Here is a 55,162-nt window from a genome sequence, read left to right as displayed (position 1 = left end):
CGCCACCGGGCCGGGGCGGGCCCGGCCTCATGGCCGTCGGTAGACGGAGACGTGGTACGCGCTGTCGCGGGTGAAGGCTTCACGGCCCCAGCCGCCCCAGCGTTCGGCGAGCCGCAGCCCGGCCTGGCGGGCCATCAGGTCCAGTTCCCCCGGCCCGGCGTACCGGAACTCGACACGAAGGTGCCGGGTGACCCCCTCGGCGTGGATGACGTAGTGCGAGCGGTACCGCTGCACAGACGGGTCGATGCTGCGGTGGCACAGCACGAGATGGTCGTCGCCCTCGGAGACGACTTCCGGGGCGCCCGTGGCGCGGGCGAGGGCCTCGGGCAGGTGGGAGTCGAAGACGAAGGCGCCGCCCGCTCCGAGCCGGTCGGCGACGCGGGCGAAGCACCTTTCCTGTGCCCGCTGTTCGCGGAGTTCGAAGAAGGTTCCGGCGGCGAGATAGACAAGGCTGAAGACACCGGTGACGGGCACCTCGGAGAAGTCGCCGAGCGTCACAGGGACGGCATCGCCACCGGGCTTGGCCCGCAGCCGGTCCACCATGGCGGCCGACCCGTCGATGCCGTGCACCTCGATGCCACGGGCGCGCAGAGGCAGCGCGATCCGGCCGGTGCCGACGCCGAGTTCGAGCACCGGGCCCGTCCCGGCGAGGCCCGCGAGGGTGTCGACAGTCGTGCCGCTCACTCTCGGTTTCCCGAACCAGCGGTCGTACTCGTCGGCGAACACGGTGGCGTAGTGCGTCTCCGCGGCGGGGGCGGGCGCGGCCTGGTCACGTGGTGCGGTCTGGGTCACGCGGGACTCCTAGCCGAAGGGATGGGGCGGCCCGGCCGCCGCCCCGGTGGGCAGGGGCTCGGCGCCCGGGGCGAGTACCCGGACGACATGGACCCCCGCGACCCGCGCGGACGAGGAGGTGGTCTCCACGACGATGGGCTCCTGTCCGGTGTGCCGGGCGAGAATCCGCAGCGGGTCGGGGCCCGGGACAGGGCCCGGAACAGGGCCGGGTGCGGGGCCGGGGACGCAGCCCGAGGACGGCGGCGGACGACGGTGGTGCGCGGGACGGGCCGGTTCGGGCCGTGGCGCGGCGGCCTTCACCTTCCAGTGCCCCAGGCTGTCCTGGACGTGATGGGCCCACAGGGCGTGCTCGACCGCGGTCGTGGGCTCCGTCCCGCCGCGCCAGCGCGCCCAGGTCCGCCGTGCGACCGGCGTCCCCATGCTCCACGTCACCATCAGGGCCTCGTAGGCGGCCCGCTCCACCAGGTGCGGTACGTCGGCGTCCGGGCCGCAGCGCGCGCCGAACGCCTGCTCCGTTCCGTCCGGTTGGTGCAGGCACACCACGGCACAGGCGGCACCCGGCGGCGCCGGCACCCCGAACGCGGTGGCCCGCAGCCCCCGGTCGTCCAGCAGGGCGCGCAGAGCCGGGGGCAGCGTCACCGGCAGGGCGTGCGGGACCGTGTCCGTCAGCCCGTACCAACTCCGGCGCACCAAGTCGCGCTCCAGCACCTCCCAGGCGGCGTGTCCGACGGCGGCCTCGCGGCGCGGATGCGCGGCCACCCCCGTGGAACCGCCCCCGCGCGAAGCCTCGCACCCCGGGGGCGGGCGGTGCTGGAGGTATACGGCCGAGGCCGGCACGTAGACCCGCTCGCCGGTGGCCGTCGCACCGCACGCCCACAGGCGGCGGCCCGGTACCTCCTCCCACGGATCACGGACGGCCAGGCCGCGATCGCGAAGCTGCCCAGCGGTGCCGACCGTCTCGGCGGCGGCCTCCGCCGCACGGCCCGCCATGATGTTGCCCATACGCTCCAGGAGTTCGCCTCTGGCTCCGGCGGCGACCTGGTTCCGGTCATGCCCGGCGGCGCTGCCGACCAGGACGGGCCGCCCGTCGGCGGCGCTGGTGCCCTCGAAGGCGGCGGACCGGGCGGCCACCCTGGCCAGAAGCACCTCCGGGTGGTCCGGGAAGGGCACGAAGACCTGCGGGGTCCAGGCGCTCACCGTCCGCCCTCCGCGACAACCGCGCACGAGGCCAAGACGCTCCCGCCGCGCGGAGTGAGGCTGTGCTCGTGTTCCGCGAGGGTGTGCACGGCCTGGCGCGCCGAGGCGGTCACGCGCTCGCGCCGTCGCGCGACTGCCTCCCCTGACTGGTCCAGCCGCTCGTACAGACACACGATGCGGGCCAGCACCACGGTCTGCTGGAAGAGGCCGGAGAGCGGGCGGGGGTCGGCCCGCAGGGGGGTGGCGACCAGCAACGGCCCCCTGGTCCCGGTCCCGCCCTCGCCCGAAGCGCGTTCGGGAAGCAGGAAGGGCTGGGCGACGGCCGCCGCGTTGCAGCGCGTGTGGGTGGCCTCGTGAAGGACGGCCTCGGCGCACCGCACCGCCGCGGGCAGCCCGTCATCACCGGGGGTCAGCCGGACGCGGTTGAGGAAGATCGCGCCGTGCACCGCGAAATCGGTGTAGCCGTCGATCGCGTTCCCCTCCAGCAGGGCGACCTCGGCGACCGTCTCGCGGATCTCCGCGGCGCTCCGCGGCCAGGCAGCGGCGAGCAGGGCGAGAGCGTCAGCGAGCACCTCGCGCTCCCTTCCCGTCCACTCGGCGGTCGCCGCCGTACGGGGAGGGCCGTCCGAGCGCGGGGCCGGCAGGGAGCGCAGGGCGCGGGCGAGGCTGCGGCGCAGATGGCCGGCGGGCTCGGCGGGGCCACCGCTGGGAGCGGTGAGGGCGCCGAGCCGTGCGGACAGTGTCGCGCGGCGCTCCTGGCCGAGCGCTCCGGACCGCAGGGCGTGCTGGGCGGTGTGGACGGCCTCGGCCGCCGCGGGGTGGCGCAGCGCCTCCTCCGGCGGGGGTGCCAACTCGGCCCGGAGCAGGACGGCGCGCATCCGCTCGACCAGCCCGGTCCGCTCGCGGGTGGCCTCTCGGGCGTCGGGCTCCACGTGCATCGTCGTACGTCCCTCCGTCGGGTGGCCGTCCCGGGCAGGCGGAGTGGTGACGGGCACGACGGCTCGCCGCACGGGAGACCGTGAGCTGCGCGGGGCCAGGGCGTGTGGCCCACGTCCCGCCTGGTCCACGGTCCAAGTCCCACCTGGTCCACGGCCCACGGCCCACGGCCCACGGCCCACGGCCCACGGTGCCCGGCACGCGCGTTCGCCGCGTTGTCGCCGTCGTCCACGTACGGCCGGGCCATCCTCGACGTCGACCCTCCGCCTTGCGATCGGACGCACCGGACGCCCCGGCCTGATCCGCGAAGACCGACCGGACAGGATGCGTCCTAGTCGGGGAGGTCGACCATGAGCGCCAGCTCCGGCAGTTCCGCCTCGTCCATCTCCTCGACCTGCTCGATTTCCTCGTTCATCGGAGACTCCCTTCAGCTCACCGGCCCGCCGTCGTCGGAGGGAAGCACCGGCCGGGAACCATAGTTGGCGGACGCGCCGCTGGACCGCCAGAGAGACCGGGCAGGGCCGTGCTCTAACCGGCCGATGCCACGAGGGCCGAAATCAGGCTTGCCCGGCACACCGACCGAAAGCGGGGATACGGGACGAGCCCACTCGGCCACTGGTCACCGGCCCGGACCACCGCGCACGGCCGTCGCGCCCCGGTCCGCAACAGCGCCGTTCCCGCCGCGAGGTGCTCCGGGAAAAGGGCCGGAACCGAGGACGCGGCCGACGGGACGGCGGCATTTCCTCAGGTCTGCCCGGCGGCGATCAGCGGCACCCCGCGCACCTGCCCGGCCTTGACCGCCCGGTCCTCCGCCGCGTAGGCGAAGGCACCACGCCCCCATCGCCGGGCGAGGGCGGGAAACGCCACGGGCCAGTCGGCCGACCGTACCCGGTCGCGGAGCCAGAGCACCGTCTCGGGGAGCGAGGCGGCGTAGTCGCACACCGGCCGGTACCCCAACTCCCGCTCCGCGCGGGCCATGTCCATCACCAAGGGGTGGTTCAGGGACCAGGGGGTCCGCCCCAGCCCCGGCGCCCCGCCGCCGTCCAACAGGTAGGCCTCGCTGGTGCGGCCGAGGGCCGCGTCGACGGCCGCCGCCATCTCCCGCACCGTCGGGGGACCTGGATCGCCGGCGTTGAACACGCGCGGGCCGTGGGGCCGCGCGGCGGCCGCCCGCACCAGCTCCGCCAGGTTGGGGGTGGCCGATGGATGACACCCCGCGGCTCCGCCGTACGCCAGCAGCCGTACCGGCCTGCGGTCGAGCGCTCGCTTCACGAAGTACCACTCCCTGGGGGTGGCGGAGTGTGGTCCGTGGACCATGCCGGGCCGCAGCACGGTCACCGGGAAGGGTGCGCGTTCCAGGAGCACCTGCTCCACCGCCGCCTTGCCGCCCGCGTAGGTGTGGTCGTCGGGGGAGAGGCAGGGCTGGTCCTCGCGGACCGGTACCGGCAGCGCGGGGTAGGCGCCGACGTCGCCTCCGAAGTTCCCGCCTTCCGGGCCCCGGTAGACCATGCAGGTCGAGATGACGACGGCTGCCCCCACTCCGTCGCCGAGGGAGACCAGTTGGACGGCGTCACGAGAGGTGTACGCGAGGCAGTCCACCAGGAGGTCGCAGCCGGTGCCCACCAGCCGGCGCAGGGCCGCGTCGTCCGCCCGGTCGAGATGATGGGTACGGACCTCCCACTCGGCGGGCCAGCGGACTCGCGGCCGGCTGCCTCTGCTGACCGCGTCCACCCGCCACCCGTCGGCGGCGAGCCGTCCGACGGTGGCACGGCCGATCTGTCCGGTCGCTCCGAGGACCAAGGCGCGGCGGGGCATGGGTACCTCCACGGGGGTGTTCGTGTGTGCCCCGGTTCCCTGCCCGCGCGTGGGCGCGGTCGAGCACGACGCGCGAGACGTCGACCGGACTCTCGCCGAGCACGCCGCCGGCCTGGACGCTCCACCGGCCCGCCATGATCGAAGCCCGGCGGTGACGGGGCGGTCCAGGTCCGGGCGGCGTGTCACCGGGTGTGCCACGCCGTGCATGGCACACCCGTGGGTCCGACGGCGGGCCGGCAGCGACGGCTGGGGTGGGGGCCGTGGGGATATCTATTCGGGCTGTGTCACCGTCAGGGCCCACCGGATGCTTTCCTGGGAGGCATCGATCCCCACGGTGAAGGATCCCCGCTGTACGACACCCGCATCCATGGTCACCGAGCCCACGCCCGCACTGCCGGCAGGGCAGTCCACCGTGAACTCGGCGACTCGCAGCTGCTGTGAGTCCATCGTCACCACCACACTGCCTCCGCCCTCACAGGCAACGGTGAGCACGGTCGGCAATCCTTCCCACGCGCCCCCCGACGCGACTCCACCGTCTCCCGTCATCTCCTCCACCCACACCAGACCCTCCGGCCCGGGGTGAGGAAGAAGACCTCCGGCCGCCGCGGCGGGCACGACTCCCGCTCCCGTCAGGCCGAACGCGGCCACCATCGCCGCGATCACCATGTTCCTCGCACGCATCACGCCTGCCCCTCCCCAAGGTTTGTCATGTAACAGACAGTATGAGACAAGGGGGGTCCGCATGCATGAGTACAGGCACTCATGACACCCACGCACACCCATGACGTGCGCGCGTTGCGGCCCGTGAGGGTGAGGGGGCGGCGAGGGCCCGGCCCGGGGCGGGCGGCGCCGGGCTTCGCCCGACCTGCTGCCCCGACTCTCCGGCCCAGGCCACCCAACGTCGGCACGTAGAGCACACGCACGCCTGGCAGAACGCGTTCCACCGCCGGGTACGCCGCTATGCACACCGCACCAGCGTCATCAACGCCTTCTTCGACTTCGCCGATGCCATCATCGCCCTACGCAGTCGCATCCGCCGCGCCGTGACCACTCACCACCGGCACGACCGCCCCACCAGACGACCATGTCCCACGCCCGTCCCCGCGAGTTCTCAGGTCAGCCGCGCGTGCGCACGCGATAATCCCGGCGACGCGGACGGTCGTCCCCGGGATACTGGTCGCCCATGGATGAGGTCACAGTCGTTGTCGCCCATTCCGAGCGCGCGACCCTGCGCGTCGGCGATGTGTTCCTGAAGGTGGACGCCGATCAGGCGCGCATCGACGTCGAGGTCGAGGCGATGGCCCTGGCGCCGGTCCCGACCCCGGAGGTCCTGTGGCGCAAGCCGCCCGTGCTCGCGATCGCCGCGGTCCCGGGGGTGACGCTTGGGCGCCTCGGCGGGCCGTCGACCGGGTCGTCGGCGGCGTGGGCCGCGGCGGGCGCCGCCATCCGGAAGCTGCACGACGCGCCGCTGCCGCCCCGCTCCGGCGGGGCCGGCCGGAGCATCGTCGCACTGGCGGCGGAACTCGACGACGAGTGCGAGTTGCTCGTGACGAACGGCCTGCTGCCCGCCGACCTGGTCACCCGCAACCGCCAGGTCGCCGAGGCCGCGCTCCGGCCGTGGACTCCGGCGTTCACGCACGGCGACCTGCAGATCGCGCACGTCTTCGTCGACGGCGACGAGGTCACGGGCATCATCGACTGGTCCGAGGCGGGCCAGGGTGATGCCCTGTACGACCTCGCCACCTTCACGCTCGGACACGAGGAGCATCTCGACGACGTCGTCGCCGGCTATGGCACCGACGTCGACCTCGACGTGATCCACGCGTGGTGGTCATTGCGAAGCCTGCTGGCGGTTCGCTGGCTGACCGGGCACGGCTTCGACCCGTTCGCGCCGGGTTGTGAGGTCGACGTGCTGAGATCCCGGATGTGAGGCCGAGCGGGGTCCGTGAGGAGTGGTCAGCCCGGTTGCCTGATGCTCTCGATGATTCGGGCGAAGCCTTCCTCTCCATGGCCCGCATCGATCTGGCGTTGGACGAGCCGCTGGACCATGGCGACCACCTCGGTGCTGATGCCCTGGTCGGAACTGGCGGCCAGGAGGTCACCGAGGTTGGAGAAGTGGAGGCTCTGTTGCCCTTCGACGGTGTAGTCGCCGCCGTCGATGACCGCGGCGAATTCCTGGAAGGAGCCGGTCATGGCGGTCAGCCACGGTATGGCCTTGGCAGCGAACTCGCCCGCCGTCACGCCGGCCGGCGCGACCATGGCGGCGCCGTGCATGAATCCGGCGAACATGACGTACATGCCCGCGAGCAGGGCGAGATCGTACAGGGACGCCAGCCCGGCATCCTCACCGAAATAGGTACTGGTTCCCCACAGGTCGAGCAGCGGCTTGTACTGATGGAAGGCATCGGCCGAACCGCTGTAGAGGATCGACGCCCCAGGCTGGCCGATCATGTGCGGTACGGCCATGATGCCGCCGTCCAGATACACGATCCCGGCGCGGGCGGCCCAGCGGGCCAACTCCCGTGACTGATCGGGGGAGGTCGTGGTCACGTTGACCAGGATTCGTCCGGCCAGCTCATCGGAGAGCGGATCGAGCACCTCATGGACCGACGCGTGGTCCAGCAGACATACGATCACCAATCGGCCGGCCCGGACCGCGTCACCGGCCGTGTCGGCGGTCTTGGCGCCCTGCGCGACGAGATCGTCCGCCTTCCCCGGTGAGCGGTTCCAGCATGTGGTCGCGTATCCGGCCTTCACCAGGGCGCCCGCGAGAGCGCTGCCCATGGCCCCCAGCCCGAGAACACTCACCTGGACGCTGTTGTCAGTTGTCATTTCTTGGCGCTCTCCCTCGTGTCTGTCCTTCGGCTCGATCCTCTCCGCAGCCAGTAGAGTTGACCAGTACGGACTAATTAGTCGGGTACTCACCCGTGAGTAAGTACCTCTTGGGGGGCGGATGGCAAAGTCAGCGCGACGTGGTCCCTATTTCTGTGGCATCGACGCGGCGATGGACGTCGTCGCCGGCAAGTGGAAGTCGCTCATCCTCTGGGAGCTGCACCACTACGGGACCCGCCGGTTCGCCGAGCTTCGACGCGGTCTGCCGGGTGTCAGCGAGAAGATGCTGATTCAACATCTGCGGGAGATGGAAGAGGACGGGCTCGTGCATCGTGAGGTGTACCGCGAGGTGCCACCGAAGGTCGAGTACTCCTTGACGGAGCACGGTGTCTCGCTCAACGCCGCCCTTGCCTCCTTGGGAGAATGGGGCACCGAACGCATACGGCGGATCGGGGCCGAAAAGGTCTTCGGCGATGTTGCCGCGACAGCTCGGCCATAGAAGCGGATGGCTCGTGGTCCGGAAAGCACGGTGACCCGCGGCCCCGGCCTCGCCGGGTGCTTCCGTACGAGGTCAGCCGTCGGCGCGCATCGTGGCGTAGAGGGTCGGGTCGTGGGCGCAGATGATGGCCAGGCCGGGGTCCGCGCGCTGATGCAGCTCCGCGAGGCGGGCGTGGTTGTCCCGGACCTTTCTCAGGTCGAACGCGACCAGGTTTTCCATGGCGCGCAGGGCCGCGGGTACGGGGGAGCGGCCGTCGATGGTGCCGGGGTGGTAGAAGGCGTCGCCCGCGTGGAGGAGCCAGCGGGTGCCGGTGTCGACCGCGAAGCAGGCGTGTCCGCGGGTGTGGCCGGGGAGGGAGATCAGGACGATACCGGGGGCGATGTCCACGAGTTCCTCGGCCGCGGGGAAGCCTTGCCAGGGTTCGCCGCGCGGGCTGTGCTCGACGATCTTCGGGTGGTGCGCCCATTGGGCCGAGCGGTAGCGGATCCTCTCGCGCCGCGAGGGCGAGATCATCGACCCGAGTCTTTCGGCCGCCGTGACATGGACGGTGGCGTGCGGGAAGTCCGACAGGCCGCCGATGTGGTCGGCGTCGAAGTGGGTGATGAGGATGTCGCGTACGTCTTCCCGGCGGAAGCCGAGTCCCTCGACCTGGCGGACGGCGGTTTCCTCCGGGGCGAACGCGGGTCTGACGATGTGGCGGGCCGGGCCAACGCGCCGCGCGGGTTCGGCGATGTCGTCGAGTCCGTAGCCGGTGTCCACGAGAACGAGGCCGGTGCCGGTCTCGATGAGCAGCACGTGACAGACCAGGTGGCTGGTGAGGTACCGCATGGTTCCGCAGTTGAGGTGGTGGACCTTCACGGGCGGGGTTCCTTGGGGGTGGGGACCGCGGGGCCGACTCAGCCGGCGAGGGCGGCAGGCGCGGTGTTCACGAGGGAGGGGTGGGGCTCGCCGCCGGACATCTTCAGAAGGCCCTTGACGCAGCGCGCGGCCAGAATCCAGTTCCTGGGGTTCTTCATGTTCAGGCCGCCGATGAGCTGCCGGAGCATGGTGAGGGTGTCGAAGTAGACGCGCTCGCAGACCAGTTGCTCGTGTTCGTCGAAGATGAAGTACGCCGTCATACGCACCCGGAAGCGGCTGCCCGTGGGCGGAACGGCGCCGAGGGGGCCACGGTGGGTGCCGAGCAGCCAGAACTCGACGATCACGGCGTCGTCGCTGTGGCGCAGGGCGATGATCTCGTGATCCTGGTCGGGGAAGGCGACGCGGGTGTCGTGGTAGTAACCGCGGACGGCACGGTCGCCGTCATGAACGGTCATCGTGGAGATCAGCTCGTAGTGGGGATGCGGGAACGTCGACAGGACGTCGTCCCACTCCTGGCGGACCTCGTCGTGAAAGTGATCGAGGACGAGCTTCTGACGCGCCGCGCGCACTTCTTCGGTGATCATGATCGTTCCGGCTTCTGCTCGGCCATGCTGTGGGGGTGGGGGAAGGAGCCCCGGGTCGGTTCGGGACCGGTCGCCGGAGGGCTTGTGCGGGTTCCAACTGACGTGCGGTGCACGTCTTTTCGTTCGGGACCGTGACGCTAGACTTGCGCCGCAAGTGATGTCAAGTACATGGCGAGTTCTTGTGGCCGGAAGCCGCCGCGAGCGAGGGAGGACCACGGATGACGGTTCGAGGCACCGGCCGGGGCAGGCGACTCGGTCTGACGCGGGACAAGGTGATCGACGCGGCCGTGACGATGATCGACCGTGACGGACCCGACTCCTTCTCCCTGAGGAAACTGGCCGCCGAACTCGATATCGAGAACATGTCGCTCTACAGCCACGTGCCCAACAAGGACGCCTTGCTGGACGGTGTGGCCGAGGTACTGCTCGCCCGGATCGAATTCCCCCGCACCGACAGCGACCCCGACACCGACCCCGGCCCCGACAGTGATCCCGACACCGGCAGCAGCACTGACACCGGCGGCGGCGATGTCAATGGCGCCTGGCAGGACCGTATCCGGGCACATGCCGCCGCGTTCCGCGCCGCCGCCCAGCGCCACCCCAAGGCATTCCCTCTGGTACTGACCAGGCCGACCCAGTCGCCCGCAGCCCTCGAAGCCATCGGTTCAACCCTGGCCACCATCACCGGACTCGGCCTCTCGCCCGAGGAGATGGTCCACGTACTGCGCAGCTATACCGCCTTCATCGTCGGCACGCTCATGCGCGAGCTGGGTTACGCCCTCCACCTGGGCACCACGGATCCGGACGAGATCCAGCAGCGCGTCGACGCCATCACGAGCACGGGCGCCCCTCTCCTCGCCGACGTCGCGCCCTACCTCGCCACGAGCGATCACGATGTCGAGTTCCACTACGGGCTGGAGCTTCTGATCGCGGGACTGGCGGCGCGGACCGGGCTGCCCTACGACGGTGGCCCTTCAAAGCCCCGGCCGCCGGCCGGCCTCGGCGGAGACTCCGCCGCGCCGTCGTCCTGACGGCATCGCTCCGACGGCAGGTCACGTGTGCGCTTCGGCCTGCGGACCAAGCCCCTGTCACCACGGCACGGAACCTGTCAACCCGGAGCCGATCAGGGGCGGTTCACATCGGCACGCGTGCCGGAGAGATCCTCAAGGCTTCGACGATACGTCAGGCCGGGGCGACCCGAGAGCCGCGTCTCGCCGGTGACGGTGAACCCCGTGCGGGCCAGCACCGCTCGGGACGCCGCGTTGTCGAGGGTGGTGGCGGCCCGCAGGGAGGTCAACCCGTACCTGTCGGCGGCAAGGCCGCACACCGCCCGCACGGCCGAGGTGGCCAGCCCCCGACCCGCGGCCCGCTCCGCGATCCGGTACCCGAGCTCGGCGGCACCATCCGCCACGTCCACCAGGTTGACCCGCCCCAGCACTTCGCCCGCAGCGCCGATCAGCAGGTGGAAATAGCAGACCCCGGCCTCCTGCTCGGCGAGCAGGCCGCGGTGTCGCTCATCGAACCGGGTGAAGTACTCCTCGCCTCGATCAGGAATGGACGCTGCGAAGTAGGCCCGGTTCTCCCGCTCGAAGGCGAGGAGCGCCGGGGCATGATCGGGACGAAGCAGCTGCGGCTCAGACACGGAGGGACTGTATAAACGCAGCTGTTCGCACGCCACACGATTATGACGACGCACCGGCCCTGGCGAGGAACCCTCGCGGCTGATGAGCACGCGGAAGAGATGCCGACCACCCCTCCGCCCGCACTGAGCGGCCGTCGTCGTGGCCGCGCTCAGACGGCCGTTTCGTCGGCTTCGAGCACGGCTTCGATGTCCACCACGACGTCGACCATGGCGCTGACGACCACTCCGCCCCGGTCGACCACGTCGTTCCAGCTCACATTGAAGTCATGGCGATTGACGCGGGTGGTTGCGAGGAAACCGGCGCGGCGCCTCGGGCCGAGGTCGCGGCCGGCCTCCCACCACGGGGTGTCCCACTGTCCCAAATAGCTGACGTCGAAGGTGACGGAGCGCCTCACCCCACGTACGGTGAGATCTCCGGTGATCTCGAACTCGGTCGCACTCACCTGACGCACGCTCGACCCGGCGAATGTCCACGTCGGATGGTGCTCGACATCGAAGAAGTCGGCACTGCGCAAGTGGGCGTCCCGCTCGGGCTGACCGGTGTACACCTGGGTCGCGTCGATCGTCGCCTCGACGCGGGCCTTCTCCGGCTCGTCGGGATCGACCTCCAGCAAGCCGTGCACGTTCTTGAGCTGCCCGCGCACGTAGGTGATCATCATGTGCCTGGCGCGGAACTCCGCACCGGTATGGCTGGGCTCGAAGAACCATCTGGTCGTGGCCATGGCGGCTCCCTGGCACTGTTGGCCCCCTTCAGCCAGGATAGGACGAAAGGGCGCCATCGGCCCCCGGACGTCGCGGGCCACCGGCCCCCGGACGTCGCGCGACGAAGACGAACTCCCGGCCCGGCCGGTCGGGCGCGTCGCGAACGTCCTCCACCACATAGCCGTGAGCGGTCAGGTCCCTCTCCACTTCCTGTCGCTCACGGAAGCGCAGCGTCGAATCCGACGTCAGCACCTGGCCGTCCTCGGCGAACACGTAAGTCCCACGGAATGTCACCAGCGGCCGGCGCATCTCGATCAGCTCGATCCAGCTCTCGACGGCGCCGAATCCTGGAATCTCCGTCACGCGGTAAGAGCTCCGGCTGTTCCACTCCTCCCAGGCGCGTCGCGCCGGATCCCGGGTCTCGAACACGAGGTGCCCGCCGGGCCGCAGCGCGTCGTAGGCTCCCCGCAGCGTCTTCCGCCAGGTCGGCGGATCGACGATGGCCTGGGCGACGTTCGCCGTCATCGTCGCGAGGTCAACCCGTAGAGACGGAAGGGCTGTCGCGTCACCGCAGATCCAACGGGCTCGCTCGCTGCCCGGTTTGGCCCGCGCGACATCGATGGACGCCCGGGCGGGATCGACGCCGACGACCTCGATCCCGCGATCGGCCAGGAGGAGGGCGAACACCCCTGTCCCGCAACCGATGTCCAGCACTCGGCGCGCCCCGAACTCGTCCGCGATCCGCACATATGCGTCGAGATCACCGCGGGCGGGGTCGAGCGGGTCATAGATCGCGGCGAGCCGTGGATCCCCGAAGCACTCGTCAGCCATGCCATCGAACGTATGCGGAGCCGGTCCCGGTGACTATTGAGTTTCGGCGTGCCACCGGCCACGGGCACCCCACCGCAGAGCCCTGTACGACGCCGACCACGGCGTGAGGGCGAACACCACTGCCTGGGCGCGGACGTTCGCCGGGTGACGGCGGCCCGCGGGTAGGCCGTCGTCACCCGGCGGGTTGTTCGTCACCGGTACCGGTTCTGGCTACTGGCTCAGCCGGGCATCGGCGTAGGCGGCCATGGCGTCGCGCTGGTACACGGCCAGGCCCGGCGTGACCCGCTCGTAGGTCACCGTGAACCGCTCGTCGTCGACATACATCTGGCCGAGGTTCCGGTAGGCCGCCGCGTCGGGGGTCCAGAAGTTGCAGAGCCAGCGGTACTGCCGGTCGACCTCGTCCAGAACGGCCGGGTCGTCCGCCGGGACACCGGCGACCAGGAACTCGGCCATCCGGATCATCGCCGCCGTCCCCTCCTTCTGTAGCCGTTCGGTGTCCTCCGGTGTCAGCGTCGCGGCGAACTCCTGGGCCTTGTCGTAGTTCCGCGGCCAGCGTTCGCGCGCCTCGGCGTCGTACTGCGTGGAGTCGAAACCCTCGAACAGGTTCTCGGCACGGTTGATGGCGGCCATGGAAGGCCCTCCTTGCGTCGTTTCGAGCTCGGAGACGGTGCGCGTGACCGTCGCGATGACCGCGCCGAGCCGGTCCTGCTCGACGAGCAGCCGCTTGAGGTGACCACGCAACGCCTCGACCGGGTCGGTCTGCCGGTCGAGGACCTCGGCGATCCGCGGCAGCCCGAGGTCGAGTCTGCGCAGGATCAGGATCTGCTGCAGCCGCAGCAGTTGGTCCACCTCGTAGTAGCGGTAGCCGTTCGCCCCGACGTGGTCGGGGGTGAGCAGGCCGATCTCGTCGTAGTGCCGCAGGGTCCGCGAGGTGACCCCGGACATCCGGGCGACTTCTGCGATCGACCAGGTCATAGCGCGTTCCGTCCCGCTCTCGTGGCCGGTCTCTCCGGCCCGTGTCTTCGACGGTAGAAGTTGACGCTGCGGAAAGGTCAAGCCGGTGGCGCCCAGGATCTTCCGGCAGCTGGGACCCCCGGCCCCGGTCCGGCGCCGCACGTGTTCCGGACCCGCTGCCTCGTGTCCGACACCTGCGGGTCAGGAGATGACGCGGGCGAGGAACGTGCGGATACGGTCGGTGATCTCCCCCAGATGGCTTTCCAGGGCGAAGTGCCCGGACTCCAGCAGGTGGATCTCCGCCTCCGGCAGGTCGCGCAGGAAGGCGTGGGCTCCGTCGGGACCGAAGATCTCGTCGTTGGCTCCCCAGACGGCCAGCAGCGGCACCTGGCTGTCGCGGAAGTACTGCTGCAACGGGGGGTAGAGAGCGACGTTGGACGGATAGTCGCGGAACAGCGCGAGCTGAATGGCGTCGTTGCCCGGTCGGTCGAGCAGCGATTGGTCGATGGTCCAGGTGTCCGGGCTGACGAGGCTCGGATCCGCTACCCCGTTCAGGTACTGCCAGCGGGTCAGTTCGAGGGTCAGGACACCGCGGAGGGGGGCTTCGGTCTCGGGCGTCGGGTTCTCGGCGTAGGCGAACAGCCCGTCCCAGAACGTCTTGACGAACCCGTCGGTGTAGGCGTTGCCGCTCTGCGTGATGATCGCCGTGATGCTCCCCGGAGACCGCGTGGCGAGCCGCCAGGCGACGGGCGCCCCATAGTCGTGCACGTAGACCGCGAACCGGTCGACACCGAGCTGCTCCAGCAGCCCGGCGGTCACGTCGGTGAGCGTGTCGAAGGTGTAGTCGAACTCGTCGACCGCCGGCATGGCCGACTGCCCGAATCCGATCATGTCGGGCGCGATGACGCGGTAGGTGTCGGCGAGGGCGGGAATCAGATCGCGGAACATGTGCGAGCTGGCAGGGAAGCCGTGCAGCAGGACGAGTGCCGGTGCCCGCGGGTCTCCGGCCTCCCGGTAGAAGACATCCATGCCGTTGACGGTGGTGGTGCGGTGATGCACAACGCTGTTCATTCCAACCTCCAGGATTGCTGTGAACGGTTCGTGGCTGTTCGCGGTCCGGTGATCCGGTGATCCGGTGGTCCGGCCCGACTCGGTCCGGCTGGGTCCGGCTGGGTCCGGGCCCGTCACCTCACAGGTCGAGAAGCACATCGGTGGTGGGGATGCTGCAACACGGCAGCACTTCACCCGGCTCGGGATCCTCCAGGGGTTGCGTCGTGTACTGGACCTGGCCGGTGAGCAGGGGAGTGGTGCACGTGTGGCACACCCCGGTACGGCAGGACCAGCGCGTCGGGATGTCGCATCCCTCCGCCAGCTCCAGCAGCGTCGCGTACTGGTCCGACCAGTGGGTGGACAGTCCACTGCGGGCGAAGGTGACGGAGGGCCCCGTGCCTTGGGGTCCGGGCGGCTGATGAGGACGTCCGGCGGCGCCCGGCGAGGTGACGCCGGGGTTGATGGCGGTCAGCGCTCCGAAGACTTCGGTGTGGATGTTCGAGCCGCTCAGCCCCGCCAGCTGGAGAGCGGAGGTCACGTCCGACATGAAGCCCGTGGGACCGCACAGGTAGGCGTGCGCGTCGGTGGGCACGCCCAGTTCCCGGACGGCTCCGCTGGTCATGCGTCCGTGGATGACACACGGCCCCCCGGTGGCCCCGGGATCCGGGACGGTGTGATGCGGGACCGTGTGATCCGGGACGGCGTGATCCGAGACGGTGTCATCCGGGGCGGTGTAGTAGATGAAGGAACGGGCGTGGGGCAGCCGTGCGACCAGTCGCCGGGCTTCCTCCGCGAAGGCGTGCTGTCCGGGGTCGTGGGCGGTGTGCACCCACCACACGGCACGGGGGCTGTGTTCGCGGGCCAGTTGATGCAGCATCGCCAGAACGGGGGTGACGCCGATGCCCGCCGAGAACAGCGCCACGGGTGTGCGTTCATCGGCCAGCACGAACGCCCCGCGCGGGGCGGCCGCTTCGATGACATCGCCTCTGTTCAGATGAGTGTGGAGGTACGTGCTCGCCGCGCCGCGTTCCTCGCGTTTGACGCTGATCCGGTACTCGGTGGCATCGGGAGCGGAGGACAGCGAATACGAACGCACCAGAGCGGGTTGGCCCTCTCTCGGGATCCGCAGGCTCAGATACTGGCCGGGCATGGCGGTGGGCAGCGGCTGGGAGTCCGCGGACCGCAGGTAGAACGAGGAGACCACCGGGGTCTCGTGGACGACCTGGCTCACGCGCAGCCGCTTGAAGCCCCTCCACCCCGGTGCGACGGGCGCGGGTCCGGGCGGCTGGTCGAGCCGACGGCTCATCTCCCGGAAGGACTGCTGCCATCCGGGGCTGAGCGCCTCGATGTTCAGGGCGGCACGCAGCTTGTCCGGATCGGCCCCCGGGAGGTAGAGAAGGGCATCGATGTCGGCGACGCTGAGCGCTCCCTTGCCGGTGCGGGTCCTGGTGATCGGGTCTCCCGCCCGGACCTCGCCCTCGGTGATGACACGGAGGTAGAAGCCGGGGCGGTGGTGGGCGACCAGCAGGGAGGCCATGCGTGGTTCGTTGAGCCGCATGCCGACCCGGTAACAGGTGACACGTGGCTGGGTGACCTCGAATTCGGCTCCGCCGATGAGGTATCGGTCGCCGATGCACACCTCGTCGTCCGCGAGCCCGTCGACGGTGAAGTTCTCCCCGAACTGGCCGAAGTCGAGATCGTCACGCTCAAGAACCTTGCGCCAGTACGCGTAGGACTGCGTCTGGTAGACGAGGACGGCCCTCTGCTCCCCGCCGTGGCCCTGAAGGTCGCCCTGGCCGTCTCCGTCGATATTGAGGCGGCGCACCATCCGAGGGCCGCCGACGGGATACTTCCACGCTCCCGTGTGCACCGTTCTGCCCTGCCAGGGCACGTCCGTCGGCAGTCCCACGTTGACTGACAGCAGGGTCGCCATGTCATCCTCCCAGCGCGGTACCGCCGCACGGTGAAGCTGGTCGCCTGATGTTGCTCGAATCGATCGGACATCTTGGCCCGGTCGGATGTCCTGCCCCGCGTTGACCGGACGTCCCGGCCGAGAGGAGGCCGCCGTCCACCAGATCATCAAGTTTAGTGGTCCGGCTGATCAGCGCCCGGCTTCCCATCCGAACCGGGGATGACCGGGAACCTTGGATGCCCCGGGCTCCGTGCGTCGCGCCGTCCGGGGCCGTCCTTCGCCACGAGAGGCAGAGAAACTCACCGAAAGGTACAAAGGTTATGTGAGTAAGAATCCCGAAACCCCTCGCAGCATGGACGAGTGGGCCGACCGGATCCGGACGGTCTCGTCGGCGGACGACCCCCAGGCCGCCCGTAAGCTGGCCGGCGACATCTACCGTGCCGCGCAGCAGGACCTCGATACCGAGCGCGCCCGCGCCGAGCTCGAACGCGAGGAATAGCCTGTCCGCCTCCGGCACCGGCGATCCCGCCGTGGCCCGGGGCGCGGGTACGTCCTGGCTTCGCGCACTGCCGCGACGGCCCGGGACTCCGGTGAGAGCCCCGACCCCGCCGGGAACAGGACCCGGCGGAACAGGACCCGGCCGCTCACACAAGCGGCTGCCCTCCGTCGACCGCCAGGCTGACGCCCGTCATGAACGTGTTGGTCATGGCGAAGACCACGGCCTGGGCGATGTCCTCGGGCGTGCCGATCCGGCGTGCGGGGTTGGCCGCGGACAGCTTCTCCAGGAAGGCGTCCTTCTTCCCGCCCAGCCCGTCCCACGCTCCGGTGTCGACGGTCCCCGGGGAGATGGCGTTCACCCGCAGTGGGGCCAGTTCCACGGCCAGTGAACGGATCACCACGTTCACCGAGCCGTTCGTCGCCGCCACCCCGAGATACCCGGGATCCGGCTCAAGAGCGGCCACCCCGGAGAAGAACACGAGCGACCCTGTCCGCGGCATCCTGGGCGCGAAGTGCTTGGCCAGCATGATCGGACCCACGACCTTCGTGTGGAAGGACAGCAGGATCGCCTCCGGGCTCAACTCCCCGAGGGCGCCGCGGGCCCTCGCCGACGCGGTGGACACCACGTGATGGACGCTGCCCACGTCGTCGGCCAGATCCGCGATCGCGCCCTCGTCCGTAAGGTCGACACCCTTCACGGACACGGACGTGCCCTTGTACGCGGCCTCAAGTGCCTCGCGGTTACGTCCTGCGGCGACCACCTGGGCCCCCTCGGCCGCCGCCGCGCCGACAATCGCCCGCGCGATACCGCTCCCGCGCCCGACCACAAGGACCCTCTCGCCCTGCAGAGAACCAGTCATCATGCGCTCCTTCGCTTGATCCGTCCGACGCCGGGGCCCACCACCGGGCGGCCCCGCCGCCGTTCATGGCCCATTCGGTTTCAGCGGTGAGGACCTCTTCTTCAGGGTGAGGACCTCTTCTTCAGCGGGTGAGGACCTCTTCGGTTCCCAGACTCCGGTCGGCCCCGTGGGGCACCACCTGCTGACCCGGCTCGAGGCGCAGCCGCTCACCGTCGAGGTGGACCTCGACCTTGTCGGGCTCGAACGAGACCAGGTCGCCGACCCGCCCGACCTCGGCGTAGGCATCGCGGTACGACCACGCCGCCCGCCTGGACTCACCGATGTCGTAGTAATCGGCCAGTCCCTTGTAGGGGCAGAACGTCCGGCCCTCGACCGGGGTCAGCTCCTTCTCCCGGATGTCCTCGCGCGGCACGTACCACCGCGGTGCGAACCCCGATTCGTACAGCACCACGGGCCGGGTGGTCCGCGCGATCAGTGTGTCCCCCGAGCGCACCTCCATGGTGCGGGACGTGTCGCGGATGTCGATGCGGTGGTACGGGTCCGCCGCGTGCCCGAGGATCCGCTCGTCCTCCTCGTAGAAGGCGTCCATGGCCGGCCACGCGAAGGCGGCACGCCCCTCCAACTCGCCGGCGTACGCGGGCAGCGCCGTGAACTGCCACGCCGCGCGTTCAGCGCGATGGCCCGCGGCGTTCGCCGTGAACCAGGACGTCTCGCCGAGCTCACGGTGCCGGGTGGTGTGCCCGTCGGCCACCAGCACGCCGGGACGCACCGACGACAGCGAGAAGTAGGCGACCGGATACCGTCCCGGCTCGTGCAGTACGACGACGTCCTCGCTGTCCGCGATCCACTCCCCGCCGAATCTCACCCTCATGCGGCGGCGCAGCCGCTCCGCGAAGAGCAGCCTCTCCGGCAGGGGCTCGGGGGTGAGGAACCTCCCGAGCGCCGTGGGGGAGTGCGGTCCCTGTTGCCATGCGAGTCCCATGACCGGTTCCTTTCATCGGAGGCCCCTACTACGGGCTCGCGATTAACGGATAAATCAACCGTAGAACCATTAGGCGCGCCTCGCAAGGACAGGCATCCGAACCCGTTCTCACTCAGGGTGCCCGAGTCTGCACTCCTGGTATCCTTTCGGGGGTTCATGGATGGCTAATGGATACAGTGGCAACGTGAGCATTCGAGTGGGTGTAGAGGAGCTACAGGGCGCGGGGTTCCCCATGGGCGGCGAACCACTCGTCGCGCTGGACCTGGCCGACACATTGATGACGGTCACGGAACCGGCCACGGACCTCATCGGCACCCCGGACGCCTTCGCGACCTGGTGGGCGCTGCAATCCGGAAGCCTGCCGCCCGGCCCAGTTCCCGACGCCGCGGCCACACGCCGGCTGCGCACCGCGATCCGCGACGTCCTGGACGCCCGTCTGGAAGCCCGCGACGCCCGGCCCCATTCGGTGGACGATCTCAACGCCGCCGCGTCCGCGGCTCCCATGAGCCCTCGGCTGGTCGTGACGGCGGACGGCATCCACCGCGAGGAGCGCTGGCACACCGAATACGGCGGGAACGCGGCGCTGGCCGCCATCGCCGCGGAGGCCATCGGGCTGCTCGCCGACCCCGAACGGCTCCGGCTCCTGCGCCGCTGCGCCAATCCGGCCTGCTCGATGCTCTTCCTCGCCGAGAACAAGCGGCGCAAGTGGTGCACCAGCAACATCTGCGGCAACCGCGCGCGGGTCGCCCGCCACTATGAACGCACACACGCCGACCGGTCCGTATAGGCAGGCTTTGCCGCCACCGGCGGGGCCCCACCCATGACGGATTGGAAAGCGATGTCGGTCCCGGCTGATAGAAGTCTCCGAAGTCTCCGCAGTGGAGTTTCCCCGGCCGAGGAGTCGTCGTATGAGCGAGCTACTTGTCAGCAGGACACACATCGACGCGCTGCTGACAGCAGCTCTCAGATGGAGCGAATCGTATGAGTCGTGGCACCAACTGACCGTATCCGGGGAGACATCCACGCTCGACGCCCCCGACAGCTGGACCACGGTCGTGGTGAATGCGGAGAGCGTCGGGCACCCTTCTCTACCACTTCATGATGAAGCTGCGGGACATGGCCATTTCCCGGCTTCCTGACATCAACAGGGTGCCCTGGGGGCCGGATGACCGCGACATCTTCCTGAAGTGGGCGGCCCGCACACCTCGTTGACGTACGCGGCGAAGCCACGGAATCCGCGACCGCCGGGACGTCATCGTCGTTGGCGCCGAAGTGCGCGCACGCTCAGAACCGTTGGTCAGATGTGTTCGCCGTGTCCTGCGCGGAACGGATGGCCGCTCCCCCTCCACCGGACACTTCCGGCCGCTCGTGGTTCCGGCCTGCCGGCCGTCACCACGTGGTGAGGTCAACCGCGTGGACACAGTGGGGATCGGCCTTGTCCGCCACCCAGCGTTCCTTCTCGCCCACGAGCGCCGGGAGTGCGGCCAGCAGGGCCGTCAGCGCACCGGTGAGCCGTACGTCCGCCGCGATCAGACCGTCGGCTTCCTCGACTGCGAGGTAGAGCCGCATGCTGTCCGGGCCGGTGAAGAGGAAACCGCACAACGCCGGGTTCGGCGGGGTCTCGACGAACGGCCAGGCCAGTGTGCGCAGGACGCGCAGCGCCCGGTCCGTGCGAGCCGGCGGGGCGGGTTCGACGTCGGCGGTGTCCACGCGGACCAGGGCCATGCCCATCACGGACCCGTCCGGACGCGGGAGACCGCCGGATGCCAGTGCTCGTGTCCAGCCCAGTACCAGTGGAGCGGTGACCGGCTCGTCATCGTCGTCCGACAGCGGGATCTCGTACGCGACCAGTTCCCGCGCCGTTTCGGCGTCGGCGGCACCGGTCACGATCCGAACCGCCTCACGCGTCGGCAGGACGCCGCGCAGGAAGGTCCGGCCGACAAGGGGCATCACCGTGTAGTCGAGAAGGAAGCGTGTGAGGTACGCCTGCTGCTCGACCGTCTCCCCGCACAGGCCGCTCACTCGTTGATCCAGTTCGGGCACTTGTTGACGCCTTTGCAGTAGGCCGTGATGACACCGATCCTCTTGCCCTTGCCCGCGTCGTATTCACCATCGGCTGTGCGGCGGGCGTACTGCACGATGACCACGATGTCGACCCGCTTCCCGTGGTTGAGGGCGACACCGTGGTATTCGAGGCGCCCGCCGTTCTTCTTGTCCACTTTTCCGGCCAGGGCCGCGTCAACGATCCGGCATTTCCTGATGTTGTGCTTGCCGGAGAAGTGGTTCCAGCCGAGGTCGCCGTTGCCGTGGCGGGTGGGGATCACCCGCCCGTCGGGATCGGTCTCCTCGCACTTCACCTTCTTGTTCCAGTACCGCTCCGCCGACGCGTCGGACACCGGCACGGCAACGAGTACGGCAGCGACGACTGTCGCGGCCACGACGCTCATCATCCTCATGTCCGGACCGTGCCACATCCGGGACGGCCCCATGTCTTCCTCGTCGGCAGATTCGTTTCTGTGCTCCCCGGACGGATGATTCAGGAATCCGCACATGGACGACGACACGGACGACGACATGGATGACGGCGTAGGCGACGGAGGCTTGTCGCTGTCTTTCACGCGGCAAGGGCACGATCAGCCGGCAACGCGCCCCGGCAGGCCCCACGGGAGCATCGCGCCTACGCGAAAGGACTGCGCGCCGACGCGAAAGACGGCTTCGCCATGGTGCTGGAAGAGTCATCGGCACATCGGGGCCGGCACTTCTCGCGGCGACGGTTCGGCGGCATCGCCCAGGCGGTGACGGCCCGATGACCGGCCCAGGCATACCTGTCGGCCACCCGCCCGTCTCAAGGTCGATCGCAGTGAGGAACAATCATGAGCACCCGGCCGGTGAAGAACGTTGTGCTCGTCCACGGGGGATTCGTGGACGGCTCCGGGTGGCAACGCGTGCACCGTCTGCCGAAACCACCGACAGCCACGCGGTCCATGTCTCCCGGCCGGACGCCGCGGCCGACGTGATCAGGCAGGCCGCTGGCATCGCCGCCTCGTGACACACGTCCGTGGAGGTGTGCCGCAGGGGTTCACCGAGTCGCGAGAACACACCGAACACCACTCCCGGGCCGCTCGACCGACAGGCGCGTCCCGGCCGTACATCGAAGGATCCGCATGACCTCGACCCCGCAGGTACAGACCGTCCGCGGCCCTGTGGCGGCACATGACCTCGGCACCGTACTGATGCACGAGCATGTGTTCGTCCTCAACGAGGAACTCCGGCAGAGCCTGCCGGAGACCTGGGACGAGCAGGAACGCATCAACGACGCCGTGACCCGGCTGAAGGCCCTTGCCGCGACCGGCGTCACCACCATCGTCGACCCCACCGTCATCGGCCTCGGCCGCAATGTCGCGCGCGTCGCCCAGGTGAATGAACAGGTCGACCTCCACATCGTCGCGGCCACCGGCCTCTACACACTGGCCGATATCCCCGACTCCTTCCGCTTCCACGGGCCGGGCACGATGCTCGGCGGCCCCGAGTCCATGACCGAGTTGTTCGTCCGTGAACTCACCGAGGGGATCGCGGACACCGGCGTCAGGGCCGCGTTCCTGAAGTGCGCGGTCGAGGACGAACTCACCCCGGGTGTGGAACGGGTGATGCGAGCGGTGGCCCAGGCCCATCTGCGCACCGGCGCCCCGATCACGGTCCACACCAGCGCGCACGCCCGTACGGGGCTGGCCGCGCAGGACGTCCTGCGCGGCGAGGGCGTGGACCTCGGCGCGGTCGTCATCGGCCACAGCGGCGACACCACCGACCTGGACTATCTGCACCGGCTCATCGACAACGGCTCGTACGTCGGAATGGATCGCTTCGGACTCGACATCCTCCTGCCCGGCGACCAGCGGGTGGCGACCGTCGCGACGCTCGCGCGCGAGGGGTTCGCCGACCGGATGGTCCTGTCGCACGACGCGTCATGCCACATCGACTGGTTCCCGCCCGGCGTACGGGAGCGGATCGCGCCGAACTGGCACTACACCCACCTGCACGACGAGGTGCTCCCGGCGCTGCGCCGGGACGGCGTCACCGAGGCGCAGCTCACCACCATGCTGGTCGACAATCCACGCCGGTACTTCAGCCCTGCCAACGGCTAGCGCAGGTCTTCAAGGCCCTGGCCGCCCTTCGGCTCGGCCCCGGGCCGGGCGCTGTATCTGGCTTCGCGCGGCGTCATGCCGAACTCCTCCCGGAACGCGGTGGCGAACGAGGCATGACTGCCGAAGCCGCAGGAATACGCGATCTCCGCGATCGAGTACGTCGCCCAGCTCGCGCCGGCCAGGCGGGTTCGGGCGACGTTCAGCCGCTCGCGGCGGATGAGGTCGCGTGAGGTGGTGCCGGCCGCCTGCAGCACCTGTTGGACGTAGCGCGTGGACCAGCCGAGCGCCCGCGCGATGCCGACGACGTCCAGGTCCCTGTCGCAGGCGTGCCGGCGTACGTAGCGCCGGATCGCGGCCTCGACCGTCGCCCGCTGCCCTGTGGGCGCCATGTCGTCGCCGCCCTCCGCGGCCAGACACACCAGGTCCAGCAGCCGGTCGCAGGCGATGTCGAAGGTGGTCTCGGAGAGTTGCTCGCGCTCCTCATGCAGGGTGGTGGTCAACTGCCGGACGACCCGGCCCAGTCCACGGGCGCCGTTGAGCAGTCGCGACCCCCGGGCCGCGACCGGGCTGCGTACGGCTACGTCCTGGCCGGACATGATGAAGGCGATCGACAGGAAGTCCGCGTCGTGTGCGAATGTCATCGGGCGGTCGAGGTCGCACAACACCATGCTGCCGGGCCGGATCTCGGCGGACGAGGCCCCCTGTTCCACCCAGGCCGAGCCGGCGAGCGGTACGAGGAGTTCGTACGTGCCCCGGGGATCGGACCGGATGTGCCGGGTGTCCCTCGTCACCACTTCCTGGCCGCCGGAGCAGAGGGCGAGGCCGTAGACCTTCGACTGCTGCCACTCCAGGCGTCCGCTCCACGGAGCCTCGTGATCCGACACGCTGATCCGGCCGGCCCCGTGGAGGCCGGTGAAGACCTCGTCCCAGGCGCTCGCCGAGGAGAGAGTGAGAGCGTGGCTCCAGGAGTTCACGCCTCATCCTAATCGGCCCGGGAGCGGGGCAGTTGTGCTCTCCCTCCGGCCGCCGGCCACGCCACCGCCGCGATCGAGGAGGGATTCGCCCGAACGGCGGAGCGGACAGCCCACCTGGGAACAGGCGGGCTGTCGCGGAGGGGCACTTCGGTCAGCGTGTGCCGCGGCCGGCACTCGTGAGGGCCGCGTCGTATGACCTAACCGGCAAGGGAGTTGACGGCGGTCACAAAACGAGTCACCGCCCGCGAGAAGGTCTCCGGCTCCTCGATGTGGCCGAAGTGCCCGCTGTTCTCCAGGATCAGCAGTTCGGATCCGGGGATCAGCCGGTGCAGTTCCTCGGCCCATCGCACCCCGCAGATGACGTCGTGACGGCCGACGACGACGAGGGTCGGTACGGTGAGTGAGCCGAGGTCCGCGCGGTCGTCGATGACGAGCGGCGAAAGGGCTTCGTCCAGTCCGGAGATGTGCCCGGCCCGCACCGAGGCACGCAGGGGAGCGAACTCCTCCTCCCTGCCCCAGTAGTCGGCGAAGTACGCGGGGAACAGCCCCTGGGCGACGGCTGTCATCTGTGCGTCGTCGGAGATCGTGGGGACGGCCTGGAAAGCGGCCAGGACCTCGGGGAGTCCGGGATGGCCGGCGTGGCGCGCCGCGAACGACCCGACCAGACGCATGGCCTCGGCGCCGTGTTCGGGACCGGTCAGCGGCGCACTCTCGTAGAGGATCACCCCGGCGACGCGCTCGGGGTGGTGCAGGGCGTGGTACTGGGCGACGAAGCCGCCGTGCGAGTGGCCCAGAAGGTGCACCTCGGGGACGCCGAGGTGCTCGATCAGGGCTCCGAGGAACCGGCTGTAGCGGGACCGGGAATAACCGTTGGGGTGGGAGGGCAGACGGCCGGAGGCGCCGCTGCCGATCGGCTCCGGGTACACGATCGTCAGGTACCGCTCCAGCGCGGGCATCCGCAGGTATGCCCAGACGATGCCCGGTCCGCCGGAATGCGCGACGCACACCGGTCCCGTGCCATGGACGTGATAGCGCTGCACGACTCCGTCGATCTCGACGGTGTGCGTTCCGGCGGCCAGGGGATCGGTCGCAGAGATGGGCATGGGGTGGGGTCTCCGTATCCGGTCGGGTGTCGATGACACGGACAGGACGCCGGAGTACGAGCGAAGTTCGATCGGGGCTATGTGACGCCTGTCACACGGGGGTGAGTACCTGGATGGCCCGCACCGGCCTGGGGTGCGACAGGCGCAGCCGGTGCGGGCGGCCCGCGTCGTCCAGGGTCATGACCCAGGCGACCGAGGGCGGACAGTGGCCGGGGTCGTCGGCGGGGGCGAGCAGGCCCATCTCCCAGACGACAAGGGACCGGCCCGCCACGGCATGGACCAGGCGCTGCCGTACACCGGCCTCGAGGTCACCCTCCATGCCGCGCGCCAGGATGCTCCTGTCACCCACTGGCACGTTGCCTCTGAGCAGCGCGATCTCGGGTGACCAGCGCTCCCGCATCAACGCGCCGAAGCGTCCGCTCTCCGCGGCGGCCAGTGTCTCGTGCGCCTCGATACGGCTGGCGCGGAGGCGCCGCGCGGTGTCGCCGTGCGGGGCGTCCGCCGTGGCCGCGAGGGCTGTCGCGAGCTTGGCCCGCCCCTGGTTGAGCCGGCTGCGGACCGTGCCGACAGGGACCCCGCAGGCGTCGGCTATCCGCTCGTAGGACGTGACGCCGGTGCTGAAGTGACGCAGCACCAGGGGCAGGCGCAGCGCCGGGGACAGCTCTTCGACGGCCTCCCAGATCCAGTTCCGCATCGCGTGCTGCTCCAGCCACCGCTCCGGACCGGCGTCCGTGGCAGGCACGTGCAGATCCTCGATCGGCTGGACGGGGACGGAGGCCCGCACCAGGGAACGGCCGGCGTTGCGGACGATCATCCGCAGCCATGCCCCCACGGCCGCCGGGTCGCGGACGTCGCCCACGCGGCGGAGCGCGGTCACGGCGGCGTCCTGGACCACGTCGTCGACATCGGGCCCCGGCCCCAGAATGCTCAGCGGCACCGCGCGCATACCCGCCCGGTGCCGCTCCAGCAGCAGGCCCAGAGCAGTGACGTCACCCGCTTGCGCGGCACGGGTGAGCGCGGCGTCCTCGATACGCGCGGTCTCGTCCCGGTCCCGGTTCATGGAGGCCCCCATCCAGCGTCCGTCATCGTGCGTGACCGTACTGCATCGCGTTCCGCGCCAGGAGTCGGCCGGGCAGTGGCATGGGGATGGACGGTGCCGCTTGACCTTGCCGTAGCGACTGTGGTGCAGGGTGTTCCGGGAGCGGCCGGAAACGAGGCCGGTCAACGACTGACAGCGATCACGGATCGCGGACCGAACGGTCGCTGCTCGCCGTACGTGCGCCAGGCCCCGCCCGGACTGAACGCTCCCGGGCAGGGCCCGCGATACACCTGACGGTCAGCTCGTGATGCCGGCGAGGGCGCCGGGTTCGTGGGAACCGCCCTGGTTGTTGAGGATCAGCGAAAGCACGCTCCTCGACTCACCGATATCCTGCGTCATCATGACGGGCGCTTGGATTCTGCCGATACTGCTGGTGCTCTGCGGCGCGGCCGTTGCGACGGGGCTGGCCTTCGAGGGGAAACCCGGCTCAGCCGCAGCGCTCCTGCTGGTTTTTGTGCTGCTCGCAGGCGTGAACTCGCCTCTCGTCTTCCCGCGGTCGATCAGTGCGCTGGAGGCGCAACGCCGCAGCGCCGTCGACGGCCGACCGGTCGTCTACTGGCGGTCGGGCTGCAAGTACTGCCTGCGACTGCGCGTCCGGCTGGGCCGTAGCGCCCGGCAGTTGCACTGGGTCGACATCTGGCGTGACCCGGCCGGAGCGGAAGCGGTGAGGGCAGCCAACGAAGGCAATGAGACCGTGCCAACTGTCTTCGTGGCGGGCCGGCCGCACGTCAATCCCGATCCTGCGTGGGTGCGCGAACAGCTCTTCCCTTCCGCGTGATGCGCAAGTTGCGCAGAGGGCGTGATCAGAAGCCATCCGCTTCGATAACGGCTTCAGCGAAGGCTTCGGGTGCCTCCTGCGGGACGTTGTGGCCGACTTTCAGTGTGCGATGCGCGTATTTCCCCGAGAACTTGTCACGGTAGGACGCACCGTTCCCGGGGGGAGTAAACGGATCGTATTGACCGTCAAGGGTGACCGTGGGGACTCCGATGACGGGAGCCGCGGCGAGCCGCTTCTCGAGTCCGTCATATTGAGGGTCTCCTTTGGCCAGGCTCAGCCGCCAGCGGTAGTTGTCGATCACGATCGCGACATAGTCCGGATTGTCGAAAGCCCGCGCGGTGCGGTCGTACGTCGCCTCGTCGAAGTCCCATGTCGGGGAGTTGAACTTCCAGACGAGCCGCCCCAGATCGTGCCGGTACTCATCGAGCCCGAGCTCGCCCCTTTCGGTGGCGAAGTAGAACTGGTACCACCAGGCCCACTCGTCCTTCGGCGGCAACGGCCGCTTGTTGGCCTCACGGTTGGTGATCAGATAGCCGGTCACGGAGACCAGCGCCTCGCAGCGCTCCGGCCAGAGCGCCGCGATGATGTCGGCTGTCCGTGATCCCCAGTCGTAACCGGCGAGGATCGCCTTCTCGATCTTGAGGGCGTCCATCAGGGCCAGGATGTCGACGGCGAACACCGACTGCTGAGCGTTCCGGAACGTCGTACGCGAAAGAAAGCGCGTCGTGCCATGGCCGCGCAGATAGGGGACGATCACCCGGTAGCCCTCCGCCGCGAGCAAAGGCGCGACCTCGACATAACTGTGGATGTCGTAGGGCCAGCCGTGCAGAAGAACGACAGCGCGGCCATCGACGGGACCCGCCTCGACGTACCCGACATTCAGCACACCGGCATCGATCTGCTTCAAGGGGCCGAAGGACGTAGGTGCCGTCGACGGAACCGGCGGCTCCTTCCCGCCCGCGTCGGCGTGCGCCGAACCTGCCATGCCGATCTGGGCGGTGACAACGGCTCCGGCCGCCGCGCCGAGGAACTGACGACGGCTGTGGTCGGTCCCATCGGGTATGTCCACGGTGCACCACCTTGATTCGACGGTGGAATCCAGGGTGTCGGCCGACCCGCCGGCGGACGTCTTCACGGAGCGGCGGGGTCCCTCTCACCCAACATCGGGACGGCCGACCGCGCAACCGAGGCCGGGTACGGATTGACCCGGCCGAGCGGTCAGCCGCCCGCGGTCGCTTCAGCGGCACCGTCTGAAGCTCGTCCCACCCCCGGATGCCAGTACCGCCGTTCCTCCTGCTCACGGACAGGCGACCGCGCCGGCCACGCGGCCCGCGTCGAGTGCCGCTGGGGAATCCGAGCGCGAACCGTCAAGGGCACCGGCGCTCGTTGAGCCGGGCGGCCTGGCGCGTCAGATGGTCGCGTTCGGCGAGGTTGGACGCCTTGTGGGCCGCCTCGGCGTACAGCCGTGCCGCCGTCACCACGTCGCCGTCGCGCTCGTGGAGGTACGCCGCCACCGCGGTGTGGCGGGGCAGCGACTCGTCCACCGCCGCGAGCGCCGCCAGACCGGCGCGCGGTCCGTCGGCCTCGCCGACGGCCACCGCGCGATTGAGCCGGACAACCGGGCTGTCGGTCAGGCGCGCGAGCTCGTCGTACCACTCGACGATCTGCACCCAGTCGGTCTCCTCGGCGGTGGGCGCGTCGGCATGGAGTGCCGCGATGGCGGCCTGGGCCTGGAACTCGCCCAGCCGGTCGCGGGCCAGGGCCGCCTGGAGGATCCCGACGCCCTCGGCGATCGACCCGGTGTCCCACCGGCGCCGGTCCTGCTCGGCGAGCGGCACCAGGCTGCCGTCCGGCGCGGTCCTGGCGGCGCGCCGGGCGTGGTGGAGCAGCATGAGGGCGAGCAGCCCGGCCACCTCGGGGTGGTCAATGGCGACCGCGAGCTGCCGGGTGAGCCGGATGGCCTCGGTGGCGAGGTCGACATCGCCGGAGTAGCCCTCGTTGAAGACCAGATAGAGGACGCGCAGCACGGTGGCGACGTCACCGGGCTGGTCGAGCCGCACGCCGGAGACGGTGCGCTTGGCCCGGCTGATGCGCTGGGCCATGGTCGCCTCCGGCACCAGGTAGGCCTGGGCGATCTGGCGGGTGGTGAGCCCGCCGACGGCGCGGAGCGTGAGCGCGACCGCGGACGACGGCGTCAGCGAGGGGTGGGCGCACAGGAAGTAGAGCTGGAGCGTGTCGTCCACCGCGGGTGCGTGGCCGGGCGCCGGCTCCTCGTCGATGAGGTCCTCACGCCGACGGCGGGCGGCGTCCGACCGGGTCACGTCGAGGAACCGGCGCCAGGCCACGGTGACCAGCCAGCCCTTCGGGTCCCGCGGCCGGCCGGCCGGCCAGACACGGACCGCCTCGACCAGCGCGTCCTGTACGGCGTCCTCGGCCGCCGCGAAGTCGGCTCCGCGGCGGACGAGGATACCGAGCACGCTCGGCGTGAGGCTCCGGAGCAGGATCTCGTTCACCTCGGAAGTCACTCCGTGATGGTGGGCGGCTCGGTCAGGAACGGGCGCAGCTCGAGCCACTCGTGGATCGGGTCCCCGCCGGCCCCGGGGGCGGCGGACAGGATCCCGGCCAGCTCGACGGCGCGCTCGTAGCTGTCGACGTCGATCACCATCCAGCCGGCGATCACGTCCTTGGTCTCGGCGAACGGGCCGTCGGTGACCGGAGGGCGGCCCTCCCCGTCGTACCGGACGAACGTTCCCTCGGGGGCGAGCGCCTGGCTGTCGACGTACTCGCCGGTCTCCTCGAGCCGGGCCGCGAAATCGTTCATGTACTGGACGTGGGCCGAGATCTCCTCCGGCGTCCACCGGTCCATGGGCACGTCGTTGACCGAGGCCGGGGCGCCGCGGTAGTGCTTGAGCAGCAAGTACTTGGCCATCGTGTTTCTCCTTCGTGCTGGTGCGACCCATTGTGGCCGCGTTCACCGCTGGGACGGAGCCGGCCACGGATTCTCGACATCGCCATCCGATTATTCTGACTCTCGTGGATGAGCCCGGGTGAATCGTCCTGCGATGTCCGGGTTCAAGGTCGCGATCCAGCGTGCCTACCCCAGCTGGGGTCACTGGTTCGAGAACGGTGCCGACACCATGTGGGAGTACTGGCGCGTACCGCGGAACCGCTCACACAACCACTACGTCAAGGGGACGGTTGTCCAGTGGCTCTACGAGAACGTGGCAGGACCGCGTCCGGGAAGCGACGGCTACCGGACCTTCACCGTGCAGCCCGACGCCCGGGTCGGGGTCGGCTGGGCCCGTACCTCGCCGCGCACCGTCCGCGGTGAAGTGTCGGTGGCCTGGGTCGCGGCCGGGGGGGTCCGCCTGCGGGTGAAGGTGCCGGTCGGCTTCACCGCCGAGGTGCATGTACCGGCTCCTGACAGGGCCGAGGTGACTGCCCACGGGGAAGCCAGGAAGATACGGCGGGCCACGACGCGGTCCTGGGACGGTCCATGCCCCTCGGCGGCAGCGAGGCCCGGATCGGTCTCAGGTCCAGCGCAGTCGGTTGCCGGTTGAGTTGCGGGCCAGGAACAGCGTGAGATACGTCTGCCCCGCCATGGCGCCGATGCGGTGCTCCCGCCCGTAGTAGGTGTTCTCGCCTGCGGCGCCGTAGGTTCGGCCGTCGGTGAAGCGGGACATGAGAGAGAGCTGCGCGTTGTTGTGCAGTCGCTCCCACTCGGCGGCGGACGGGGAGATGTCGTGGTCCTGCCCGGTGAGGGAGACCAGGAGGTCGAAGTTGCCGAAGTAGAAGGGGAAGTGTGACCCCCAGTCGTTGCCCTCGGGGTAGTGGATCTCCGCCGAGTTCTCGCGGTAGATCGGGCTGGTGCCTCCGCCGGGCAGCGGGAAGGGTTTCTCCACCAGCGCGGCGTACGTCCGGTTGATGTTGTGCAGCGCGGCCCGCGGCGCGGCCCGGTTCGCCAGGCCGAAGACGAACCCCTGGTAGAGGCTCTGGTCGAAGGCCACCATGTACAGCGGGTGCAGCCGTGCGTGGTTCTCCAGTGTTCCGTCGTCGGCGATGTTCGTCCCCTGGAGCCAGGAGGACAACCGGATGCCGTTGATGGTCTCGCTGCCGGTGAGGTCGGCCGGTCTGGTCGCCGCGGCCAGCAGGAGTTCGATGGTGCGACGCGTCCAGCGGGCGGTTCCGGGGTGGCCCGGCATCATCGAGGCGGCCAGGGAGAGTGCGGCGGCGCTCCAGTTGTCCTCTTCCGCCTTGCTGTCACCGGGGGTGACGACGGTGCCGTCGCGGCGGGTCATGTACAGCTGATCACCGCTGGTCCCGATGAGGTGGACGCCGTTGCCGGTGGTCAGCCGGTCCGCTTCCCATACCAGCATGGCGACGAGATGATCGCGTGTGGTGGCGTCCAGCCGGTCCCAGAAGAGCCAGCCTGCCAGCGCCGTGTAGTACGCCCACAGGGCGGTCTGCCACCCGCCGCCCCAACGGTTCCCGGTGTTGGTGTTGTTGGCCCGGTGCCGGGCGGCGAGGGTTCGGATCAGGTTGCGGGTTCGGATGGTGGCGTTCGCGGCCGACAGCGTCCGCGGGTCGTATGTGTCCGTGACCAGGGCCGTGGTGGCGGCGACGGCGGCCATGGCGGGCAGCCGGACAGCCCGCTCGTCCGTTCCCTTGAGGTCGATGTAGCCGTCGGGAAGGTAGTGGGTGTAGTTGGCGGCGTACCAGGGTCCGATCAGATAACGGGCACTGCCCGCGAGGACGGCGGTCACGCGGGTTCCGGCGGCGTCCGCCCCTGAGTAGGAGCCCAGGTCAGGCCAGTTGATGGGGACGACGCTGCTGCCGTCCGCCGCCAGAGCGGTGCCCGTCGTCCCGGCCCCGAATACACCGGTGAGTCCGATCGCGCCTGTCGCTCCGAGGAAGCGACGTCGGGAGAGTGCGGGCGGGTCGACCATGGGCGGACTCCTCCTCGCGAGGGGCATCGGACAGCAAGAGGCGTGGCTGGTGACGGCGCACCGACGGTTCGCGGAGGCGGTCGCGACCAGCCCGGGGCCGGTTCTCACTCGAAGAACTTGAGGCTGTACCCGACGGTGCTGGTGGCGCCGGGGACATTGGCCCGGCGGTACGTGGTGTCGCCCCACCAGACGGCCGTGCCGGTGTACCAGTAGCGGTTGGCCCATGAGTACGGTGTGCCCTTGGCGACCGCGTGGAACATCGTCGGGAACCGGTTGCCGGACGGCGGGCCGGCGGCGGCGTCACCGCGCGGCAGGACGAACGTGTGGTGGCCGGGACCGTCGACCTTCAGCGTGGGGTCCCAGCCCGGCATCATGGTCGGGGCGTGCGAGCCGAACAGGCAGCCGTTGCTCTTGTACCAGTCCCACACGTACGTCGGGTCGCCGCCGGCCCGCAGCCGCAGATCGGCGATGCAGTACTGGCTGCTCCAGCTCCCGTTCGCGGAGTACACGATGTGCAACTGCCCGCTGGGGTCGACGATCGGCTGCGGTGCCTCGTTGATGTAGGGGTTGCCCACGACCCGCTCCCACGGCTCGCGTGGCTGCGATATGACGTAACGGCCACCGGTGGTCGTGGTGGGACCGCTCATCCGGGCGATGTACAGGTTCTGTTCGACGTTGGTGTCGCCGGACCAGCCGGACCACACGAACCAGCGCTGGCCGCCGAAGGTGAAGGGCGCCCCGTCGATGGCCCACTTGTCGTCGGGCAGGGCGACTTCGGTGGCGGCGGAGTAGCCGGTGTCCGGGCCGGACGAGCTGATGTGGTACATCCGGTGGGCCGCGCCGCTGCCGGCGGCGAAGTAGATGCGGTACTGACCGTCGTGGTGCACGATCTCGGGGGCCCAGACCTCGCCGAGGTTGCCGGTGTCCTGCCACACCTGGTGCTTGGGCGCGGTGGCGACGCCCTCCAGGGTGGACGCCGACCGCACCGCGATACCGCCGTCCACGGACTTGGCGGAGACGTAGAGGTCACCGACCTTGATGACGCTCGGGTCGGCGCCGCCGACAAGGGGGCGGCCGAGCGTGGACGGCCCGTCGTCGGTCACCGCGGTGACGGCTTCTGCGGGTCCGGCGGTGGTCACGGCCTGCCCGAGGATCAGTGCGCCGACGAGTCCGAGGGGAACGATGCCGGCGAGCCATCGCGTAGGGGACATCAGGTCCTCCTGATCATGTCCACGACAGAGAGCGCTCTCAATCATCGCCACGCGGTGAGCTGCCGTCAATGGAGGAGCGACCTGACGAACGCGTACATGGCCGGCGGCGCGTCGGAATTCTGACTGCTGATCAGGGCCTGTGGGGTGGAGGGAATCGTGCTCATGCGGCAATCGAGGCTGCCAGGAGTAAAAGCGGGCAGAGTTGACCTGGAATCCAGCGGCGCTACAGCCGCGGGTGGCCAAACCGACCGCTGCACGGAGTACCGTTCCTGCGCCATCACTCCCAGGGGGGACACATGAAGCGGTGGTCGAACGAAGGACCGGACGGCCCGCATCCGATGACACCGGCCCTACGGGTGGAGATCAGGTCTGAAGTCAACCAAGCGCGGATACGCATGGTCTACGGGGTTGTGCTGGGCCTCCTGGGAATCGGATTGACCATCTGGACACACCTTGAGGGGAGCGGGCGGATCGCCATCCTCGGTGGTGCCCTCGTCCTGGCCCTCTGGGCGTTTCTGAGCGGCTATGCCAAGGTCGTGCGCATTCGGCGTTATCTGAACAAGCACGGCGTCCCGATGGACGCCGTGGCAGGCCCGCACCGCTGAAATCTCCGCGCTTCCGAGCCGCGCCGAGTCGGGAACGGCTGCCACGGCGCATCCACCGCCCAACGGAGGAGCACGGGCCGTCGGGTACGGCCGCTCCGCCATGGCCGGCACCGTGGTGTCACGGCCGCGTGCCGAACCGGAACCGCTGATCGTCCTGGAAACTCGGCCGCCGCGTCTCATCTCAGCATCGGGTCTCGCTTTCGAGAAAGGCACGGAAGCCGCGTGCGGGCCGACCGGTGAGGCGCTGGACGGTGTCGGTGACGCGGTTCTCGGCTCCCTCGGCAATGGCACGGTCCATGTCGGCCAGCAGCGTGGCGAACTCCACCGGTATCAGCGCCGCGAGCTGATCGCGCATGTGCTCGTAGGACAGACGGCGGTGGACCACGGGCCGGCCGGTGACCTCGGTGGTGATCGCGGCGATGTCGTCGTAGCTGAGGGCCTCCGGCCCGGTGAGGACGAGATCGGTGTTGGGGGCGTGTTCGTCGGTCAGGGCATGGACGGCGACGGCCGCGATGTCCTCGGCGTCGACGAAACCGACCCGCCCGCTCCCGGTCGCGGTCCGGATGATGCCGTCCTCACGGATGCTCACGGCGTGCGCGTGCGTCCCGGTGAAGTTCTGCATGAACCACGAGGGCCGCAGCACCGCCCACTGTTCGAACAGATCGGGCAGGGCCTGGTGCACCGCTCCCACCGCCGGGCCGCCCTTGGGAATGGCCGAGGAACTGAGGAGCACGGCGCGGTGTACGCCCGCGCCGCGGGCCTGCCGGAGGAACGGCAGCATGACTGCCGCCGGGTCCGAGTCGCCCAGGGGCGGTATGAGATAGACGCGGTCGGCCCCGTCGAGGGCGGCGGCGTGGGTGGCGGGGGCGTACCAGTCGAAGGGGACCGGCTCCGCGCCGGGGACCGGGGTGGCACGACGGCCGGCGGCTCTGACGCGGTGGCCGGCGGCTGTCAGCCGCGCGGCGGTGCGGCTGCCGGTGGTGCCGGTCGCGCCGATGACCAGGGAGGTGCCGGTGGTTGTCATCGGCTGCTCCCGGCGAAGTCGGTGCCGGCTTCGAGTGCGAGCGGGTTCCAGTAGTCACGGTAGGAGGTGATGAGCCCGTCCTGAACGGTCACGACCGCGATGTAGGTCATGTCGAAGGGGAGGTCGGTCTGCACCAGGCGGCCGACACCGCGCATCTCGACCACGATGGTCTCCGGATCGGTGGTCCGGTGGATCAGCGGGGCGGGGAAGTCGTGCAGATCGATGTGGTCGGGATAGTGGCGCATGTAGGCGGCGATGGCCTCCTTGCCCTCCAGCCGCTCGGGCCGGCCGTCGGGGGCGAAGGGGAACTCCATGATGCCGTCCTCGGCCCACAGGCCGACCCAGCCGGGAATGTCCTTGTCCAGCAGCAGTCGCAGGCTGTGGCGGAAAAGATCCGCCGGAGAAGTCGGTGCGGACATGAGTATCCTCCATAGATAGAATCCGGACCCCGGGTCCGCTTTTACGATACGGACCCGGGGTCCGCTTTGCAACTGGAGGAGCAGCATGACCGAGCGCAAGCCCCGCAAGGACGCCGCCCGTAACCGGGAAGCCGTCCTCGCGGCAGCTGACGCCCTCTTCGCCCGCCGCGACAGTCCCGAAGACGTCACCATGGCCGACATCGCGGCAGCGGCCGGCGTCGGCAAAGGCACACTCTTCCGAGCCTTCGGAGACCGCCCCGGGCTGCTCCGCGCGTTGTACGAGGCACGGCTCCGACCGGTCGGAGAGGCCGTCGAGACCGGCCCGCCGCCTCTGGGACCCGCCACCCCACCGCAACAGCGCGTACCCGCCCTGCTCGACGCCGTCCTGTGCTTCAAACTCGACAACCGCGGCCTCATGCTGGCCCTGGAGGAGGGCGGGGGCAGCAGCCCGTACCAGGCGGAGCACTATGAGCGATGGCACGGCCTGCTCCGAGCCGTACTGGAGCAGATCCCCGGTCTGGCCGACGGCGACTTCACCGCCCACGCCCTGCTCGCCGCCACCCGGGCCGACCTCGTCGAGCATCTGGCCGGAGAGGAGCGCGTGCCGCGCGAGAGAATGCGTGCGCAGTTGGCGGACTTCACCACCAGAGTGCTGGGGTCTGGTCCCTCCAAGGGCTGAACGCCGAGGACTGGGCGAGGATCGCGCGGTCCCTTGATGACCGGACCCGCGAGGGCTGGTGGTACGAGACGAAGTCCGGCGGTTCTCCAGATGCTCGGGCGTGTCCCCATGTCGCTATTCCGTTGCCTCATACGGCCGCACCTGTGATGATCGGCGGATGCTTTCGACTGTTCCCGACGGGCGCGCAGGAATCGACGCGGCGCTGGTCAAGCGGCTCATCGCCACGCAGTTTCCCCAATGGGCGCGTCTGCCGGTCGTCCCGGTGGCGGTGGACGGCTGGGACAACCGCACCTACCGCCTCGGTGAGGACATGACAGTCCGTCTGCCCACCGCCGCCGGCTACGCCGCCGCTGTCGACAAGGAGTGTGACTGGCTGCCTCGCCTGGCCCCCTCCCTGCCGGTGGCGGTGCCCGCCGTCCTGGCCAAGGGGGCCCCGGGCGAGGGATATCCGTATTCCTGGTCGGTACGCGGCTGGCTGCCCGGCGAGACCGCCTCCCTCGAACGCATCGACGACCTGTCCCGGTTCGCCGCCGACGTGGCCGGATTCCTTCTCGCCCTACAGCACTGCGACGCCACCGAGGGCCCCCTCGCGGGGGCACACAGCTTCTACCGCGGCGCGTCACCCGCCCACTACGACGACGAGACGCACCGGTGCATCGCCGCTCTGGGCAGCCGAGTCGACGGCGCGCGGGCCACCGAGGTCTGGCAGGCGGCACTCGCCGCCGAATGGCGGGGGAAGCCGGTGTGGTTCCACGGCGACGTCGGCGGCAACAACCTGCTCGTCGACGGCGGCGAACTGTCGGCCGTCATCGACTTCGGCACCTCGGGCGTCGGCGATCCGGCCTGTGACCTCACCATCGCCTGGACCATGTTCCAGGACGACAGCCGCGAGGTGTTCCGCCGAGCGGTCGGACAGGACGACGGCACGTGGGCCAGGGCCAGGGGCTGGGCACTGTGGAAGTCCGCGCTGACGGTATCCGAGTGCACGGATCCCCGCGACGAACGGGCTGCCATCCATCGTCGTGTGATCGACGCGGTGCTGGCAGACCACGACCGCTTCGCGTAGTCGAATCCGTACACCGGCACCGTCCTTCACGCCCGCAGCACTCGCCCCACAGTTCCGTGTCTCATGAGACGGGCCCAAGGGCAAGGTCGGCAAAAAGGCATTCACGCCCACCACGTCCTCAGTTTTTCGGTGGTGCTACGCGGCGGGGTTCGTGAGCAGGACCCGGGCGAGCCAGTCGGTGCGGGTTCGGCGGGCCGTGGCCGAGATGGGTGCCTGCGGGTACAGAGCGTCGAATCCATGGAAGCCGCCTGCCCAGACGTGGAGTTCGGCCTGGCCGCCGGCCGCCCAGAGGCGGGTCGCGTAGGCGGTGTCCTCGTCGCGGAAGACCTCGGCGGAGCCGGTGTCGATATAGGTGGTCGGCAGGCCCGAGAGGTCGTCGGCCAGGGCGGGGGAGACGTACGCGGGTACCTCGTCGTCCGTGAGGCCGCCGAGGAGGCAGCGCCATCCGAACGCGTTCATCTCGCGGGTCCAGACACCGGGCCCGTTCGAGTACTGGCCGCTGGACGTGGTGGTGTTGCGGTGGTCGAGCATGGGGCCGATCAGGACTTGGGCGGCGATCGCCGGGGCGCCGAGGTCGCGGGCCAGCAGGGTGACCCCGGCGGCGAGGCCGCCGCCCGCGCTGGCGCCCGCGACGATGATCCGGGCGGGGTCGATGCCCAGCTCGGCGGCGTGGCCGGCGATCCAGAGCAGCCCTTGGTAGCAGTCATCGACCGGAATGGTGCCGGTGGCCTCGGGCGCGAGCCGGTAGCCGACGGAGACCACGACGACGCCGAACTCGTCGAGCCACTCCAGCGGGATGTCGATCTGCGAGAAGCGGTCGCCCATCACCATCCCACCGCCGTGCATCCAGTAGACGCAGGGTGCGGCGGTGGTGCGATCGGTGTGCGCGGGGCTGAAGATCGACATGGGGATAGGGGTGCCGTCCGGACTCGGAACGGTGACCTCGCGTCGGTCGATCGCGCGCCCTTCGAGGAGGGGTTCGACGGGCATCGAGGAGAAGGGCCGTACCTGTGCCAGCGTTTCAGGGCTGAGCTGGGACATCAGCGGCATGTCGGCCGAGAGTTCGCGCAGTTCGGGGTCGAGGGCGGGGCGTGCCGTGGTCATGGTCGTCGCCTTTCGTGGGTGGTGGCGGACGGTCGGGTGGGAAGGGGTCGCCTCGGCGGGCGCCGAGGCAGCAGGAGCCGCGGTGCGGGCGTCACGAACTGCGGTGTGGGTCTTCGGCGGGTCAGAAGGCGGCTTTGCCGCGGACCGGGACGTAGTCGGTGTACGCGGAGTCCTTGGCGAGCAGTGGGCCGATCCGCGCGACGATGGCCTGGGCGGTCTCGCCGGCGAAGACGCGGTGATGGTCCTCTTCGCTCGTCCAGCCTTCGGTGACGTGGACGACGTCGGGGTCGGACGCGGAGCGGGAGACGAGGTAGACGAGACAGTGTTCGCTCGCGCCGGGACTGCCCTCGTTCAGTCCGGTCAGCAGCAGGTCGACGAGCTGGTCGCCCATGGCCGGCCTGGCGGTCAGCGTCGCGTTGAAGCCGTAATTGACGATCATGGATGCCTTCTTCTTCGGTGATGGAGTGCGGTGATTCCATTCAACCGATGTGACCTGCGGAAACGTTAGACCGATGCTCGTGCGTACGTGCACGATCCTCGCGGCCGCGGGAGCCATGGTGCGGAATGGTGCTGCAATGGACGCATGGACCTCGACGAACTCCGCACCCTGCTGGCCCGCCACGCACGGCCCGACTGGACCACCGCCGTCGACGGTGTCCTCATCTCGAAGGTCGATCGCCCCGATCCGCCGGCACCCTCGATGTCCGGTACGGTCCTGGCGGTCATCGCCCAGGGCGCCAAACGCCTCGCCCTGGGGGAGAGGGTGTTCGAGTACGGGCCAGGGCAGTATCTGGTCGCATCCGTCGATCTGCCGGTCACGGGGCAGTTCCTCCAGGCCGACCCCGAGCAGCCGGCGCTGGGGTTCGGCCTCGTCCTGGAACCGTCCGCCGTAGCCGAGTTGCTGCTTGGGGCCGGGCATGGGGACACACCCCGCATGAGTGGCGGCGCGCCGTCGGGGATCGCCGTCAGCGACGCTCCGGCCGCGCTGCTGGACGCGGTGGTCCGGCTGCTGCGCCTGCTCGACGAGCCCCGCGACCGGGCTGTACTGGCCCCGCTGGTCAAGCGCGAGATCCTGTGGCGTCTGATCACCGGTGAGCAGGGTGCGACGGTTCGTCAGTTCGGCCTGGCCGACAGCAGCCTCAGCCATATCTCGCGGGCCGTGCGCTGGATCCGCGAGCACTACGCGCAGCCCTTCCGGGTCGAGGATGTGGCGCGGCAGTCCGGCATGGGTGTCTCCGCTTTCTACCGCAACTTCCAGGCGGTGACCGCGATGAGCCCCATCCAGTTCCAGAAGCAGATCCGGCTTCAGGAGGCCCGGTTGCTGCTGGCCACCCACCCCGGAGATGTCACCGGAGTGGGCCGACGTGTCGGCTACGACAACCCCTCACAATTCAGCCGGGAATACCGCCGCCAGTTCGGCGCACCCCCCAGCCAGGACGCCGCCGTCCTGCGGAACACCGTACGCACCCCGGCGCACCTCCTGCCCTGAGCCGGGCGGGCCGCACAGGAGGATCGTGCAAGGAGCGGCGAGGATAGCTCTACTATCCGCGCAGGTCAGAGCGGTTCAATGGGATCACTGGTTCTCCCGGGAACCAGGAAAGTACCTGTCCATCCGGAGAGTACCTGTCCATCCGGACGGGATCCCATCACATCGCAAGGGGCACATCATGAAGACGGTTCTGATCACTGGTACCTCCTCCGGGTACGGGCGGGAGACCGCCCACCACTTCCACTCGCAGGGGTGGAACGTCATCGCCACGATGCGGACGCCGCGTCCGGACGTCCTTCCTGAATCGGACCGGCTCCGCGTCGTCGAGCTCGACGTGACCGAGCCCGAGAGCATCACCGCCGTGTTCGAGGCGGCGGGCCCCATCGATGTCCTGGTCAACAACGCGGGGGTGCCCTCGATCAGTGTGTTCGAGGGCACCCCCATGGCCCGGGTGCGGGAGGTTTTCGAGACCAACACGTTCGGTGTGATGGCGACGACGCAGGCGGTGCTGCCCCAGTTCCGCGAGCGTGGCTCCGGCGTGGTGGTCAATGTGACCTCCAGTGTGGTGCTGGGGCACATGCCGCTCTCGGCCGTCTACAAGGCGAGCAAGATGGCCGTCGAGGGGTTCACCGCGTCTCTCGCGCTCGAAGTCGAACCGTTCGGTGTGCGGGCGAAGACGGTCGAGCCGGGGGCCTGCCTGACGACGAACTTCGCGGCCAGGGCGACGAACGGCGGCTCCCTGGACGAGCTCGTTCCGGCGCCGTACGCGGCGTTCGCGAAGAAAGCCATGGACGGCTTCATGGCGCAGGACGTGTTCACCAGGGAGAGCGACGTCGCCGAGGCGGTGTGGCGAGCCGCGCACGACACGACCGGTCAGCTGCGCTTCCCCGCCGGTCCCGACGCGGTCCTGCTCGCCCAGGCGAAGTGATCGACCAGCGGGCGTGACGACACCGCACTGAGCGGTTCAGCGGGACGAGGGCCACGAAGGACGGGGCGTGCTCCTGCGTGCCCACCGACATCGAAGCCACGACGGCGCGGAACCGTTCGCACGCATCTGGACGGCCGGACGGATCTGGGCAGATGGTCCGCCCTCTTCTCTCACTTCTCTCGGCTGGAGTGAAGGATCCGGAAGCGATCGGGTGCCGCCGGATCCCGGTCGACGACGTGGATCGGTGTGCCGGCCCATTGCCAAACACTGACGCCTGGCACGCGGGAGAACTGGATCCGCCCGCGGGTACCTACGACCGCGACGCGCGGCCAGGCTTCCGCGGTGCGCGCCCGGTCCGCGCCGTGAGAGCGCAGCACATCGGCGAGGACGACAACCGTGTCGTAGCCCTCGAATGCGACGAAGGAGGGCGCTTCGCCCAGCCGCTCGCGGAGGGCCTTCCCGACGCGTGCGCCGAGTGGGGTGAGGCGCTCGGGCAGATAGCGCAGGAACGGGACGCCGGCGCCGTCGTCGTCCAGCGACGTCGCCCATGTGGCGAACTCCGGTTGCCCGGCCGGAGCACCGATCATGATCCCGGCGAGGCGCTCGTCGAGGCGGACGGACCTGACGATCGGCACTGCCGGCTCCGGGTGGCCGACCAGAAGGAGGAGGGCTGTCGCGCGACTGTCGACGAGTGCGTCGCACACGGCCGCGGGGGTGAGCGCGCGCATGTCGAGTGCGGTGACGGTGCCGCCGCGTGGGGTGAGGTAGTCGCGCAGAACGCGGGTCCCCGTTGCCCAGTAGACACTGGGCTGGGCCGCTACGGCGATGCGGCGGTGGCCCGCGCCGAGCAGGAAGTCCGCGTAGACCTGCCAGCCGCGGGACTGCGGCGGAGCGAGGCGTGCGACCCATTCCGTTGGCTGTTCGGTGAGCGCGTCGAGAACCGCTGACGAGCAGAGGAACGGCAGGCCGAGGGCGTCGGCCCTGGTGGCAGCGGCGCGAGCGACGACGCTGTGATACTCCCCGGCCACGGCGGCCACACCCAGGCCGGCCAATTCGTCCACGGCTGACGTGGCCCTGTGTGGATCGGCCGCGGTGTCCCGGACCACAAGCTCCAGTGGTCTTCCGTCGATCCCTCCTGCCTCATTGACTTCGCCGGCGGCCAACTCAAGCCCGGCGAGCAGGTGGTGGCCGGCCTCGACCCAGCCGGGCCGGGTCAGCGGAACGAGAGCGCCGATCCGGACGGACGATTCGCCGGCCCGGACGGACGATCCGCCGGTCCGCTCCGACCCGGATGGCGGGGGTGGTGTATTCATGCCTGGACGTCTCCGTTCTCGTATGACGATGCGTATGGGGGAGTCCACGACATCGAACCAGCCCGCACAGTTGCTTACGGCCACATCGGTCCGATCTCGATATCGGACCCCAAGGCGGGAATGTGCGCATGTGGTGCGCCGGGCACGCACATGGGATGCGCGGGACCGTCGGCATCTACCCTGGGACGCCGTCCGGCGCCCGGTGGTGTGCCCTGGTAGCAGCCTTGTCCCCCCGCGAGTAGTTGTCAGGATCTGTGGGTGGCAGGCGCACCGACCCAGCGGTGATACGCGTCCACGTCGACGTTGCTGCCGCACACGATGGTGACCACATGCCGGCCGGCGAAGCGCTCACGGTCTTCGAGGATCGCCGCGATACCGAGCGCGGACGACGGCTCGACGACGAGCCCGGCGCGGTCGAGGAGCATCCGCATACCGGCGATGATCGACGTCTCCTGGACCAGGACGGCGTCGTCGGCGACCAGCAGCAGATCGTCCAGGACGGCCGGGATGGGAAACCGGCCGGCGACGCCGTCAGCGATGGTGTCGGTCGAGTCGGTCGTGACGACACGCCGCCTGCGATACGAGTGTGTCATTGCCGGTGCGCCCAGCGGCTGGACGCAGATCACCTCGACGTCGGGCGCCAAGGACTTCACCACATGACCCACGCCGGTGGCCAGCGCCCCGCCGCCGAGAGCGATCAGGACGGTGTCGAACGACGGCACGGAGCCGACCAGTTCCAGACCGATGGTCGCCGCGCCCTCGCAGGTCTCGATGTCGAGACTGTCTTCGACCAGCCGGATGCCGTCGTACCGCGCGATGGCCGCCGCCCGCTCACGGGCCATCTCGTGGTCGCCGTCGACCAGTTCCAATTCGGCGCCCAACGCGCGAATGCGATCCAGCTTGGTCACCGTCGCGAAGCGGGACGCCACGACGGTCACGTCGAGCCCCCGGCCGCGACCGGACCAAGCGAGGGCTTGGCCGAGGTTGCCCGCGCTGGCACACACCACGGCTCGCGGGCCGTGGTCGGCGAGTCGGCTCGCGACGACCTCGGTGCCGCGGGCCTTGAAGCTGCGGACCGGGTTCGCCGTTTCGAGCTTGATGCTCACCGTGCACCCGAGGTCGGGCTCCAGTGCCTCGCAGCGGTACAGCGGGGTGTCGAGAAAAATCGGGTCGATGACCCGGCGAGCCGCCCGGATCCGAGCTGTGTCGAGACGCGTCTCCTGCACGACACAGCAGCGTAGTGCCGTGAAGCCTTCGTGTCAGCGCGGGGTGAGGACGCAGAACTCGTTGCCCTCCGGGTCGGCGAGGACCGTCCACGGTACGTCGCCCTGGCCGAGATCGATGTCGGTGGCGCCGAGAGCCCGCAGCCGGGCCGCCTCCGCCGCTTGATCGTCACCGGGGTACGGGCGGAGGTCGAGATGGATGCGGTTCTTCACGGTCTTCGTGTCGGATGTGCGGAGGAACTCCAGATACGGGCCGACACCCTCGGCGGAACGCAGCACCGCCTGATCGTCCGTCACCTTGTGCAGAGTCCAGTCCATCGCCTCGCCCCAGAACCGGGCCATGGCCCGCGGATCCGCGCAGTCGACCACCACCGCGGCCATCGGCCCGGTGTCCCGGTAGATCGATCGCGGCTCCAGCACGCAGAACTCGTTGCCCTCCGGGTCGGCCAGAACCGTCCACGGGACGTCGCCCTGGCCCACGTCGGCGGGCGTCGCGCCGAGAACCTGGAGGCGCGCGACCAGCTCTGCCTGATGGGCCGCGGAGGTGGTGGCGAGGTCGACGTGCACGCGGTTCTTCACCGTCTTGGGTTCCGGGACGCGAAGGACGTCGACGCAGAGGGCGACGGGGTCCGGATAGACAAGGCCCACGGGTTCGAGGTTCGTCACACCGGGTTCCTCGCTGTCGATGCTCCAGCCGAGCGCCTCCGCCCAGAACCGGCCGAGCGCGGAGTCATCCCGAGCGTTCATCGCAATTTGAACAAGCCGTGTCGCCATGCCGCCGACCCTATGCACACCGCCCCGCAACGACAAACGCATAAACCGTCTCCACACAGAGCTCGACTCGCTCGCCGAGCGCACCGCTCAGCCCGCCAACTGACGTGCCCGGCCACACTCACACTGGACGGACCGGCTCACCACCCTCGCCGCACCACGGCGCCTCACGACAACCGACGGTTCGGACCTGTGAAGCACAACAGCCACGCAGGGGCGATCAGACAACCGATCCTCGGCGAGCCACAACGATTGGTTGGGCCACCCTACGATGGACCAGTGGACACCGAGGGATTGCGATCGTTCGTCCGGGCGGCCGAGCTCGGACGGTTCCAACAGGCGGCCGACGAGCTGGGCGTGACACAGCAGGCGGTCTCCAAGCGGATCGCCGCGCTGGAGCGCGCGCTGGAAGTGCGCCTGTTCACACGTACCGCGCGAGGGGTTGAGATGACGCTCGACGGTCAGGCATTCCTTCCCCACGCACGAAGCATCGTCGCGGGAGTCGAGCGCGCCATCGCTGCGGTCAGGCCGGGCTCCCGGGCCCTTCGGATCGATGTTCTCGGCCTGCGAAGCGCGCAGTCCGTTGTTCTGCACGAGTACTGGCAGGCGCATCCCGAAACCCATCTCGACGTGGTGACCCTCAGAGTCGACGACCCACGCGTGGCGGTCGCCGCCGTCGAAGCGGGCGACATCGACGCCTCGTTCCGTACCGTCACCGACCCTGGCCTGCTGCCGCCCGACGTGCGGATGATCCACGCGTTCGACTCCCCGCTGGAACTTCTCGTCGGCCCGGGACATCCGCTCGCCTCCGCGCGACGACTGACGCCATCGCAGCTGCGTAAGCACCGGATATGGGTGCCGGGTATCGCACCCTTGAGTGAATGGGCGGAGTTCTACGATCAGCTCGCCACCGACTTCGACCTACGCATCGACGCGGCGGGCCCGCACTTCGGGGACGAAGTACTCCTGGACACCCTCGCGGACTCCGCGGATGTGGCCACCCTCGTTGGGGCACGCGACCGGTACATCTGGCCGACGAACTACGACCTGCGCCGCGTCCCTGTCGTGGGTCCGACTCTCGCGTACCCACTCTCGCTCATCCTCTCCAGAACGCATCCACATCCAGGGCTCCGCGGAATCATCAGCCACCTGGAAAGCCTGCCAAGGGTGCCCGAGCCGGTCTGGCTCCCTTCCTGGGCAACGGCGCCACGACACGGCGACGGCGACAGCGATAGTGACGGCGACGGCGACATCGCTCACGTTCGCAGGTCCCGGTCCCGGTCCCGTCCCGACAAAGGTGACTCGACAGGCTGCTGACAGCAGCCTCCAGCGGCACCGAGCGGACCTTCTCCAGTCACCGACACACCAAGAAAGGATCGTGGCATGTCCAGCGACCGTCTCATGCGTATCCACAGCGACGAGTTCCAGGCGATGGCCGAGCGAGTCCTGCGGGTCACCGGGCTCACCTCCCGCTTGAACGTTCTGCCTTTCGAGGACGAAGCGGGCAAGGCGGAACTGTTCGAACAGATCCTCGGCAAGCCACTGCCGCCGAGAGTCACGATCTATCCGCCCTTCTACACGGACCATGGCCTTCACCTCGACCTCGCCGAGCGTGTGTTCATCAACCAGAACTGCACGTTCCTGGACTATGCCGGCATCCGGCTCGGTGAGCGTGTGATGGTCGGCCCGAAGGTCACGTTCATCACCGGCGGCCACCCGGTCGATCCCGAGGAGCGGCGGCTGTACCTCACCGGCGCACCCATCGACGTGGCGGAGAACGTGTGGATCGGAGCCGGTGCCACGATCCTGCCCGGCGTCAGCATTGGCCGTGACGCCGTGGTCGCCGCCGGCGCGGTCGTGGCCGACGACGTGCCGCCGGCGAGCCTGGTGACGGGTAGCAAAGCCACCGTGTACCGACGGTGGTGACAACCTCTCCAGGGCCGCTCGGCCGCTCCCGACTCGGCATCGCCGCTGCTCTCTCCCTCTCCGCCAATCCGTCGACGGTCCTTGGGTTGCTTCGACACGGTGCCCACCGGGCTTCGTTCACCGACGAATAGGACAGGGCCGATGTCCTCCGCCAAGCGGTGCGGACCAGTTCGCGCAGCTCAGCGACGATCTCCGCATACCGGTCCGCGGTGATGCCGCCGGCATTGTCGGCTGCGCGTGAATCCGATCGAAGGTGCCGTTTCCATGCGTTCGTGTTGCTGTCACTGCGACCGTTCGCCGAAGGACACAACATCCGGGGATCCAAGGGAACTTGGGTACGCTCCGAAGCGCCCGGGTGAACAATCACCTCTCGCCGTTGAACATTCACTGTCCAGGGCTTCGCGCAGGGCCTGCCGGTCCCGATCATGGGGAGTCGCCACTCCGACCTCCCTACCGAAGGACCACCGTGACCCGTTGGAGATCCGCCCTGGCCACCCTGTCTGCCGCGTTCGTGGGCGCCACCACACTGCTCTTCGCCCCGCCGGCACAGGCCGCCCCCAGTGACGCCGACCTCGCCTACCGCTGGGCGCCCCTGCATTACCAGGACACCTCATCGAAGTACTACTCCGCCGACTACCTGGCGCCGGTGAACTACGACGGCGACTGGAACACTCTCAACAACTGGGAGAACCTCGACGCCAACACCTCACGGCTGACGGGCACCGCGTACTACTCGGTGGTCGAGACCGGGACGCACTGGTACATCACCTATGCCTTCTTCCACCCCCGGGACTGGAAGGACTACCCGCTGAACCTCTTCTCCCACGAGAACGACATGGAGGGCCAGTTGGAGGTCGTCCGTAAGGACGGAAGCGAGTACGGCGCCCTTCAGGCGGTTGTGACGCTCGCACACGACAACTTCTACTCGTACACGCCGCCCGGCAGCCCTTTCACCAACGGCCGCGAAAGCATCGACGGCACGGTGATCATGCAGGCCTACGACGGTGCGGCGCACCCGACGAGCTTCCAGGAAGCGCGCGGTCACGGTGCCTACGCCTGGAACGGCGCCGACTTCCCGGGCGGCGACGGAATCGTCTTCAAGCCGAGCCGAGGCGCGGGTTCGGTCCCGACCGGCGGCAACGACCGCGACGCGCGGTACGGACTCACCGACCTCACCGCCTCCGACAGTCTCTGGGGCCGTCGCAACAGCAGTGAGACGTACGCCGGGTGGGGCGCGTTCCGCGGGGACAACGGCAAGGCCAACGCGGCGCACACCCCCTGGACCTGGGACGACATGAACGACGGCAGCGACCTCCAGGCGGGCGTGATCGCGACGGATCCCGCGTACCTGGTCTCCCGGTACTTCGGCAACACGGGCGATCTGAGCCTGACCTATCTGCGCAACCCCTACCGCGTCTGAGAGTTCCGCGAACGGCCGTTCCGGGCGGCCGGTGCCTCACGGCCGCCCGGAACGCGGACGCGGACCGTTTGCCACGGGCTTCCTCGATGACGGCGATGCGTCGGCCTGTGTGGTGCGGCAGTACGCGGGCGCCGTGGGATCCGCGAGCGCGCCTTTGGGCCGGAGCTGCCGGAGTGCTGGGTGCCGACCGAATGGCCTGCCGCCGAGGGCGAGTCGGTGCAGTTCTGGCTTTCCGATCCGCCTGATGACATTCCGCTGGTCACGCTCGTGCGGCCGGCCAAGCTCCGCCGGAGGACGTGACCACTTGGTTCGACAGGCGCGGCTACGCCCTCCTCGGCACCACAACAGCGGCAGCCCTCACGGCTGGCTCCGGACATGATCGGCGAGAACAAGTGTTGCTGCGTGTTATGGGGTGGTGGTGTGGGGTGTGGTGGTGAGTTCGTTGTAGACGGTTTGTCCTCGGGTGGGGGTGAGGTCGAGGGTGGTGAGGATGGAGGCGTGGATGATGTTGGGGAGGAGGTGGTGGAGGAGGGCGCGGACGCGGTCGGTGAGGTCGTGGTAGTCGGTGAGTGCTTGGGACATGGCCTGGATGCCGGCGAAGCTTCCTACGAGGATGTCTGCGCTTTCGGCGGGCTGGACGTGGGGGAGGAGTTCGCCTTGGGTCTGTGCTTTTTCGAGGTGTTCGCGCATGACGGTGGCCCAGTTGAGGAAGGGGCCGCTGCGGTCGAGGTCGTGTGCTTGCTGGTCGAGTGAGAGGCGGACGCCGGCACGGACCATGGGGTCGGTCTGGAGGCGGTGGGCGTGGAGCATGATGACGTCGACGACTTCCTGGATTTTGCAGGGGCGGTCGGGGACGGTGAGGCGTTGGTCCTGTTCGCTGAGTACGCCGTGGGCGAGGTCTTCCTTGGACTGGAAGTGGAAGTAGAGGGCGCCTTTGGTGACGCCCGCGGTGGTGAGGATTTCGGTGATGGTGGCTGCCTGGTATCCGTGTTCTTCGAACACGCGGGCTGCTGCCCCCAGGATCGTCTGACGCGTACGGATGGCTCTGTCCTGTTTCGCCACTTTCGCCTCCTTCACCTGCACGGCCGCTGTCCCGGTCCACAAAAAAACCGGCGAGTTCGTATCTTACAGAGAGCCGAGTCCCCGGGGGCCGCGCCGGCTGCCCGAAGCGTGACACCGCGTCTGTCAGCGCCTGTCGAGCCGGCCGCACCTGTCGCGTCTGCCGTGTCCGCCGAGTCCGGTTTGCAAGCCGTCTGTCCGTGTCGCCTGTGTGTGGTGCGCGGGCGTCATGTACGGGCCCGGACTTGGGGGCAGGACTGCTGCCGCTTGATGTCCCGCTTGCCCTTGTCGGCCTGGCGGTGCAGTGGGCGCCCGGGGGCGCCGGGCAGTCCGGACCGCATGGACTTCTCCACGTGCCAGGTCTGCTCCGGGGTGACGGAGGGCAGTTCGAAGGTGGGGGTGTGGCCGAGGGCGACGCAGCCTTGCCGGTCGTTGCGGCGGGAGGTTTTCATGGTGGAGTCGCAGCGGAACCGGCTGTTGCGGATGATGCCGCTGGTGGAGGCGGTGGTGCATACCAACCGGGGATGGTCGTGCACACACACCAACTCACCGGCCCCACGAGCAGCGTGACAACGCCTTCCGATCAGCCCCGGCCTGTGCAGGTCAGGGGCACGGCGGGGCGTACGCGGGGCCGTCCCCGACGAAGCGGCGCCATTGCTGGGGGCTGAGGGGCTCGGTGTCGACGCAGATTCTCTCGATGCTCGTGTCCACGTCGAGCTGCCACAGCCGGGCCGACTGGTCGAGGCTGCCGGTGGCCAGCGTCTTCCCGTCCCGGCTGAAGGCAACGGCGTACACGGAGTCGGTGTGGGCGTTCAGCGGCAGGCCGCGACGGCTCGGCCGGGCGGGCGTGCGGACGTCCCACAGCTGCACCGACGACTGGCCGTAGCTGCCCGTGGCGAGGGTGCTGCCGTCCGGGCTGAAGGCAACGGCGTACACGGAGTCGGTGTGCCCGGTCAGCGGCTCGCCGAGGCCGGTGGGGCGGCTGGGCATGGAGATGTTCCACAAGCGCACCGAGAAGTCGTTGCTGCCGGTAACGAGAGTCTTTCCGTCCGGGCTGAACGCAAGGGAGGCGACGCCGTTGATGTGGCCCTTCAGTGGCCGGCCGACGCGCTCGGGTCCGGCCCGGTCGCGGACGTCCCACAGCTGAGCCGTGGCGTCGTAGCTGCCGCTGGCCAGCATGTCGCCGTCCGGACTGAACGCCACGGCGAGCACCATGCCCTCGTGGTGCCGCACCGGACGGCCGACCGGTCCGGCGCGGTCCGGCTCCGTGACGTCCCACAGGCGGATCGTGGCGTCCTGGCCGCCGGTGGCCAGGGTCTTTCCGTCCGGGCTGAACGCCATGGTCCAGATGCCGCCCTCGTGTCCGGTCAGAGGATCACCCAGGTACTTGGGCTTGGACGGATCGGAGATGTTCCACAGCTGGATCACGCCGTCATACCCGGCACTCGCGAGGAACTCCCCGTCCGGGCTGAACGCCAGGGACCTGACGCCGTCGGTATGAGCCTGGAACCCCCGGCCGAGCAGCTTCGGACGGCCATGCTCCGACGTGTCCCACAGCCGCACCGCCCCGTCCAGACCGCCGGTGGCAAAGAGCCGCCCGTCCGGGCCGAACGCCACCCCGATCACACCGTTGATGTGGCCGGTCAGCAGCGTGCGCGGCATGTCCCACAGGCGTGCCGTCTGGTCGTAGCTGCCGGAGGCGAGAGTGTGTCCGTCGGGGCTGAACGCCACCGCCGCGACGGTGTTGCTGTGCCCCGTCCATGCCTGCCCGAGCGCCTTGGGACGTATCGGGTCGGAGACGCTCCACAACTGCACCGTCGCGTCCGCGCTTGCGGTGGCCAAAGTCCGCCCGTCCGGGCTGAACGCCACCGAGGAGACCACGGTGCTGCGCCCCTTGAGGAGTTGGTTGGCGTGCGTGGGCTTGTCAGGATCCGCGACGTTCCACAGCCGTACGGTGGAGTCGCCGCTGCCGGTGGCGAGGGTCCGGCTGTCGGGGCTGAACGCCAGGGACGCGACGGTGTTGGTGTGGCCCTTGAGCGGGGCCCCGCGTCGCTTTGGCTTCTTCGGGTCGGACACATCCCACAACCGGGCCTTGAAGTCGTCGGCCCCGGTGGCGAGCGTCTTGCCGTCCGGGGCGAACGCCACTGCCCAGAGTCTGCCCGGACCGTCCTTGAGCGGTTTGCCCACGGGCTTGGCATCGGCCGGGTCCGACACGTCCCACAGCCGGACCGTGGCATCGCCGGAGCTGCTGGCGAGCAGGTCGCCGTCCGGGCTGAACGCCACCCCGCTGATCACGGCGTCATGCCCGGTCAGTGGTTGGCCGACAGGCTCGGGATCCGAAGGGTCGGACACGTCCCACAGGCGGACCCACCGGTCGCGGTCGTCACCGGCGGTGGCCAGGGTGCGTCCGTCCGGGCTGAACGCCACGGACATCACAGCCTTGGTGTAGCCGGTCAACGGCCGTCCCAGGGCGCGGGGGCTGCGTGGGTCGGAGGTGTCCCACAGCCGGATCGTGGCATCGCCGCTGCCGGTGGCCAGGGTGCGTCCGTCCGGGCTGAACGCCACCGACGAGACCCGTTCGGTGTGGCCCTTCAACTGCTTGGACAGCGGGGTGTTCCCGGAGTTCAGCAACCGGGTGTACGTCTCATCGCCGGGCCGCATCCGGTGCGCCACCAGGTCGAGCTGGGCGGCCAGTGACTGGTCCGTGCCGCGCAGACGGTCGGCTTCGGCGACGACCCGGTTGTACACGGCGAGGTCCCGCTGGTGTACGGCCTCGCCCTGCTGCTTGAAAGCGAAGCCTGCAGCACCCGAGGCGAGCAGGGTCAGGACGGCGAGGACGGCGATGACCGCGTTCCGCTGCCGGGCGGTGCGGCGCCGCACCCGCTCCCCGGCGGCGAGGAACGCCTGCGCCGCCGAACTCAGGCTGTGTGGCGGGGCGTTGAGCGCCCAGGTGCACGCGATCTCAAGGGGGCCGCCGCGGTAGAGAAGCGCCGGGTCACGGCCGCTCTCGTCCCACGTGGCCGCCGTCTCCTCCAGGTTCTGGTGGGTGAGGCGCCCGGCCCGGTCGGCGTCGATCCAGCCGCGCAGCCGGGGCCAGGTGTGCAACAGAGCCTCGTGGGTGATCTCGACGGTTTCCTGCTCGCGGGTGAGCAGCCGGGCCCGGGTGAACGCGTCCACCACCGGCTCGGCACGGCCGCCGCCGACATCCGCCAACTCGGCGCGGCCCAGGCGCCGCCGAACGTCCTTCGTGCTGTCGCCGACCCGCACCATCCGCAGGAAGAGCGACTGCGCCACGCGCCGCTCGTCGTCGTCGAGGCCGCTATAGACGTGTTCGGCGGTCGAGGCGATGGCGCCTTGGATGCCTCCGGTGTCGCGGTACCCGCGCACGGTGAGTGTGGCGCCGTGCCGCTGCTGCCAGCAGACCCGCAGGGCGTGTGCGAGCAGCGGCAGGCGCCCGGCCTCGTAGCGTGCTTCCCCAGCGGGACCCATCGCCGTGGTGGCGCCCAGGTCGTGCAGGAGCAGCTCGACCAGTCCGTCCTCTACGTCGAGCCCCACGTCCCTGGCGGGCAGCAGGACGGCTTCGCGTAATTCCTCGTCCGTCATGGGGCCGACGACCAGCGGGGCGTCCTGCAGCGCGGCGCGCAGGGGAGGGTGATCGACGCACGCGGCGTAGAAGTCGGACCGGATGCCCAGGACCACGAGGGCCCGCGGGGTGCCCTCCGTGCCGGGGTAGGCCTGACCGCCCGCAAGGCGGGCGAGCAGTGTGACGAAGGAGTGCCGTTGCTGCTCGTCGGTACAGAGTGTGAAGAGCTCCTCGAACTGGTCGACCACGATGACCGCTCGCGTGGGCTGTCCCGGCAGGGCGTTGCACAGGGCCTCGGCCAGGACCGGGAGGCACCGCGGCGGGTCGGCGACGAGATCCGCGGCCGTCACCTCCGGGCCGGCGCCGCGGAGCGCCACGATCTGGTCAGCCAGGGCACGGAGCGGGTGGGCGCTGGGGGTGAGCAAGAGTTTCGGCCATCGGTCGGAGCCGGGCAGCGCGGCCCGGTCCAAGTGCGGCAGCAGCCCGGCCCGCAGCAGCGAGGACTTGCCCGCGCCCGACGGGGCCACGACCGCCTGGAGCCGGCCCGAGTCCAGGCGCCGGTCGAGGCGGTCGGTCAACTCGGCGACGAGCGCCTCTCGTCCGAAGAACCACCGTTCGTGCTCTTGCCCGAAGGCCGCCAGCCCCGGATAGGGGCAGTCCGGCACCGGTCTGCCCGCCTCGGTGCGGCGGCGTTTGCGTACTCCGTCGACGTAGTGGAAGTGCTGGTCGCGGCCGGCTACGTTGATGCCTCCGTGATCGCGGACGTATGCCTCGATGTGGATGCCCTCGCCCGCAGCGCGTGGCGTGCCGTGCGCGCCGTCCGCCGGGTGGCCTGCGGAGTCCGGGGGTTCGGTGTCGCGATCCGCCTGCGGCTCTTCGGGGCTCATCGATCAACCGCTTCGGTGATGTGCTGATCGCGCCCGGCGACGTAGACCCGGCTGCTGTCCAAGGCCCGCACGGACACCGTCACCGACGGCTCGTCCCGGCCGCTGCCGGGCGGCTCGGGGCCCAGGTCCTCGGCGAGGATCCTGCGCAGTTCCGCGGCGAGTTCGGGCTCGGCCGCAAGTAGCCTGCGCAGCCGCCCCTGCCACTCGCTGACCAGCTCCGCTTCGGTCTGTTCGGCCTCGGCCGGTTCGTCGGCGTCCTGCCGTGCGGCAAGCAACACCGCACGGGATTCCTCGAGTTCGGTCTCCACCATGTCCGCCCGGTCTGGGTACACGCGACGCCATAGCGCACCCATCGAGTTCTGTGCCCGCTCCCAACCGGCCGTCGTCAGCAGTTGCACCACTGTCGCAGCCGCTACGGAAGCAAGGCCCGCAAGCTCCGGATCCATACCGTTCCCCCGTTCACCCGTGCCACCACTGGCTCGCTGCATCGTGTGTACTGCCTGAATCACCTTGGGCGCCAGAGGGAACCCGGTCGAATAACCGGACCTGCACGGGGGTGCTGTCACGTTGAGGGTGGGGTATGAGGTCGGGTCGTTCCGGTGGTGGCTGGCCGCCGCGCTTTGACCCGGGCGGCTACCGGGCGCGCTTCGGGGCCGAGTGCGGGATCAGCTGCCTCGGAAGGCGCCGTGCGGTCGCCGTGCGTTATGGCAGGCTGGCGGTCCGCTATGAGGGGACCGTCCTTGTTGCGGCCGTCGACGAGTGGCTGTGGCCGTCGCTGGCTCTTCCTGCTGAGGAGGTCAGGCTCCGGCGAGCCGGTTGTTGTGGTCGATCTCGGGCATGTGTGTCTCGGCCCAGACCCGCAGGGCGGAGAGCGGCCTTTCGAGGGACAGGCCGAGCTCGGTGAGCCGGTAGTGGACGGCGGGTGGCACTGTGGGTTCCACGCGGCGCGCGACCAGGCCGTCGCGGACCAGGCTCTGCAGCGTGACAGACAGCATCTTCTGCGAGATGCCCGGAATGCGACGCCGAAGTTCCGCGAACCGGAGTTCGCCGGGATCCGTCTCGGCCAGCACCTTGACCACCATCGACGTCCACTTGGTGCCGATACGGTCGAGCAACTGGCGGGTCGGGCAGCGGGGGTCCAGCAGATCACCGCGCTCACCCGGCCGCCGACCGGGTTCGCCGGGCATGGACGTGGTCACCCGGGGCTCACCACCTGAGGGGAAAGTGCCGTCTTGGAAGGACCAGGCTAGTTCCCTAGCGTGACCGTGTCACCATCCCTCACCACCCCTGGAGTCCCTCCGTGCCCGAACTGCGGCGTGTCCCTGTCAATGGTGTCGAACTCAACGTCGCCCTCGCCGGATCCGGCCCGGCCGTCTTGCTGCTGCACGGCTTTCCGCACACCTGGGAGCTATGGACGGACATCATGGCCGGCCTGTCCGACCGCTACCGCGTCATCGCGCCGGACCTGCGCGGATTCGGCGCGAGCAGCCCGGCCGCCTCCGGGTACGACGCCGGCACCCTGGCCGAGGACGCCGCAGCGCTTCTCACCGAACTCGGCGTGGCTCCGGCCGCCGTAGTGGGAATCGACGCGGGTACCCCGGCGGCCTTCCTCCTCGCCCTGCGCCACCCCGGTCTCGTCCGGCGCCTGGTCCTCATGGAGTCCGTGCTGGGCGGGCTGCCCGGCGCCGAGGACTTCCTGGCCGGCGGGCCACCGTGGTGGTTCGGCTTCCATACCGCCGCACCCGGCCTCGCCGAGACCGTGCTGGAAGGCCACGAGGCCGCCTACATCGACTGGTTCCTGCACACCGGCACGCTCGGCGACGGAGTGCCCCCTGCCATCCGGGACGCCTTTGTCCACGCATACACGGGCAGCCCCGCATTGAGCCGCGCGTTCTCCTACTACCGGGCACTGCCCGAAAGCGCACTGCAGATCGCGCAAGCCGTCACCACCGCCCGCCTGACGGTGCCCACCATGGCACTGGGCGCACACCCCGTCGGCGCCGCGCTGGAACGCCAACTCCGCCCCGTCACCGATGACCTCACCGGACACGTCATCGAGGACTGTGGCCACATCATTCCCCTGCACCGACCACACACCCTGCTCACGCTGTTGAATCCGTTCCTCGCCAGTGAGGACGCGATTGCAGCGTGACCGGGACAGCCGCCGACATTCGATACACGCTTTAGGTCCTCTTAGGCTTGGGCTCGGTTCCTGGTCCCTCGGTCTCAGGCGCCCTCGGCTTACCTCGGCTCCTGGGCTTGTTGCCCCCGGTCTGTTGCCCCTCGATCCCCGGCCTTCCGGGCCCCCGGGCCCCTGACTCTCCGACCTCCGGTTCCGGGGTCGGGTTCCGGTGTGTCGTGCTGGGTGTTAGGTGGTTGTGGTGTGGGGGGTGGTGAGGGTGGTGGTGAAGATGGGGGTGGTGTTTTGGTGGCCGGTGATGTGGAGGGTGGTGTGGGTGGGGGTGGTGT

At 69.7% G+C, this 55,162-nt stretch carries 56 protein-coding genes and 1 pseudogene; 19 read left to right on the top strand and 38 right to left on the bottom strand.

The features are described 5' to 3' along the window. Positions 1–27: 27 nt before the first annotated feature. The 5 genes from ACIOGX_RS26550 to ACIOGX_RS26530 all read right to left on the bottom strand — a co-directional run bounded on the left by ACIOGX_RS26550 (position 28) and on the right by ACIOGX_RS26530 (position 5,421). Entirely contained in the window at positions 28–792 is a 765-nt protein-coding gene (locus ACIOGX_RS26550) for a class I SAM-dependent DNA methyltransferase (protein WP_401916830.1), read from the bottom strand. A 9-nt stretch (positions 793–801) separates the two neighbouring features. Continuing rightward, positions 802–1,989 carry a YcaO-like family protein gene (locus ACIOGX_RS26545; protein ID WP_401916827.1) on the bottom strand — a complete coding sequence of 396 codons (1,188 nt, stop codon included), beginning with the start codon at positions 1,987–1,989 and terminating at the stop codon, positions 802–804. Next, positions 1,986–2,927: an aKG-HExxH-type peptide beta-hydroxylase gene (locus tag ACIOGX_RS26540; RefSeq protein WP_401916824.1), complete on the bottom strand. Its 942-nt coding sequence runs from the start codon at positions 2,925–2,927 to the stop codon at positions 1,986–1,988. The genes ACIOGX_RS26545 and ACIOGX_RS26540 overlap by 4 nt, the downstream gene beginning before the upstream one ends. A 742-nt stretch (positions 2,928–3,669) precedes the next feature. Then, positions 3,670–4,740 carry an NAD-dependent epimerase/dehydratase family protein gene (locus ACIOGX_RS26535; protein ID WP_401916821.1) on the bottom strand — a complete coding sequence of 357 codons (1,071 nt, stop codon included), beginning with the start codon at positions 4,738–4,740 and terminating at the stop codon, positions 3,670–3,672. Between the two features lie 270 nt (positions 4,741–5,010). Further along, positions 5,011–5,421 (bottom strand): hypothetical protein, encoded by a 411-nt coding sequence (locus ACIOGX_RS26530; protein WP_383964232.1) that lies wholly within the window; start codon positions 5,419–5,421, stop codon positions 5,011–5,013. A 197-nt stretch (positions 5,422–5,618) separates the two neighbouring features. On the opposite strand from ACIOGX_RS26530, the pseudogene ACIOGX_RS26525 reads away from it, so the two are divergent. Both ACIOGX_RS26525 and ACIOGX_RS26520 read left to right on the top strand, forming a co-directional pair. Then, positions 5,619–5,825: pseudogene (locus tag ACIOGX_RS26525) on the top strand (IS5/IS1182 family transposase); the annotation flags it as partial. A 98-nt stretch (positions 5,826–5,923) separates the two neighbouring features. Continuing rightward, positions 5,924–6,670: a phosphotransferase family protein gene (locus ACIOGX_RS26520; protein WP_401916818.1), complete on the top strand. Its 747-nt coding sequence runs from the start codon at positions 5,924–5,926 to the stop codon at positions 6,668–6,670. A 26-nt stretch (positions 6,671–6,696) separates the two neighbouring features. Here ACIOGX_RS26520 and ACIOGX_RS26515 read toward each other — a convergent pair whose 3' ends face one another. After that, positions 6,697–7,572: an NAD(P)-dependent oxidoreductase gene (locus tag ACIOGX_RS26515; protein ID WP_401916815.1), complete on the bottom strand. Its 876-nt coding sequence runs from the start codon at positions 7,570–7,572 to the stop codon at positions 6,697–6,699. A gap of 121 nt (positions 7,573–7,693) precedes the next feature. On the opposite strand from ACIOGX_RS26515, the gene ACIOGX_RS26510 reads away from it, so the two are divergent. Then, positions 7,694–8,071: a helix-turn-helix domain-containing protein gene (locus ACIOGX_RS26510; protein WP_356513681.1), complete on the top strand. Its 378-nt coding sequence runs from the start codon at positions 7,694–7,696 to the stop codon at positions 8,069–8,071. A 72-nt stretch (positions 8,072–8,143) separates the two neighbouring features. On the opposite strand, the gene ACIOGX_RS26505 is transcribed toward ACIOGX_RS26510, so the two are convergent. Together ACIOGX_RS26505 and ACIOGX_RS26500 are read right to left on the bottom strand one after the other, a co-directional pair. Continuing rightward, on the bottom strand, positions 8,144–8,929 hold the full coding sequence (locus tag ACIOGX_RS26505; RefSeq protein WP_401916811.1) for an MBL fold metallo-hydrolase: 786 nt from the start codon (positions 8,927–8,929) through the stop codon (positions 8,144–8,146). A gap of 38 nt (positions 8,930–8,967) precedes the next feature. Continuing rightward, a complete protein-coding gene (locus ACIOGX_RS26500) occupies positions 8,968–9,513 on the bottom strand; it encodes an ester cyclase (protein ID WP_401916809.1) in 546 nt (181 codons plus the stop codon). Between the two features lie 218 nt (positions 9,514–9,731). On the opposite strand from ACIOGX_RS26500, the gene ACIOGX_RS26495 reads away from it, so the two are divergent. Beyond that, positions 9,732–10,544, top strand: coding sequence for a TetR/AcrR family transcriptional regulator C-terminal domain-containing protein (locus tag ACIOGX_RS26495; RefSeq protein WP_401916806.1), 813 nt, complete (start codon positions 9,732–9,734; stop codon positions 10,542–10,544). A 92-nt stretch (positions 10,545–10,636) separates the two neighbouring features. Here ACIOGX_RS26495 and ACIOGX_RS26490 read toward each other — a convergent pair whose 3' ends face one another. The 6 genes from ACIOGX_RS26490 to ACIOGX_RS26465 form a co-directional block, all read right to left on the bottom strand. Next, on the bottom strand, positions 10,637–11,155 hold the full coding sequence (locus ACIOGX_RS26490) for a GNAT family N-acetyltransferase (RefSeq protein ID WP_401916803.1): 519 nt from the start codon (positions 11,153–11,155) through the stop codon (positions 10,637–10,639). A gap of 149 nt (positions 11,156–11,304) precedes the next feature. Continuing rightward, on the bottom strand, positions 11,305–11,877 hold the full coding sequence (locus ACIOGX_RS26485; RefSeq protein ID WP_401916800.1) for a YceI family protein: 573 nt from the start codon (positions 11,875–11,877) through the stop codon (positions 11,305–11,307). A 28-nt stretch (positions 11,878–11,905) separates the two neighbouring features. Beyond that, positions 11,906–12,688, bottom strand: a complete 783-nt coding sequence (locus ACIOGX_RS26480) for a class I SAM-dependent methyltransferase (RefSeq protein ID WP_401916797.1) — start codon at positions 12,686–12,688, stop codon at positions 11,906–11,908. 210 nt (positions 12,689–12,898) lie between these two features. Next, a complete protein-coding gene (locus tag ACIOGX_RS26475; RefSeq protein WP_401916794.1) occupies positions 12,899–13,663 on the bottom strand; it encodes a MerR family transcriptional regulator in 765 nt (254 codons plus the stop codon). Positions 13,664–13,843: 180 nt separating this feature from the next. Then, positions 13,844–14,713: an alpha/beta fold hydrolase gene (locus ACIOGX_RS26470; protein WP_401916791.1), complete on the bottom strand. Its 870-nt coding sequence runs from the start codon at positions 14,711–14,713 to the stop codon at positions 13,844–13,846. A 118-nt stretch (positions 14,714–14,831) separates the two neighbouring features. Further along, positions 14,832–16,625 carry an MOSC domain-containing protein gene (locus ACIOGX_RS26465; protein WP_401916788.1) on the bottom strand — a complete coding sequence of 598 codons (1,794 nt, stop codon included), beginning with the start codon at positions 16,623–16,625 and terminating at the stop codon, positions 14,832–14,834. 301 nt (positions 16,626–16,926) lie between these two features. On the opposite strand from ACIOGX_RS26465, the gene ACIOGX_RS26460 reads away from it, so the two are divergent. After that, complete coding sequence (locus ACIOGX_RS26460; RefSeq protein ID WP_356513699.1) at positions 16,927–17,103, top strand: hypothetical protein; 177 nt, start codon at positions 16,927–16,929, stop codon at positions 17,101–17,103. Between the two features lie 145 nt (positions 17,104–17,248). On the opposite strand, the gene ACIOGX_RS26455 is transcribed toward ACIOGX_RS26460, so the two are convergent. Together ACIOGX_RS26455 and ACIOGX_RS26450 are read right to left on the bottom strand one after the other, a co-directional pair. After that, a complete protein-coding gene (locus tag ACIOGX_RS26455) occupies positions 17,249–17,962 on the bottom strand; it encodes an SDR family oxidoreductase (protein ID WP_401916785.1) in 714 nt (237 codons plus the stop codon). A 121-nt stretch (positions 17,963–18,083) separates the two neighbouring features. Continuing rightward, positions 18,084–18,944 carry a DUF427 domain-containing protein gene (locus ACIOGX_RS26450; RefSeq protein WP_401916782.1) on the bottom strand — a complete coding sequence of 287 codons (861 nt, stop codon included), beginning with the start codon at positions 18,942–18,944 and terminating at the stop codon, positions 18,084–18,086. A gap of 184 nt (positions 18,945–19,128) precedes the next feature. On the opposite strand from ACIOGX_RS26450, the gene ACIOGX_RS26445 reads away from it, so the two are divergent. Both ACIOGX_RS26445 and ACIOGX_RS26440 read left to right on the top strand, forming a co-directional pair. Beyond that, positions 19,129–19,731 (top strand): ABATE domain-containing protein, encoded by a 603-nt coding sequence (locus ACIOGX_RS26445; protein ID WP_356513705.1) that lies wholly within the window; start codon positions 19,129–19,131, stop codon positions 19,729–19,731. 275 nt (positions 19,732–20,006) lie between these two features. Beyond that, positions 20,007–20,156 carry a hypothetical protein gene (locus ACIOGX_RS26440; protein ID WP_356513707.1) on the top strand — a complete coding sequence of 50 codons (150 nt, stop codon included), beginning with the start codon at positions 20,007–20,009 and terminating at the stop codon, positions 20,154–20,156. A gap of 177 nt (positions 20,157–20,333) precedes the next feature. Here the strand turns inward: ACIOGX_RS26440 and ACIOGX_RS26435 are convergent, their stop codons facing one another. Together ACIOGX_RS26435 and ACIOGX_RS26430 are read right to left on the bottom strand one after the other, a co-directional pair. After that, on the bottom strand, positions 20,334–20,987 hold the full coding sequence (locus tag ACIOGX_RS26435; protein ID WP_401916778.1) for a hypothetical protein: 654 nt from the start codon (positions 20,985–20,987) through the stop codon (positions 20,334–20,336). Beyond that, positions 20,963–21,400: a hypothetical protein gene (locus ACIOGX_RS26430; protein WP_401916775.1), complete on the bottom strand. Its 438-nt coding sequence runs from the start codon at positions 21,398–21,400 to the stop codon at positions 20,963–20,965. The genes ACIOGX_RS26435 and ACIOGX_RS26430 overlap by 25 nt, the downstream gene beginning before the upstream one ends. Before the next feature lie 708 nt (positions 21,401–22,108). Here ACIOGX_RS26430 and ACIOGX_RS26425 point away from each other — a divergent pair. Then, the gene (locus tag ACIOGX_RS26425; protein WP_401916772.1) at positions 22,109–23,086 is read left to right on the top strand and encodes a phosphotriesterase; all 978 of its coding nucleotides are present in this window, start codon (positions 22,109–22,111) and stop codon (positions 23,084–23,086) included. Here the strand turns inward: ACIOGX_RS26425 and ACIOGX_RS26420 are convergent. From ACIOGX_RS26420 to ACIOGX_RS26410, 3 genes are all read right to left on the bottom strand, one after another. Then, positions 23,083–24,060 (bottom strand): AraC family transcriptional regulator, encoded by a 978-nt coding sequence (locus ACIOGX_RS26420; protein WP_401916769.1) that lies wholly within the window; start codon positions 24,058–24,060, stop codon positions 23,083–23,085. The two genes, ACIOGX_RS26425 and ACIOGX_RS26420, sit on opposite strands and share 4 nt — an antisense overlap. A gap of 197 nt (positions 24,061–24,257) precedes the next feature. Then, positions 24,258–25,163 (bottom strand): alpha/beta fold hydrolase, encoded by a 906-nt coding sequence (locus ACIOGX_RS26415; RefSeq protein WP_401916766.1) that lies wholly within the window; start codon positions 25,161–25,163, stop codon positions 24,258–24,260. Positions 25,164–25,254: 91 nt separating this feature from the next. Next, complete coding sequence (locus ACIOGX_RS26410; RefSeq protein WP_401916763.1) at positions 25,255–26,223, bottom strand: RNA polymerase sigma factor; 969 nt, start codon at positions 26,221–26,223, stop codon at positions 25,255–25,257. A 379-nt stretch (positions 26,224–26,602) separates the two neighbouring features. Between ACIOGX_RS26410 and ACIOGX_RS26405 the strand changes: the two genes are divergently transcribed. Next, the gene (locus ACIOGX_RS26405) at positions 26,603–27,040 is read left to right on the top strand and encodes a glutaredoxin domain-containing protein (protein WP_401916760.1); all 438 of its coding nucleotides are present in this window, start codon (positions 26,603–26,605) and stop codon (positions 27,038–27,040) included. 25 nt (positions 27,041–27,065) lie between these two features. On the opposite strand, the gene ACIOGX_RS26400 is transcribed toward ACIOGX_RS26405, so the two are convergent. The 3 genes from ACIOGX_RS26400 to ACIOGX_RS26390 form a co-directional block, all read right to left on the bottom strand. Continuing rightward, on the bottom strand, positions 27,066–28,109 hold the full coding sequence (locus ACIOGX_RS26400) for an alpha/beta fold hydrolase (protein WP_401916757.1): 1,044 nt from the start codon (positions 28,107–28,109) through the stop codon (positions 27,066–27,068). A 298-nt stretch (positions 28,110–28,407) separates the two neighbouring features. Then, positions 28,408–29,553, bottom strand: a complete 1,146-nt coding sequence (locus ACIOGX_RS26395; RefSeq protein ID WP_401917543.1) for an RNA polymerase sigma factor — start codon at positions 29,551–29,553, stop codon at positions 28,408–28,410. A gap of 8 nt (positions 29,554–29,561) precedes the next feature. Next, the gene (locus tag ACIOGX_RS26390) at positions 29,562–29,969 is read right to left on the bottom strand and encodes a YciI family protein (RefSeq protein WP_356513717.1); all 408 of its coding nucleotides are present in this window, start codon (positions 29,967–29,969) and stop codon (positions 29,562–29,564) included. 133 nt (positions 29,970–30,102) lie between these two features. Between ACIOGX_RS26390 and ACIOGX_RS26385 the strand changes: the two genes are divergently transcribed. Next, a complete protein-coding gene (locus ACIOGX_RS26385) occupies positions 30,103–30,600 on the top strand; it encodes an alpha-L-rhamnosidase C-terminal domain-containing protein (RefSeq protein WP_401916754.1) in 498 nt (165 codons plus the stop codon). Here ACIOGX_RS26385 and ACIOGX_RS26380 read toward each other — a convergent pair. Together ACIOGX_RS26380 and ACIOGX_RS26375 are read right to left on the bottom strand one after the other, a co-directional pair. Further along, entirely contained in the window at positions 30,571–31,986 is a 1,416-nt protein-coding gene (locus ACIOGX_RS26380) for a hypothetical protein (RefSeq protein WP_401916751.1), read from the bottom strand. The genes ACIOGX_RS26385 and ACIOGX_RS26380 overlap by 30 nt on opposite strands. A 104-nt stretch (positions 31,987–32,090) precedes the next feature. Next, the gene (locus tag ACIOGX_RS26375; RefSeq protein ID WP_356513723.1) at positions 32,091–33,197 is read right to left on the bottom strand and encodes a glycoside hydrolase family 43 protein; all 1,107 of its coding nucleotides are present in this window, start codon (positions 33,195–33,197) and stop codon (positions 32,091–32,093) included. Positions 33,198–33,631: 434 nt separating this feature from the next. On the opposite strand from ACIOGX_RS26375, the gene ACIOGX_RS26370 reads away from it, so the two are divergent. Continuing rightward, positions 33,632–33,802 (top strand): hypothetical protein, encoded by a 171-nt coding sequence (locus ACIOGX_RS26370; RefSeq protein ID WP_401916748.1) that lies wholly within the window; start codon positions 33,632–33,634, stop codon positions 33,800–33,802. Positions 33,803–33,983: 181 nt separating this feature from the next. Here ACIOGX_RS26370 and ACIOGX_RS26365 read toward each other — a convergent pair whose 3' ends face one another. Together ACIOGX_RS26365 and ACIOGX_RS26360 are read right to left on the bottom strand one after the other, a co-directional pair. Continuing rightward, positions 33,984–34,826 (bottom strand): NmrA family NAD(P)-binding protein, encoded by an 843-nt coding sequence (locus tag ACIOGX_RS26365; RefSeq protein WP_401916745.1) that lies wholly within the window; start codon positions 34,824–34,826, stop codon positions 33,984–33,986. Next, entirely contained in the window at positions 34,823–35,245 is a 423-nt protein-coding gene (locus ACIOGX_RS26360; RefSeq protein ID WP_401916742.1) for a nuclear transport factor 2 family protein, read from the bottom strand. The genes ACIOGX_RS26365 and ACIOGX_RS26360 overlap by 4 nt, the downstream gene beginning before the upstream one ends. Before the next feature lie 85 nt (positions 35,246–35,330). On the opposite strand from ACIOGX_RS26360, the gene ACIOGX_RS26355 reads away from it, so the two are divergent. Both ACIOGX_RS26355 and ACIOGX_RS26350 read left to right on the top strand, forming a co-directional pair. Continuing rightward, entirely contained in the window at positions 35,331–35,924 is a 594-nt protein-coding gene (locus tag ACIOGX_RS26355) for a TetR/AcrR family transcriptional regulator (RefSeq protein WP_401916739.1), read from the top strand. Positions 35,925–36,081: 157 nt separating this feature from the next. Next, positions 36,082–36,990: an aminoglycoside phosphotransferase family protein gene (locus tag ACIOGX_RS26350; protein WP_356513732.1), complete on the top strand. Its 909-nt coding sequence runs from the start codon at positions 36,082–36,084 to the stop codon at positions 36,988–36,990. Positions 36,991–37,125: 135 nt separating this feature from the next. Here the strand turns inward: ACIOGX_RS26350 and ACIOGX_RS26345 are convergent, their stop codons facing one another. After that, positions 37,126–38,094 carry an alpha/beta hydrolase gene (locus tag ACIOGX_RS26345; protein WP_401916735.1) on the bottom strand — a complete coding sequence of 323 codons (969 nt, stop codon included), beginning with the start codon at positions 38,092–38,094 and terminating at the stop codon, positions 37,126–37,128. A gap of 121 nt (positions 38,095–38,215) precedes the next feature. Further along, the gene (locus ACIOGX_RS26340; protein WP_356513736.1) at positions 38,216–38,533 is read right to left on the bottom strand and encodes an antibiotic biosynthesis monooxygenase; all 318 of its coding nucleotides are present in this window, start codon (positions 38,531–38,533) and stop codon (positions 38,216–38,218) included. A gap of 144 nt (positions 38,534–38,677) precedes the next feature. Here ACIOGX_RS26340 and ACIOGX_RS26335 point away from each other — a divergent pair, with 144 nt between their 5' ends. Continuing rightward, complete coding sequence (locus ACIOGX_RS26335) at positions 38,678–39,583, top strand: AraC family transcriptional regulator N-terminal domain-containing protein (protein ID WP_383964141.1); 906 nt, start codon at positions 38,678–38,680, stop codon at positions 39,581–39,583. Positions 39,584–39,761: 178 nt separating this feature from the next. Further along, positions 39,762–40,511 carry an SDR family oxidoreductase gene (locus ACIOGX_RS26330; protein ID WP_401916732.1) on the top strand — a complete coding sequence of 250 codons (750 nt, stop codon included), beginning with the start codon at positions 39,762–39,764 and terminating at the stop codon, positions 40,509–40,511. Positions 40,512–40,681: 170 nt separating this feature from the next. Here the strand turns inward: ACIOGX_RS26330 and ACIOGX_RS26325 are convergent, their stop codons facing one another. From ACIOGX_RS26325 to ACIOGX_RS26315, 3 genes are all read right to left on the bottom strand, one after another. Beyond that, on the bottom strand, positions 40,682–41,824 hold the full coding sequence (locus ACIOGX_RS26325; RefSeq protein ID WP_401916729.1) for an ABC transporter substrate-binding protein: 1,143 nt from the start codon (positions 41,822–41,824) through the stop codon (positions 40,682–40,684). A 245-nt stretch (positions 41,825–42,069) separates the two neighbouring features. Continuing rightward, positions 42,070–43,050 carry a threonine/serine dehydratase gene (locus ACIOGX_RS26320; RefSeq protein WP_401916727.1) on the bottom strand — a complete coding sequence of 327 codons (981 nt, stop codon included), beginning with the start codon at positions 43,048–43,050 and terminating at the stop codon, positions 42,070–42,072. Between the two features lie 33 nt (positions 43,051–43,083). Then, positions 43,084–43,821: a VOC family protein gene (locus ACIOGX_RS26315; protein ID WP_401916724.1), complete on the bottom strand. Its 738-nt coding sequence runs from the start codon at positions 43,819–43,821 to the stop codon at positions 43,084–43,086. A gap of 276 nt (positions 43,822–44,097) precedes the next feature. Here ACIOGX_RS26315 and ACIOGX_RS26310 point away from each other — a divergent pair, with 276 nt between their 5' ends. The 3 genes from ACIOGX_RS26310 (at position 44,098) to ACIOGX_RS26300 (ending at position 47,164) form a co-directional block, all read left to right on the top strand. Further along, entirely contained in the window at positions 44,098–45,135 is a 1,038-nt protein-coding gene (locus ACIOGX_RS26310; protein WP_401916721.1) for a LysR family transcriptional regulator, read from the top strand. A gap of 66 nt (positions 45,136–45,201) precedes the next feature. Further along, the gene (locus tag ACIOGX_RS26305) at positions 45,202–45,744 is read left to right on the top strand and encodes a DapH/DapD/GlmU-related protein (RefSeq protein WP_401916718.1); all 543 of its coding nucleotides are present in this window, start codon (positions 45,202–45,204) and stop codon (positions 45,742–45,744) included. 466 nt (positions 45,745–46,210) lie between these two features. Next, the gene (locus tag ACIOGX_RS26300; protein WP_401916715.1) at positions 46,211–47,164 is read left to right on the top strand and encodes a hypothetical protein; all 954 of its coding nucleotides are present in this window, start codon (positions 46,211–46,213) and stop codon (positions 47,162–47,164) included. A gap of 405 nt (positions 47,165–47,569) precedes the next feature. Here the strand turns inward: ACIOGX_RS26300 and ACIOGX_RS26295 are convergent, their stop codons facing one another. From ACIOGX_RS26295 to ACIOGX_RS26275, 5 genes are all read right to left on the bottom strand, one after another. Continuing rightward, a complete protein-coding gene (locus ACIOGX_RS26295) occupies positions 47,570–48,226 on the bottom strand; it encodes a ScbR family autoregulator-binding transcription factor (protein WP_401916712.1) in 657 nt (218 codons plus the stop codon). 224 nt (positions 48,227–48,450) lie between these two features. Next, a complete protein-coding gene (locus ACIOGX_RS26290; RefSeq protein WP_401916709.1) occupies positions 48,451–48,741 on the bottom strand; it encodes a hypothetical protein in 291 nt (96 codons plus the stop codon). Positions 48,742–48,826: 85 nt separating this feature from the next. Further along, the gene (locus ACIOGX_RS26285) at positions 48,827–52,693 is read right to left on the bottom strand and encodes a hypothetical protein (protein ID WP_401916706.1); all 3,867 of its coding nucleotides are present in this window, start codon (positions 52,691–52,693) and stop codon (positions 48,827–48,829) included. Then, complete coding sequence (locus tag ACIOGX_RS26280) at positions 52,690–53,139, bottom strand: hypothetical protein (RefSeq protein ID WP_356518776.1); 450 nt, start codon at positions 53,137–53,139, stop codon at positions 52,690–52,692. Before ACIOGX_RS26280 ends, ACIOGX_RS26285 begins: the two co-directional genes overlap by 4 nt. Before the next feature lie 351 nt (positions 53,140–53,490). Continuing rightward, positions 53,491–53,892, bottom strand: a complete 402-nt coding sequence (locus tag ACIOGX_RS26275) for a winged helix-turn-helix transcriptional regulator (RefSeq protein ID WP_383975482.1) — start codon at positions 53,890–53,892, stop codon at positions 53,491–53,493. A 101-nt stretch (positions 53,893–53,993) separates the two neighbouring features. Here ACIOGX_RS26275 and ACIOGX_RS26270 point away from each other — a divergent pair, with 101 nt between their 5' ends. Further along, complete coding sequence (locus ACIOGX_RS26270; protein ID WP_383975485.1) at positions 53,994–54,845, top strand: alpha/beta fold hydrolase; 852 nt, start codon at positions 53,994–53,996, stop codon at positions 54,843–54,845. The last annotated feature ends 317 nt before the right edge of the window (positions 54,846–55,162 follow it).

The sequence above is a fragment of the Streptomyces sp. NPDC088147 genome (genome assembly GCF_044741565.1).
Taxonomy (GTDB): domain Bacteria; phylum Actinomycetota; class Actinomycetes; order Streptomycetales; family Streptomycetaceae; genus Streptomyces.
This window is presented reverse-complemented; position numbering and strand designations above follow the sequence as displayed.

Bases quoted from the DNA above. Each gene is read 5' to 3' on its own strand.
- ACIOGX_RS26385 (WP_401916754.1), top strand. From the start codon at position 30,103: ATGTCCGGGTTCAAGGTCGCGATCCAGCGTGCCTACCCCAGCTGGGGT.
- ACIOGX_RS26410 (WP_401916763.1), bottom strand. From the start codon at position 26,223: ATGAACCGGGACCGGGACGAGACCGCGCGTATCGAGGACGCCGCGCTC.
- ACIOGX_RS26425 (WP_401916772.1), top strand. From the start codon at position 22,109: ATGACCTCGACCCCGCAGGTACAGACCGTCCGCGGCCCTGTGGCGGCA.
- ACIOGX_RS26280 (WP_356518776.1), bottom strand. From the start codon at position 53,139: ATGGATCCGGAGCTTGCGGGCCTTGCTTCCGTAGCGGCTGCGACAGTG.
- ACIOGX_RS26430 (WP_401916775.1), bottom strand. From the start codon at position 21,400: ATGAGGATGATGAGCGTCGTGGCCGCGACAGTCGTCGCTGCCGTACTC.
- ACIOGX_RS26365 (WP_401916745.1), bottom strand. From the start codon at position 34,826: ATGACAACCACCGGCACCTCCCTGGTCATCGGCGCGACCGGCACCACC.
- ACIOGX_RS26340 (WP_356513736.1), bottom strand. From the start codon at position 38,533: ATGATCGTCAATTACGGCTTCAACGCGACGCTGACCGCCAGGCCGGCC.
- ACIOGX_RS26480 (WP_401916797.1), bottom strand. From the start codon at position 12,688: ATGGCTGACGAGTGCTTCGGGGATCCACGGCTCGCCGCGATCTATGAC.
- ACIOGX_RS26355 (WP_401916739.1), top strand. From the start codon at position 35,331: ATGACCGAGCGCAAGCCCCGCAAGGACGCCGCCCGTAACCGGGAAGCC.
- ACIOGX_RS26440 (WP_356513707.1), top strand. From the start codon at position 20,007: ATGCGGAGAGCGTCGGGCACCCTTCTCTACCACTTCATGATGAAGCTG.
- ACIOGX_RS26495 (WP_401916806.1), top strand. From the start codon at position 9,732: ATGACGGTTCGAGGCACCGGCCGGGGCAGGCGACTCGGTCTGACGCGG.
- ACIOGX_RS26470 (WP_401916791.1), bottom strand. From the start codon at position 14,713: ATGAACAGCGTTGTGCATCACCGCACCACCACCGTCAACGGCATGGAT.
- ACIOGX_RS26530 (WP_383964232.1), bottom strand. From the start codon at position 5,421: ATGCGTGCGAGGAACATGGTGATCGCGGCGATGGTGGCCGCGTTCGGC.
- ACIOGX_RS26285 (WP_401916706.1), bottom strand. From the start codon at position 52,693: ATGAGCCCCGAAGAGCCGCAGGCGGATCGCGACACCGAACCCCCGGAC.
- ACIOGX_RS26415 (WP_401916766.1), bottom strand. From the start codon at position 25,163: ATGCCCATCTCTGCGACCGATCCCCTGGCCGCCGGAACGCACACCGTC.
- ACIOGX_RS26360 (WP_401916742.1), bottom strand. From the start codon at position 35,245: ATGTCCGCACCGACTTCTCCGGCGGATCTTTTCCGCCACAGCCTGCGA.
- ACIOGX_RS26380 (WP_401916751.1), bottom strand. From the start codon at position 31,986: ATGGTCGACCCGCCCGCACTCTCCCGACGTCGCTTCCTCGGAGCGACA.
- ACIOGX_RS26475 (WP_401916794.1), bottom strand. From the start codon at position 13,663: ATGACCTGGTCGATCGCAGAAGTCGCCCGGATGTCCGGGGTCACCTCG.
- ACIOGX_RS26305 (WP_401916718.1), top strand. From the start codon at position 45,202: ATGTCCAGCGACCGTCTCATGCGTATCCACAGCGACGAGTTCCAGGCG.
- ACIOGX_RS26520 (WP_401916818.1), top strand. From the start codon at position 5,924: ATGGATGAGGTCACAGTCGTTGTCGCCCATTCCGAGCGCGCGACCCTG.
- ACIOGX_RS26485 (WP_401916800.1), bottom strand. From the start codon at position 11,877: ATGGCCACGACCAGATGGTTCTTCGAGCCCAGCCATACCGGTGCGGAG.
- ACIOGX_RS26325 (WP_401916729.1), bottom strand. From the start codon at position 41,824: ATGAATACACCACCCCCGCCATCCGGGTCGGAGCGGACCGGCGGATCG.
- ACIOGX_RS26375 (WP_356513723.1), bottom strand. From the start codon at position 33,197: ATGTCCCCTACGCGATGGCTCGCCGGCATCGTTCCCCTCGGACTCGTC.
- ACIOGX_RS26500 (WP_401916809.1), bottom strand. From the start codon at position 9,513: ATGATCACCGAAGAAGTGCGCGCGGCGCGTCAGAAGCTCGTCCTCGAT.
- ACIOGX_RS26350 (WP_356513732.1), top strand. From the start codon at position 36,082: ATGCTTTCGACTGTTCCCGACGGGCGCGCAGGAATCGACGCGGCGCTG.
- ACIOGX_RS26510 (WP_356513681.1), top strand. From the start codon at position 7,694: ATGGCAAAGTCAGCGCGACGTGGTCCCTATTTCTGTGGCATCGACGCG.
- ACIOGX_RS26450 (WP_401916782.1), bottom strand. From the start codon at position 18,944: ATGGGACTCGCATGGCAACAGGGACCGCACTCCCCCACGGCGCTCGGG.
- ACIOGX_RS26405 (WP_401916760.1), top strand. From the start codon at position 26,603: ATGACGGGCGCTTGGATTCTGCCGATACTGCTGGTGCTCTGCGGCGCG.
- ACIOGX_RS26455 (WP_401916785.1), bottom strand. From the start codon at position 17,962: ATGACTGGTTCTCTGCAGGGCGAGAGGGTCCTTGTGGTCGGGCGCGGG.
- ACIOGX_RS26390 (WP_356513717.1), bottom strand. From the start codon at position 29,969: ATGGCCAAGTACTTGCTGCTCAAGCACTACCGCGGCGCCCCGGCCTCG.
- ACIOGX_RS26465 (WP_401916788.1), bottom strand. From the start codon at position 16,625: ATGGCGACCCTGCTGTCAGTCAACGTGGGACTGCCGACGGACGTGCCC.
- ACIOGX_RS26345 (WP_401916735.1), bottom strand. From the start codon at position 38,094: ATGACCACGGCACGCCCCGCCCTCGACCCCGAACTGCGCGAACTCTCG.
- ACIOGX_RS26315 (WP_401916724.1), bottom strand. From the start codon at position 43,821: ATGGCGACACGGCTTGTTCAAATTGCGATGAACGCTCGGGATGACTCC.
- ACIOGX_RS26540 (WP_401916824.1), bottom strand. From the start codon at position 2,927: ATGCACGTGGAGCCCGACGCCCGAGAGGCCACCCGCGAGCGGACCGGG.
- ACIOGX_RS26515 (WP_401916815.1), bottom strand. From the start codon at position 7,572: ATGACAACTGACAACAGCGTCCAGGTGAGTGTTCTCGGGCTGGGGGCC.
- ACIOGX_RS26535 (WP_401916821.1), bottom strand. From the start codon at position 4,740: ATGCCCCGCCGCGCCTTGGTCCTCGGAGCGACCGGACAGATCGGCCGT.
- ACIOGX_RS26330 (WP_401916732.1), top strand. From the start codon at position 39,762: ATGAAGACGGTTCTGATCACTGGTACCTCCTCCGGGTACGGGCGGGAG.
- ACIOGX_RS26335 (WP_383964141.1), top strand. From the start codon at position 38,678: ATGGACCTCGACGAACTCCGCACCCTGCTGGCCCGCCACGCACGGCCC.